The sequence below is a fragment of the Mesorhizobium intechi genome, assembly GCF_002879535.1.
Taxonomy (GTDB): domain Bacteria; phylum Pseudomonadota; class Alphaproteobacteria; order Rhizobiales; family Rhizobiaceae; genus Mesorhizobium; species Mesorhizobium intechi.
On the sequence record NZ_PNOT02000322.1, the window covers coordinates 1 to 43,863 of the forward strand.

Consider the following 43,863-nt stretch of genomic DNA (forward strand, 5'->3'; position numbering starts at 1 on the left):
GACCACGCCTGCTGGGGAATAGGTTAACGGTAGACCCACGGACTCTGACTCCGTTAGTCCTGGTTCGAATCCAGGTTCCCCAGCCACTCTTCTTTTTTACAATGAAAACAACTGGTTAGAGGTCGCCTGAAAATGGCTACCGGAACACCTGTTCGGTGCGTAGAGTGGGAACATCGACCAAAAGCGGGATGACAGCCTATTTCTCGTCAATTGCAGGCTGCGATTGCGGCACAATCACTTGAACAGGATTTGCGGCGCATAAGTCCCTTTAAGGATTTCGATATCATCGATCGAAAGTCCAACGGACCTCCCGATTTCTCGAATGAGTTCGGCGACCAACGTCTCTCTTCGATCGATCATACGCGCGCGCGCAGCTTTATCTTCCGCCCGCCATTGAGGATCATTGGATAGATCCATCAAGCTCCGACGCCTTTTCATCACCTCTGCGTCGCGATTGAAGGGCACGGGTATCAAGTTCACTGCATTCACAAATTCCGTCGACAGCCCATGCCGACGCCACAATGCTAATGAGCGGAATACGTCGAAACGATTCTGATACCGCCGATCTCGGCTTTGATACCAAAGCGTAATCGCAACCGCGACTACTAGCTCAGAAAGGCCCGCCGCGCCTCCGCAGGCGGGCCAATGCGCCGAACTATGCGGGACGCGCCTAGTTGTCCGTCACCTTTGGCAGGGAAGATGAGTCATCGGGTCCGTCGATCTCGGTACCGGAACCTGCGCCAGTGCCGGAGTTCCCCGCTTTGTCATCACCCTGGTCGTCAGCAGATTCCGAGTCGCCATCATGGCCACTAGAGCTTCCGCTGCTGCTGTGGCTATTGCCGCCATCGTGCTCGCCACCGCCACCGCCGTTGCCGCCGTCGCCACCGCCGCTACCGCCACCGCCCTCGGATTCGGCGTGGGCAGCGGCCGGCACGAGCCTGGCAGCGCCATGAAGCGCCAATTGGTACGGTGCAATGGTGAGTATCAGCGCCGTCGATGCCCGCAGCGTAAGCCAGATGAGTCGGTTAAAGGGAAATTTGGTCAACTTATCCTCCTCGTAGGGTGCTGTTAGTGAACCAGTTCGGCCGAAGATGTCGCAGCCATGCAGCAGATGCCGGCAGCCAGAGCAGGTCCGGCGAACAAGCCCGCGAAGGCGGCTTGAATGAGCGTTCGATACATGAGGTCTCCATTCGGGTGGTTGAGGAAGTTGCAATGCGATCGGTATCTCGACCTGCAGGCCACAACGGCTTGCGACCGTCACTGGTACGGGATAGCGAATCCAACCTGACAACCGGCTGACAGCCAATTTCGGGCGCCGCCGGCTAACCTTTGGCTATCCGGCAACGACTTTTCGACCACACGCGTGCTCATTTCAGAAGCCCGAGACAGGTTTGCATTATTTCGGATTTGCACACGATCTCCTCGAAGGAGTTCGCCTAGGCGGCGCGATAGCCGCTGCCAAAGTATACAGGAACGGCTGGAGTTAAGCGGCGCATGAAATATCTGCTTCCGCGCAACGACTATGCTCGCCTCTACGGCTGACCAAGGCGACAAGCTGCCGTCAGACCTTGAGCGCTTGTCGTGCGGACACCCGCTGTCAGGAGGCGCAGGTGCCGGATGGTCGATGCCTCTCAACCTATCAGGACCGGATCTAGCGCATCACCGGGGCATTGACGGCGCGTAGAAATGCGGATTTGATGATACGTGGATACAAAAATACTTTTGAGGTTCCATGCCGGCGCACTTTCCAGATATGTCCGCCACTGCGGAGGAAGAGGCGTACAGGCACGTTCAACGGGCCCTTCGCCACGGCCGCTACAAACCGGGCGACAGGCTCATCCCCGAGGAGATTGCCGCCGAGATCGGCATGAGCCGCATGCCGGTGCGGGAAGCCTTTCGGCGCCTGGCCTCCGACGGGCTGGTGATCCTTCGTCCCAATCGGGGATGCGTGGTCGCGGGCCTGACTGTCGATGAGCTTTTCGAGATTTTCGAGATTCGCTCCGTTCTGGAGGGACTGGCCGTCAGGCTGGCGATGCCGCGGATCGACGAGGAGGCGTTCGAGGAGCTCGATCGCCTCCTCGTGCGCATGGAGCGCGCAGGCCAAAGCGGCAGCAGCGACTGGGTGGTCCGCCACCAGGAATTCCATGGCCGCATCTGTGCATTGAGCCAGAGGCCCAAGCTCATCCACCAGATATCGGCGCTGCATGTGGTCATAGAGCCTTACATGCGCATCTGGTTCGACGATTGTGACAAGCCGCATTCTGCGCGCGAGGAGCATGCCGCCGTCATCGCAGCCTTGCGCTCGGGCGACGAACATCTCGCGGAAAAAGTGATGCAGGAACATATTCTCAGCACAGCACCGATGCTGGCCGAGTTCGTGAGTCCGACCCGGTGACGGACGCCGGCCGGGCAGGAATGGCCTCGAACCGGCAATGCGGCCGGGCGCAGGAACAGTTCAATCAGCCTATCAAAAAAAGGGGAACCAGATGAAAGTCAGTCGTTTGGCCGCGGTTGCGGCAGCACTCAGCATGTTCGGCTTCATGCACACCGCCCTGGCCGAGGACGCACCCAAGTCCATTACCATCGCAACGGAGGGCGCCTACGCTCCTTGGAACTTCACCAATGCCGACGGCAAGCTCGATGGATTGGAGATCGAACTCGCCAACAATCTTTGCGAGCGGATGAAGGTCAAATGCACCATCATCGCTCAGGATTGGGACGGACTTATTCCTTCGCTGAAGGTCGGCAAGTTCGATGTGATCATGGCCAGCATGTTCATCACGCCCAAACGCCTCGAGACCATCGACTTCACCCAGCCTTATGCAATCGACCCGGGCGGTTTCGCAGCCGCCAAGGATAGCGACCTGGGGAAGCTCGGCGCTTCGGCCGAGAAATTCAAACTCGACGATGAAGCTGCTACCAAGGCCGCCATCGAGAAGCTGAAGCCCCTGCTGAAGGGCAAGGTGGTCGGCGTCCAGGCGGCGACGGCGATGCTCGAATTCGTCAAGAAGTACTTCGGGGACACGGTGGAGATCCGCGAGTACAAGACGACCGAGCAGCACGATCTCGATCTGGCCGCGGGCCGCATCGACGCGATCTTCGCTCAGAAGACGGCTCTCGCCGCGACGCTCGCAAAACCCGAATTCGCGGGCTTCACGGTAGCGGGGCCGGGCTTTGTCGGCGGCCTGTTCGGCGCCGGAACCGGTGCGGGCCTGAGGAAGGAAGACACCAAGCTCAAGCAGATGCTTAACGATGCCATCAGCGCCGCGATCGCCGACGGTACCATCAAGAGCATCTCGGAAAAATGGGTGAAAACGGACGTGACGCCGGTCAAGTAGCCAGCTGGGGATTTGTTCGGCCGGTCGGTGTCGACCGATCGGCCGGATGCCTTCTGATCGATCAGGTTTCACATGACCGATGCACTCCATATCCTGTCCCTCGGCAAGGGCGGCTGGGGCGGCGCGCTGCTCTTGGCGGCAGGCGTGACGTTTGCGCTGTCCGTCCTCGGCTTCCTATTCGGAGCCCTCTTCGGCGCAGTGGCGGCGGGTGGCCGGCTTTCGCCGAGAGCCTTACCGTCATGGGCCGCCAAGGGCTATGGTACGGTGTTCAGGGGCGTGCCCGATCTGTTGACTATCTACCTGCTTTACTATGGCGGCAGCATAGCCTTGACCGAGATCGGAAAAGTCTTCGGCAGCGCCGGCTTCGTCGGCCTGCCGACATTTGCAACGGGCGTCCTGGCAATCGGGATCATTTCAGGCGCCTACCAAGCCGAGGTCTATCGCGGAGCGTATCTCGCCGTCGACCCCGGCCAGTTCGAGGCTTGCAAGGCTCTGGGCCTATCCCGCTTCCAATCGCTGCGTCTCGTCATCATACCACAACTGATGCGGCACGCACTGCCGGGCCTCGGAAACGTCTGGCAGCTCGTGCTCAAGGATTCAGCCTTGATCTCCGTGATCGGTCTCGTGGAATTGATGCGGCAATCCCAGATCGGCGCAGGCTCGATGAGGGAGCCATTCGTCTTCTACCTAGCCGCCGCGGCGCTGTATTTCCTCATCGCCGCCGTGACCGGATCGGTCTTCCGCTACGGCGAGGCACGGGCGTGGCGTGGCATGGCCCACGCATGATCGACCTCGGCTTCTTTGTAGAGATCATCCCTACCCTTCTCTCCGGCTTGCCGTTGACCTTGCAACTTGCGGGGTTGTCGATCGCGATAGGCTTTGCCTTGGCCCTGTTGCTCGCATTGGCACAGCAGGGAAACCATCGAGTGCTGGTCTGGCCCATACGCTCCTTCGTCGCCGTCTTTCGCGGCACGCCATTGCTCGTCCAGATATTCCTCATCTATTACGGCCTCGGCCAGTTCCGCCCCACGCTTCAGGCAGTTGGGCTGTGGTGGCTGTTTCGCGAGCCCTATTGGTGCGCCATCATAGCACTCAGTCTCAATACCGCGGCCTATGGCAGCGAAATCCTGCGCGGTGCGATACAGGGCGTGTCGCGCGGCCTTGTCGAGGCCGCTTCCGCCTTGGGCATGACACGGCTCCAGACCCTGCGCCTGGTGGTTCTGCCTTTGGCGCTACGCCAAGCCATTCCGAGCTACAGCAACGAGATCATCCTCATGGTGAAGGGTACGTCGCTGGCATCGATCGTCACCCTGATGGAAGTGACGGGCATCGCCCAGGGGCTGATTTCTCAAACCTATCGCGCCGTGGAAGTTTTCGTGGCGGCAGGCGCGATCTATCTCACCATCAATTTCACGATCATCTCGGCACTGAGCGCGCTGGAAGCCTGGCTCACACCGTACCGGGCGCGAGCCTGAAACCCTTCATTGCGGCAATGACGAGGAGAATTAACGGAATGCGCAATTTCGAGAAGCCGACCCGGTCCGTTGCCGTGTCGCGACACGCGATGGCGGCGACTTCGCATCCCTCGGCCACCCTCACCGCCCTGCAGATCATGGAACTGGGCGGCAATGCCATGGATGCGGCGATTGCGGCCTGCGCGGTGCAGTGCGTCGTCGAACCGGGTTCGACAGGGATCGGCGGCGACTGTTTTGCGCTCTACGCGGCCAACGGCTCCGACACGATCATCGCCTATAATGGGTCGGGCCGCACTCCGTCGGCCCTCACTGCCGATTGGTTCAACGAGCGAGGTCTGACGGAGGTGCCACGCCAGTCGCCCTCGGCAGTAACGGTCCCTGGGGCGATCGACGCGTGGACACGCCTCCATGCCGATCACGGCAAGATCCCGTTTGCCGACGTGCTTGCGCCCGCGATCCGCTTTGCCGAGGAGGGCTATGCGGTCACTCCCCGCGTTCACCGCGACTGGTTCCTCCAAGAAGAACTGCTTGCGGCCGACGCCACGGCCGCGCGCATATTCCTCCCGGAAGGACGAGCGCCGAGGATCGGAGAGGTTCACCGCCAGCCGGAACTGGCGCTTACGCTGAGACGTATCGCTGCCGAGGGGCGTTGCGCATTCTACGAGGGGCCGGTCGCCGAGGACATGGTCTCATATCTAAATTCGCTCGACGGGCTTCACACTTTGGAAGATTTCTCGAATGCGCGCGGCGAGTATGTGACTCCGGTGACCACCGATTTTCGCGGCTATACGATCCATGAATGCCCCCCGAACGGCCAGGGTATCATCGCACTCTTGATCCTTAACATCTTAAGCCGCTTCGAAGCCAAGGGCGACCCGCAGGCGCCCGACCGGTTGCATGTCGAGATCGAAGCAACGCGTCTTGCCTATGCCGCCCGCGACGCCTGGATCGCCGATCCAGCCAAGGCTGACGTGCCGGTCGACCACCTGCTGTCCGACGAACTGGCCGACAGACTTGCGGGAATGATCGATCTGAGACGGGCGTTGACCGACCTGCCGCCCTTCGAAATGCCGCTGCATCGCGATACCGTCTATATTTCAGTGGTTGACGGAAATCGGAACTCGGTAAGCTTCATCAACTCCATCTTCGACAGTTTCGGCACCGGCCTCGTCTCACCTCGCTCGGGCGTCATCCTGCACAATCGCGGTCAAAGCTTCTCGCTCAAGCCGGGCCATCCGAACCGGATCGGACCATCGAAGCGGCCGCTTCACACAATCATCCCCGGCATGGTGACGCGCAACGGTAGGGTAGAAATGTCGTTCGGCGTCATGGGCGGCTACTATCAGGCGCTCGGGCATGCCCATTTCATCTCCAAGGTTCTGGACTACGGAATGGACGTCCAGGAAGCGATCGATCTCCCGCGTTTGATGCCGACCTCCGACGGAACGAGGGTAGAGGCAGAGCACACGATTGACGGCTCGACCAAAGCACAGCTCGAACACCGAGGCTTTACCTTCTCTCCTGCGGATGAGCCGATCGGCGGTGCCCAAGCGATCCGCATCGACTGGCAGAACGGTACTTTGACTGGGGCGTCGGAGCCAAGGAAGGACGGGATTGCTCTTGGGATCTAGATGCCAAGCCATTCAGTATTCGTGTCGCGAGTGGAACGCCGCCTGTAAATCGCTCCACACTTCGAGGCTTCGTAAGCAAACGAGGAAACAGAATTTGAGCACTCTGCTTCAGTGAGATAAATTACGTCGGCTAGGCAACTCGATCTCGCCAGAATTCGCCGTCCCGTGCCTTCGTTTGAACCAGAGCTTACCAGTATCCCACATTGACGCTTGGGTTAGGCGCCAAGACAATCCTCTAGTTCTCCGACGCCTTCGGCCAGTGCCAGCTTGCCATACGGCTGATTCCTGCATCCTGATAGCGGCATCGATCTTAGCTTGGCCGGGTGAGACACAGCTCCAAGCGCCCCGGCAACCAAGCATACCCATACGCGTTTTATCTCAGAATGCGACTGGCCGAACAACGTCGCTTTGGCGGCATAGCCGCCAAACGCTGGCGATGAAGTAGCAGCTTCAGTACATCGACCGCTTGTTCACGGCGTCGGCCGGAACCGCCTGGATGACATCCCAGTGCTCGGCAATCTTGCCATTCTCGACACGAAACATGTCGACGATTGCGGTTTCCGGCGTGGCGTCCGTTTTCGGCTGCACGACCTCCGTCATGACAAGATCGCCCTCGGCGATGACACGCTTGAATTCGACCTTCTGCTTCGGCCAATGGGTAATGCCCATTTTCTCCAGCAACTGGCGTACCGAGTCGCGTCCGTCGGTCATCGTCGGATTGTGCTGGATGTAATTCGCGGTCCAATAGCGGTCGAGCGCCGTCAGGTCATGGTCGCCGAACAACTCCTGATAGGCCTTGAGGACCAGCGCCTTGTTGGCCTGGGTGAGGTCGTGTTGTTTCAGGATTGCCTTCTTGTCCAGCTTCGAGCCATCAGCGGCTGCACTCGACGCCGCGAGCGCGGACGCGATAAAGGCCACGGTGATCGTCTTCATCTTCATCATAATCTCCTTCTCGGTTTTCTCGGTCGTCAGGAAAGGGCCTTCGCCACCATGACGGTGTCGACATACTGGGTCATACGCCGGATCTTGCTGTCCCGGACCTCGTAGAGATGAGCGAAGGCAGCCCGCATCGACTTGCCGGTTGCCTTGTAGGTGCCGGAGTAGACGCCAAAGGCGGCAACGCGGTCACCATCGGCGAGGTAGGTGTGAACTTCGGCGCGGTAGTCGATCCACTCGCTGCCAAGCCGCGCGAATACGCCCGCCAACAAAGCATCGACGCCGACATAGGTGCCGGCGTAGGGAAAACCTTCCGCCTCCGTCCACTCTACATCCGGATGAAGAACGGCCATGAGATTTCGGCCGTTCTGCTCGGATGAGCCTTCGTATGTCGCACGTATCAGGTCGAGATTGCTGGTCATGTCAGCCCCACTTCATCTCGCCCATGGCGACTTTGGAGCCGATATCGAGCGCGACGCCCATACCGAGGCCGGGGAAGCGCGCATCCATCGCGGCTTTCAGCGCAGCAGCATCCGCAGCCTTGTGCAGTTCCTCTTCGAAAGCAAGGAGATAGGCCCTCGTGTGAGCGATGGCGCTCGGATCGGTTGCCGCCTGCGGATCGAGGTGACCAGCTACGACGACCGATGGCTTCAGGGCGGCGATCTTGTCGAGATTGGCGACCCAGGCGGCGCGGGACTCCTTGCTCTGCGTGTCGGCCGTCCAGACATGGACGCCGGAGAAGATCAGCACGCCACCGAATATCGCATCGAGCGTCGCAACGCGCAGATAGCGCCGGTTAGCCAGCCCTTCCGCAGCGACGATCTCGACCAACTCGCCGTCAACCGTCAACGCCGGGCCGTCGAAGGCTTCAGGCAGCACGATATCGGCGAGCGTCTGCGGGCCATTCTCCTTCAGCTGCGGTCCCCAGACGGCGAGCTTTTTCTCGATATTGCCGTTGATGGCCGCAATCGTATCGGATGCGGCGATGACTTTTGCGTTCGGGAAGGCGTCATGCACTGGCATCAGGCCGAAATAGTAGTCAGGGTCGGACTGGCTGACGTAGATGGTTTTCAACGTCTTGCCCGTCGCCTTGATCGCTTCGGCCAGAGCGCGGCCATCCGGATAGCTGAAGCCGCCATCGATCAGCAGCGCTTCGGTCGGACCGGCCAGCAGCACAGGGGCGCGGAAAAAGCCGGTCTGGCCGGCAGGGAAATGCTTCCAGGTAAGCTTGGATGGATTGGTGGCCATATCGGTCTCCTTGATGTCAAACGTTACGTTGTTCTGTCGAATTCGGTGTGTGTCGCGTTCGCCGCGATCGTCAGGCCGCGCGCAACTGGTTGGCCAGCACGTCGAAGGCACCGAACAGGGCGCTGGCGCGCATCAGCCGTTGATCGCCATCGCGGTCGACGATCAGAGCTGGAACGCCCTCGGCGTTGAAGCGTGCCATGTCGGCGCGCGCCGCCGAAACCCGGCTACGATAGGCGTAGAGAAGCGCCTCATCCGGGCTCTGGAGGCGCCGAGCGGCTTCGGTGAAGCCAGCTTCTGCGAGAATTGCGGCAACCACATCGAGGTCGGAATTGTTGCGTCCATGTTGATAACGGGCGCGCTGCAGCACCTTCAATGCTTCGAGTTCGCGCGCCGGTTCCGCGACACCTATCGCGACCAGGCCGAGCGTGGCCGGCGCGGAGTCGAACATCCCGCCCGTCGAGCCGAGCACCTGCTCGCGATAGGCGTCGGAAAAGGGCTGGCCGGTAAGCCGCGCGATGCGTTGGTCGTTCTGCCAAGCGTAGGCGGCGAAATGGCTGTCCATCGGACGCGAAGCCTCGCCGGCGAACAGGCCGGTCGGCGCCAGGTTGAACGTCACGCCGTCGAGTTGCGACAGCTTTTCCACCACAGGACCGGCTCCATAGCACCAGCCGCACAGGGGGTCGAAAAGGTAAGTGATCCGCATATCCGTCGTCCCATAAATCTAACGGCAAGATACGCGATCGAGATTGCGCGCAATATACCGACTAACTACAAACACTGTGTGCTATTCGCTTACAATGGAGTCGCGGCATGGAGACGATCAATCTCAATCGACTCGCCTATTTCGTCGCCGTAGTGGACGCAGGCTCGTTCACGCGTGCCGCCGCTCGGCTCGGCATCACCAAGACCGTCGTAAGCCAGCAGGTGGCCCGGCTGGAGGCGGACCTGCGGACGAGCCTTCTCCTCCGGACGACCCGCCGTGTCGAGCCCACTGAAGCCGGCCGGTTGCTGCACGCGCGGTCGGTCATTATCCTACGCGAAGCCGAGGACGCCTTCGGCGAAGTTGCCCAGGTAACGACGAACCCGATCGGGACCTTGCGGATCGCCGCGCCGAACGACTTCGGTACATCGACGGTTGCACCGTTGCTGGCCAAATTCTGTCGGACCTATCCTGCATGCACGGTCGACCTCGTCTTGTCAGACGCCAAGATCGACCTGATCGCCCACCACATCGATGTCTCAATGCGGGTCGGCTGGCTTGACGATTCCAGCCAGCAGGCGCGCCGGATCGGCGCATTCCGGCAGTTGCTGGTCGCGGCGCCCGACTTAGCTCGGACGATTTCCGCCGATGTCCCCGACAATCTTGGCCAGCAGCCATTCATCGCCAATGGCGCGTTGCGTGAGCCGCTGGTTTGGCATTTCTCGCGCGCCGACTTCGACCGCCGCTCAGTCCGTATGCGGCCGGCGATGACAATCAACGCGACCCCGGGCGTACTTGCCGCGACACTGGCCGGAGGCGGCCTGTCGGTACTGCCGGATTTTCTGGTTGCTGATCCGTTGCAGACAGGCGCGCTTGTCCAGATTCTGCCCGACTGGTCCCTGCCGTCGGGCGGCATCCACGCGGTCTATCCCGCCGCCCGGTTTCGTCCGCCAAAAGTGACTGCCTTTGTCGCCATGTTGGAAGCCGAAGTGAAGCGGCCGTCGATCGCGCCACACTGATCGACGGCGCCCTGTCCGGACTAACTCTTGTCTCCACCGTCGGTGCTGTGCTCCGGTAAGCCGCAAGATGCTTTACCGTCGGACGCCGGACATCCCTACCGAACCCACGCTCGTTCCCGATCGCCTGCCGTCTGGATACCCTGAACTTCGTCTCGACACTTTCACTGATGGCCGGCGGCCGCCATCGACGGCAGATCGCTGCCTTCGTCGAAACGATCGTGTCCGGCCAGTGCCGTCGGCGGGTGATGGCGTCCATATGCCGCCGGTCGGATTCGCAATGAAATCCATGAAAAACTGTCGTGACTCAAGGATGCGGCCGGCGATCCGGCCTGGGTGTCTGCGCCGGCACGGCCGCAATCGGTTGGGCCTCGGTGAGGAAAGACAGCACGGCGGTGGGCACCGCCGCGGAATTGAGCGCATAGACGCCGCAGCGCGATATCAGACTTCTCTTGTCGACAAGTTTCCCCAGAAAGTGCCAAACGGTGCGGGTGGCGTAGGGGAGATTGTTGTTTCGCCACGATATCCCCATGGTGACGCCCCGCAGATAGCGCCGCTGGTACGTCTCGAACGGCATGAGGATCGTCTGTCCAAAGGTTGGTGCCTCGCCTCGCGTCAGCTCGGTCACAAAGATGCGCTGGTGCCGATACGCCACGAGCCCGGTGTAGCGTGAACGCTGCACGATGCCGTTTTCGGGATCTTCGATGCGCTCGAGGGTAGAAACCAGAATTTGTCCGCCGTTCTCGCGCAAGTGAGCGCAGGCACAGACGATCCGGCCCGGCCACGACAGCGATATGTGCCATGTGTGATAGAAGCCGAGGTATGGTTTGAGTGCATGCCCGTCGCCCGGAAAGGCGTTGGCCAGCGGCCCATGCAGCGCAGTTTGTCGGTGCTGCTCGCCCAATTTGCTGCGAAAGACGTCCGGGGAAAGGTCGAAATCGGCTGGTTCGAGGCCAAAAGCTGCCGCTATCGTCAGGAGATTATGAGCGGAAGGAAGGGTTCCTCCATGGAGGTAGCGGTTGAACTGCTGCCTGTTCAGGCCGATCGCGCGGCACAAATCGGATACGGATCTGCGGGTGCTGCACGCAAGCTTCAGGTTGTTGCTGAAATTGGCCCATGGCTTGCTCATTGAGACAGTATAAACTCGCTTAAAAATGCTTCAAGCGACGAAATTGCGCAGCCCCGGGCCCGGCCTAGTATCGGCCACAAGCTTCACTCCAAGGGGAACCCAATGAGCGCTTCCAACAGGCTACCGAGTCTCTCACGTCGTGATGTTCTTCGAGCGGGAGCCGCTCTGGGCCTGATCACAGCTGCCGGCTCGCTGGTGTCGCCGGCCGGGGCGCAAACGCCGGTGCGCGGCGGACACTTGCGCCTGGCACTCGATGGCGGCGCCTCCGCCGATACGCTCGACCCGGCCCTGGCGTCGGCCAGCGTCAATTTTGTGATCGCGCATTGCTGGGGCGATACGCTGGTCGAATCCGATCCCAAGACGGGCGCGGCGGTTCCCTCGCTGGCCGAATCCTGGTCCCCGTCGGCCGACGCCAAGGCGTGGACCTTCAAGATTCGAAAGGACGTCCGTTTCCACGACGGCAGGGGGTTTTCTGTGACCGATGCCGTTGAGACGTTGCGCCGCCACGCCGGAAAGAAATCGCAATCGGGCGCGTTGGGCCTGCTGTCCGGTATAGACCGTATCGAGGAGCGGGCGGGCGACATGGTGGTGACTCTGAAGGAGGCCAATGCGGACCTGCCGCTGATATTTACCGACTATCATCTTCAGATCCAGCCAGGCGGCGGCGTGGAAAAGCCGGCGGCAGCAATCGGCACAGGCCCCTACAAGCTGGTTGCGTTCGAGCCGGGCGTTCGGTCCGCTTTCGAAAAAAACACCGACGACTGGCGTCAAGACCGAGGCTACGTCGACAGCGTCCTTATTACCGTGTTGAACGATCTGACCGCCCGGGTCAGCGCCTTGCGCTCCGGTCAGGTCGATTTCATCAGCACCGTCGAACCCAAGGTCGTGCCGTTGCTGAAGCAGGTTCCGGGCGTCGAGATCCTGCGCACCTCCGGCAAGGGTTTCTATTCCTTCCTCATGCATTGCGACACCGCGCCCTTCGACAACAACGATCTGCGTCTGGCGCTCAAATATGCAGTCGACCGTGAGGCTATCCTCAAGCGGGTTCTGGGCGGTTTCGGCACCATTGGCAATGACTACCCGGTCAACGTCAACTATGCGCTCGCGCCTACCGATATAGAGCAGCGCAATTACGATCCCGACAAGGCTGCATTCCACTTCAAGAAGTCTGGCCTTCAGGATCCAATCCTGCTGCGCACTTCCGAGGCAGCGTTTCCCGGCGCGGTTGATGCTGCCCAGCTTTTCCAGTTGAGCGCGGAAAAGGCCGGCATCAAGATCAATGTGCAGCGCGAGCCGAGTGACGGCTACTGGTCGGAAGTCTGGAACGTCAAGCCGTTCTGCACCTCCTTTTGGGGTGGACGCCCGACCCAGGATGCACGCTATTCCACCTCCTACGTTTCCAATGCGGGATGGAACGACACCCGCTTCAAGCGGCCCGACTTCGACCAGATGGTGGTCAAGGCGCGCGGTGAATTGGACGAGGCCAAGCGGCGGGCACTCTACCGTGACATGGCCCTGATGGTGCGAGATGAGGGCGGCCTGATCCTGCCGGTATTCAACGACTTCATCAACGCCTGCACGAGCCATCTCAAGGGTTTTGTTCCCGATATTGGCAATGACTTTTCCAATGGCCGCATCGCCAGCCGGGTCTGGCTGGAGGCTTGAACCGGGAAATAATCGTACCTTTCCGGCGGCGCGCGGTGTGCTCGCCGCCGAGTGGAGCTTTCGTGGTTGATCGAATGACCAACAGGAATTTCCGTGTCATCGAAAATGAGTGGATCGTCCTTAAGGACGGCACCCGGCTCGCCGCCCGCATCTGGATGCCCGAACCGGCTCCCGGCGGGGTGCCGGCGGTGCTCGAATTCCTGCCTTATCGCAAACGCAACAGCACCGCCCCGCGTGATGAGTCCACCTATCCGGTGTTCGCGGCAGCCGGCATCGCGGGCGTGCGCGTCGACATTCGCGGCTGCGGCGAGTCCGACGGCGTGATCGACGGCGAATATACCGTGCGTGAGCTGGCCGATGCGGTCGAGGTTATCGAATGGATCGCAGCGCAGGATTGGTCGAATGGCAATGTCGGCATGATGGGGATCTCCTGGGGCGGGTTCAACGCGCTTCAGGTGGCGGCCCTCAAGCCGCCTGCCCTCAAGGCCGTGATCTCCCTGTCGTCCACTGTCGATCGCTATAATGACGACATTCATTACAAGAATGGCGCGCATCTATCGGCGCAACTGTCATGGGCGGCGACGATGAATGCCTTCCAGTCGCGGCCTCCCGATCCCGATCTCGTCGGAGAACGCTGGCGCGATATGTGGCTCGAGCGGCTGGAAGGCGAGCCGTTCTTCATGGAGGAATGGCTCTCCCACCAGCGCCGCGACGACTTCTGGCGCCACGGTTCGATCTGCGAGGATTTTGACGGTTTCTCCATTCCCGCACTGGTGATTGCCGGATGGGCCGACGGTTACCGCAACACGCCCTTGAAAGCGGTCGCCGGGATGCCGGAAATGGCCTGGGGCCTGATCGGCCCATGGATTCATAAGTATCCGCATTTCGCTGATCCCAAGCCACGCGCCGATTTCCATGCCGAGGCAATTTCATGGTGGCGCCATTGGCTGTGCGGGGAAGACAACAAAGCGGAGAATACGCCGAGGCTGCGTGCCTATATCTTGGACGGGCCGCGACCCGGCCGTCGGCGCGAGACCGATCCGGGCTATTGGGTTGCCATGGACAGATGGGACGTTCGCGACACACTCATTCTTGGCCTGGATGCCTCGGGCAGGCTCGCTCGATGCGATTCATCGCACGCTGAAGGAAACGCCCTCCTGCACTCGCCTCAGGATACGGGCACCGCTGCAGGAGAATTCTTCACGCGCAAGGCTGATTCGGACATGGCCGGCGACCAGCGTGTGGATGATGCTGGATCACTCACCTTCGACAGCGCCGTCCTTGCAGAAGAATGCATCATCCTTGGCCAACCACTCATAAAGCTGTCGCTCTCCAGCGATGCTGCCCTGGCCAACCTTGCAGTCAGGCTCGTCGACGTCCATCCCGATGGCGTGGCGACGCGCGTCAGCTACGGTGTGCTCAACCTGGCGCATCGGAACGGCAATTCCGAACCACAGCCCTTGAAGCCGGGTGAGACAGTCGAAATCGCGTTGGCACTCGATGCATGCGGCTACCGTTTTGCCCCCGGTCACCGTCTGCGTCTGTCATTGTCCAACGCCTATTGGCCGACGATCCTGCCGCCGCCCTGCGACGCGACGCTGACGATCGATCTTGCCAAGTTGCAATTGCAATTGCCGCTGCTTGGCGCGCATCGCCGGATCGAAATCCCGCAGCCATCCAACACAGATCCCCTGCCCCGCCACGAGGTCCTCACGGCAGGATCGTCCGGCCGCTCTGTTGAACGCGATGTGCAAAATGGCGTGACCCGATACCGGGTGCACGAGGATACAGGTCTTAGCCGCCATCCGGGCAACGGCTTGTGCATGCGCGAGACCCGGCAGGAGGTATGGTCGATTGCGCCTGATAACCCGCTGTCGCTGAATGCCGAGATCCGCTGGACATGCAGTGCCGAGCGCGAAGGCTGGCGCACGCAAAGCCGTTGCACCACCCTTCTCTCCTGCACCGCGACAGAGTGGGTGATTTCGGAGCGAACCGAGGCACTGGAGGACGGCCAAAAACTGTTCGAGCGCGAGCGTGGCGCCCGCATCCCGCGTGATCATATGTAGGGTGAGCACAAGAGCCGCTCACAATAGATAGGTTGGAAGGCTCCAGCTTCCTGTTGGCGCGAGGCATCCTGGGTTCGTCTGGCGGTGCAAGGCATGGATCGAGTCGCTATTGATCGATAACGACAATGGTGAGCCGGATCGCGTGAGGTACGGCCGACCGTGAATTGTAGAACCACAAATGACCGATTTAGAGCCGGCTGCAGAAGGCCGCTTCTGGCAAGATTGGCTGCACACTGACGAGACTCCGCACCAGCTCTGCTACCGGCGTGATGCATTTCCGACGGTTCGATGATCCAAAACTCCCTCGCCGCCGTAGAACCAGCAAAACCTGTCATTTAGCGGAGAAAGGGGCGATGCAAGGTTTAATCGCATTCCTGTGTGTCATGTTTCTGACATCGGCTGCACACGCCGATGCGTTCTCGGACAGCCGCGGCATATGGATGCGCGATGACGGCAATGCCAAGGTTTCGATTGCGCCGTGCGGACAGCAATTATGCGCCACCAATTTGTGGATCCGTGACACCAGCAAGGGAGAGCAAGCCGGCGACAAGCTGATCATGGCGCTAAAACCGGCGTCACGAGGAACGCTGGCAGGAAACGCCTACGACCCTAAACGAAACCGCACCTATTCGATGACACTGAAAGTAGTGAATGGCGCCCTCACCACGCGGGGTTGCATGGCCGCGGGTTTGATCTGCAGAAACGTGCGTTGGACGCCGGTCAAGTGATCGGCGAGACGCAATGACCCGAAAAGCAACAGCGCCGACCGTTGTGCTGTTTCGGCGCGACCTTCGCGTAGATGATAACGCCGCGCTCGCGGCGGCGGCCCATCGCGGCACTGCCGTCATGGCTCTCTATATCCTCGACGAAGAAACCAAGGATGTCCGGGCTATGGGAGCAGCCAGCCGCTGGTGGCTGCATCATTCGCTTGCAACTCTTGGCAAGCGGCTTGGCCATGCTGGCGCCAACCTCTACCTGGCGCGTGGCCGAACCGGGGAGGTCGTCGCCAAGGCGATTGCCGCCAGCGGTGCGGATTGCGTGTTCTGGAACAGGCGCTACGACCCATCCGAGGCGGCGGTCGATGCCAGCCTGAAGGCGGGCCTTCGCGAAAAAGGACTTACGGCGCGCAGCTTCGACGGCGCGCTGCTGCATGAACCTTCGCTGCTGAAGACGGGATCGGGCGGGTTCTACAAAGTCTACACGCCATTCCGGAAGGCAATGGCGGACAAGACCGATATCCGCGATCCGATCGATCCACCGGGATCGATTGATGGGTGGCGAGGTGAATTCGCCGGCTTGCGCCTGGACGATCTCGATCTGCTGCCGACCAAACCCGACTGGGCGCAAGGCCTGCGGGAAAGCTGGACACCCGGTGAGGAAGGCGGACAAGCCCGGCTTCATGGGTTCATCGAGAACGATCTGGCCGACTATGAGCGTCAGCGCGACATTCCGGGCGTGCAAGCGACATCAAGGCTGTCCCCACACCTCGCCTTCGGCGAGATCACGCCGTTCCAGATTTTCGCCTGCCTGCGCAAATCGAAAAGTGCGGGCGCTTCGAAGTTCCGCTCCGAGATCGGCTGGCGGGAATTTTCCTACCATCTTTTGTTTCACAACCCCGACCTTGCCGGGCGCAACTTCCGGCCGGAATTCGACGCAATGTCGTGGCGCGACGACCCGCGGGCCCTCCAGGCATGGCAGCGCGGGCTGACCGGCTACCCGATCGTCGATGCGGGCATGCGCGAATTGTGGCGAACCGGTTGGATGCACAACCGTGTGCGGATGATCGCGGCGTCCTTTCTGATCAAGGACCTGATGATCGACTGGCGCCATGGCGAGAAGTGGTTCTGGGACACGCTGGTCGACGCTGACGCCGCCAACAACCCGGCAAGCTGGCAGTGGGTGGCCGGGTCGGGAGCTGACGCCGCACCCTATTTCCGCATCTTCAATCCAGTCCTGCAGGGCGAGAAGTTCGATCCTCAGGGCGAGTACGTTCGGCGCCACATCCCAGAAATTGGCGCCTTGCCGGACCGCTACATTCACCGGCCATGGGAAGCGCCTGCTTCCTCGCTTGAGGGCAAGAACATCAAGCTCGGCAAGAGCTATCCGAGGCCGATCGTGGACCACGGCGCGGCTCGGGACAGGGCTTTGATCGTCTATCAATCCATAAAGGGTGAGAAGGCTTCATGATGCGCTACGCCGTGGCTTACGCGACGACCCTGATCGCCTTCCTGGCCATCGACGCCGTGTGGCTGATGACGATGTCGCAACGGCTCTATCGCCGCTACATCGGCGACATCCTGGTCGACAGCTTCAATCCGGCTCCGGCCGCGCTGTTCTACCTGAGCTATGTCGCGGGCATCGTTATCTTCGCGACCACACCGGCCTTCTCGAGCGGCAAGTGGACGACAGCCGCCGTCAACGGCGCGCTCTACGGTTTCTTTGCCTACGCGACCTACGACCTGACCAATCAGGCCACGATCCGCGGCTGGCCGACGATCATTACAGTGGCGGATATCTGCTGGGGTTCGCTGCTCAGCGCGGTGGCGGCGACCGTGGGCTTCCTGCTCACCCGCTATTTCTTCCGGGGCGCCTGATCGCCTCGCCCTTCTGAAGACGCGACGGCGCCGGACAGGAGCAGCCCGATGAAAACGACCAACGTCGCGGCGCTCAGGGCATTGAGGCCAACTATCGCGTTGTTGTCCGCGACGCTGTAGCTGGCCAGCGGCTGGCCGAAGAAGCGGACCGGAATGAAATAGGCGGCGGCGCTCAGCGCAACGAGAACGAGCCCGATTGGCCGCTCGAAAGGCCTGAATAGGGCGGCGCCGATCAAGGCGCAAGGGAGAAGGAAAATCCCCACGCCTGAACCGACGCCAAATGCCATGGTGCTCAAGATGCTGTTGCCGATCCCCGTCGTCGCCAACAGCACGCGCGCCGCAAGCGGATGCCGCCTCGCCACGGCCGGGACCGCGACGAAGAACGGCGTCGACAGGAAAGTAAGCAAGGACGGCGCGATCTTGTCGGCGCCGACGGCGGCCCAGAGATAAAGCGGATAGAAGGGCTGGTTCCAGGCCACGACCAGCGCGATCCAGTTGGCAGCGGCGGTCAGCGGGTCATTGTGCGCGGCATAGGCCGCGACGCGTCGCCAAAAGCGCGCAAGACCCTCCATCTCAGCCCGCCGGGCGCAGCAAATAGTGGCTGACGCCCCACTCCCGGCCCGCCGCATGGCCGAATAGGCCTTCGGTCGCGAGATAGAACAGCCGCCAGCGCCGGCGCCAAAGTGCGGCGTCCGCGCCATAGACATCCGCCAGGATTTCCCCGATGCGGTCACGGTTCCCGTCAAAGCGGGCCAGCCAGTGGCGCGCCGTGCGCGCATAGTGCGTCCCGTTCCAGCGCCAGTTGCTCTCGAGCGTGAAGCAGTCGGGAAAATGGCCGATCAGACCGTGGCTCGGCATGATGCCACCGGTGAAAAAGTGCTTGGCGATCCAGTCGGCGTCGTCGCGATGGTTGAAGCGGTAAGGACTGTGGCGGTGGCTGAAAACGTGGATGAACAGCCTGCCTTCCGGTTCGAGCCAGGTTCTGATGCGGGCCAGCAGGTCGCGCCAGTTGGACATGTGCTCGAACATTTCGACCGAGACGACGCGATCGAAGCGGCCTTGCGGCTCGAACGCATTCATGTCGGCGGTGATGACCTCGACATTCGTCAAGCCGCGCGCGGCTGCCTGGCCCTGAATATGCAGGCGCTGCGGTGTCGAGTTGGAGACCGCGACGATGCGCGCCGCCGGAAAGCGCTGCGCCATGAACAGCGTCAGCGAACCCCAGCCGCAACCGAGCTCCAAAATGGACTGCCCGTCGCGCAGCCCCGCATGCTCGACGGTCTGCTCCAGTGCCGCGATCTCAGCCTCGGCCAAACTCTCGTTGCCATTTGGATAGAGGCAGCAGGAGTATTTGCCGTTGGGGCCGAGCGTGAGCGCAAAGAATTCAGGCGGCAGTTCGTAATGTTGCTCGTTGGCGACCGCGGTATGCTCGGCGATGGAATAGCCCGCCATATCGCCGGCGAATCGCCTTTCGTCGACCGATCCAGTTGTCGCCAGCCGCCGGCGTGTCCTTCCGACGAGAACGCCTATGCCGTAGCGTGTCGCGCTGTCGGGAAGCGGCGCGCGCTCGACGGCGCGGATGGCTGACGAAATCAGGCTCATGTTCAACTCCCTTGATTGACGGCCGCGGCCTTGGGGGCGCCGGGCCAGAACGCGTTGACGCGCGCCTGGTAGCGGCGGAACCGATCGCCGCGCGAGCGCAGCATGTGCGCCTCGAGCGGTGGAATGCCGGAGACATGGACTAGCAGCCAATACATCAGCACCGGCCCAGCAAGTGCCGCGAAGCCCCAGGGATAGACCACGGGCGAGCCTATCGCGATCGCGACATAAGCAACCCAGCCCAGCCATTCGAAGAAGTAGTTGGGATGCCTGGACAGGCCCCAGAGACCCGCGTCGCAGACCTTGCGCTCGTTGCCGGGATCGGCGCGAAAGGCCTTCAGTTGCCCGTCGGCCAGCGCCTCGCCGCCCACCGCTGCCAGCATCAGCGCTATGCCGACCCAATCGCCAAGGCCGAAGGCCGGCGCCGGATTGTGGGCGGCCGCCATGATCGACAGCACAAGCAGAAACGCGGCCGCAGCCTGGATCTGGAGAAACCAGAACAGCCGGCTCGGAAAGTTCGACCCCCATTCCTGCTTCAACTGGCTGTAGCGCGGATCGTCGCGGCCGTCGCGGACGGTTCGCACCACGATATGGAGACCGAGCCGCAGCGACCAGGCGAGCGCCAGAACGGCGACCAGCCATTGACGCTGATGATTGTCACCGTCGACGGCAGGAATGAGCGCCGCGAAGGCACCGAAAACGCCGACGGCGAAGGACCAGATCGCATCGACCCATCCCGACCTGCCGCTGCGCACCGCGACCAGCCAGGCGAGCGCCATGGTCACGGCGAGACCGACCGCTGCGACGACGATGACAGGGACAATGCCCATCGGACAGCTATCCGATAAGAGGCTGGATCAACCGGCCGAAGAAGCCGCGCAGCTTCATCTGGCCTTCCAGCGCGGCAATGCAGATGCACTCGCCGTCCTTGTCGACGATCGGCTGATGCTGCACGTCGTCATCGGCCTCATCGAGGTCACCCGGTCCGTAGCGGCCGCGCGCGTCGGAGAACGAGCCCTGCAGCACGTGCGTGTATTCATGGCCCGCATGCGTATGCTCGGGCAGCCTGCGCCCGGCCCTGACCTTCAACAGCATGACGTTCGCATTGTCGTCGCCGGGCAGCGTGACCCGGCTCCAGCGCACGCCCGGCCCGATCCAGCGCCATGGTCCAATGCCGCACTCGTCCAGCACCTCGGGCAAGCGGATGCCCACCTCGGCGCGCGGCAGCCCTGGCCTTGCAGCGAGTGTGCGGCGGCCAGCCTCATCAGCCTCGATCATCGCCATGGCGCGATCGAGGGCGCCGGCTTCCAACTCGTCCGGCTCGATGTCGTGCAGCTGCGAACCGCCCACCGCTTCGAATTCGCCTATCCGCGAAGCGCAGACCTCGCAGCCGCCGACATGGACCGCCACCACAATACGCGGCCCGGGTTCCAGGCTGCCGGCGGCGTAGCGAAACAGCGTCTCATCGCTTGGATGATGCTTGATCATTTGAGGTCGTCCAGGATTTGGCGCAGGCGGCCGAGAGCCAGCCTGACGCGCGATTTGACGGTGCCGAGCGGAATGCCGAAGGCGCTCGCGATCTGAGATTGGGTTTCCTCGCCGAAGAAGGACATTTTCAGGATATCGGCCTGCTCGCGCGGCAAGAGCCCGAGCGCTGCCCGCACGCGCTCCTCGCGCTCCGCCGCGATCATCGCTTCTTCCCCCAAAACCGGCGGTTCCGGCTGATCGGAGGGGTCGAACGCCTCGGCGATAGCCGCCGGCCGGCCGTCGCGGCGCAACCGGTCTACCCGAGCATTGCGGGCGATGGTGAAGATCCAGGTCGACACGCCGGCCCGCGCCGGATCGAAATAGGACGCCTTCTTCCAGACGATGAGCATTGTCTCCTGGGCGACGTCCTCGGCGGCGGACGCCGTCATACCCGAGCGCTTCAGGAAGGCCTTCACGCGCGGCGCGTAGAACCCGAACAGCACCGCGAAGGCGGCGCGATCCCGATCGGCCGCGACCGCTGCGAGCAGACGGCTCGCTTCCAGCGCCGACAGGCCCTCGTCATCCCTGCGCATGGTCACCGCCAATCCGGTCTTCGCAGCATCGAAGGCGAGAAAGGCTTTGTCGGCAATGAAATGATGTCCCGATGCATTCATAAGCCCTGTTACGCGCGGCAATCCCTTTCGGATCACAAGCCACGCAACGATTGCCGCAGGCGGTGATCCGCAGCCCGCACCGCTGCGTAGAAGGTGAAACTAAGGGAGGAGGTGGCTTCCTTCCATAGCAAATCGGAGGAAGCGGACGATGAGCGGCGGCAGCCATTTCGAAGCGGAAAAGCCGTTGGACATCGCCGTCGTCGGCAGCGGTATTGCCGGCCTTTCGGCGGCGTGGCTGCTTTCGACGCGGCACCGGGTCTCGCTGTTCGAGGCGGACCGGCGCCTGGGCGGCCACAGCAACACAGTCGATGCCGGCGGCACCCCGGTCGACACCGGCTTCATCGTCTACAACGAAGTGACTTATCCGAATCTGACGGCGCTGTTCGCTCATCTGGGCGTGCGCACCAAGTCGTCCGACATGTCCTTCGCCGTATCGCTCGATGGCGGGCGGCTGGAATATTCCGGCACGGGGTTGCGCGGATTGCTGGCGCAACCGACGAATGTCGGACGTCTCCGTTTTTGGAGCATGCTCAAGGAGTTGCTGCGCTTCTATCGCGAAGCACCTTATGACATCGCCCGCATCGGCGAGATCAGCCTGGCCGAGTATCTCGACGCCAAGGGCTACGGCGCCGCTTTCCGCGAGGATCATCTCTATCCAATGGCCGCGGCGATCTGGTCGACGCCGGCGCTCGACGTCAGCAGTTATCCAGCGGCGGCCTTCATCCGCTTCTGCGAGAACCACGGGCTGTTGAAGCTCGCAGCACGGCCGATATGGCGCACCGTCGACGGCGGCAGCCGTAAATATGTCGAGCTGCTGGCGAAGGGCGTTGCAGGCCGCGCCTTTACCGGACGCTGCGTGCGCTCGATCGCCAGGCGTGGTGGAGCGGTCTGGCTCACGGATTGCGAGGGCTCTGAGCAACGCTTCGACCATGTGGTGGTCGCGACGCATGCGGACCAGGCGTTGCGCATACTCGCCGACCCGAGTAGCGAGGAAACAAGGCAACTCGGCAGCTTCGGCTACAGCCGCAACGAGGCCGTTTTGCATTCGGACCCTCGCCTTATGCCGCGTCGCAAGCGCGCTTGGTCGAGCTGGAACTATCTGACGGAGGGCCCAGGTGAAACCCGCCGGCTCTCCGTTACGTATTGGATGAACAGGCTGCAATCGCTGCCCGACGACCAGCAGCTCTTCGTCACGCTCAATCCGGTCGTCGAGCCGGAGGGAAACACCGTGCGGCACAGCGAGACCTATGAACATCCGGTATTCGATGCCGTCGCAATGCGCGCGCAGCGACAGCTGTGGTCACTGCAGGGCGGCCGTAACACCTGGTTCTGCGGCGCCTATTTCGGCGCCGGCTTCCACGAGGACGGCCTGCAGGCGGGGCTTGCCGTCGCCGAGGCGCTGGGCGGGGTGCGGCGGCCCTGGAATGTGCCCCACGAATCCGGCCGGATCCACATCGTCGATGCCGCGGCGCGGCGCAACCTCGCGGCGGCGTGATGCTGGAGCTGGAATCGGCCCTCTATGCCGGCAAGGTGATGCACCAGCGGCTGAAGCCGCGGCAGCACCGTCTCTCTTATCGCATGTTCTTCCTGCTGCTCGACCTCGACGAGGTCGAGGTGCTGAGCAAGCGGCTTCGCCTGTTGTCGCACAACCGTTTCAATCTGTTCGGCTTCTTCGACCGCGATCACGGGGACGGTTCGAGCGGATCGCTGAAAGCCTATATCGAAGGTCAGCTCATCATGGCGGGGATCGAGGCCGGCGGCCCGGTCCGGCTGCTGTCGATGCCCAGAATGATCGGCTATGCCTTCAACCCGCTCAGCATCTATTTCTGCCACAACCGTCAAGGCGACCTGACCGCGATCCTCTACGAGGTCAACAACACCTTCGGCCAGCGGCACAGCTATCTTATCCCCGTAAGCGATGCGCGCGAGGGCACCGTCCGGCAGCATTGCGACAAACGCCTCTATGTTTCGCCGTTCATGGCGATGGGAATGAACTACAGCTTCCGGATCGGTCTGCCCGGCGACAATGTGGCCATCCACATCACCGGCAGCGACGACCAGGGGCCGCTGATCGTCGCCAGCTTCTCCGGTAAGCGTCGGATGCTGACCGACGCAGCGCTGATGCGCGCCTTCTTCTCCTATCCGCTGATGACGCTGAAGGTGGTCGCCGGCATCCATTGGGAGGCGCTGCGGCTATGGGCAAAGGGCGTGCGGCTTCACAAACGCCCTGCCCCGCCGCGACGCCCCGTTACCCATGTCGCTTCGCCTAAACTTTCACAAGGGAAGACCGGGCCTGATGTCGTTGGATACTGAAAGCAGGGCGGAAGCCGATCTGTGGTCCGGCATCTTCGTCGGCCGGTGATCAAGCGGCTGCCTGGTTGTCTGAAAGTCGGCAAGATCACCGTGCGCACGCCGAACGGCGCGACACCCGACCACCAGGCCGGGACCTGAAGCGACGGTGGTGCTCTATCGCTGGCGCGCGTTGCGGCGCCTGCTCGCGGGCGGCGACATCGCTTTTGCCGAAGCTTACATGGACGGTGACTGGTCGAGCCCGGACCTTCCGGCGCTGCTCGAGCTTGCCGCCGTCCGCTCACCCGCCGGTCGTAGGCAGAAGACAAATCCTTTCGTCTCTCGAAGACGGAAGGATTTGGCGAACCTCCCTTGCCGGATACTGTCGTGGTTGCGCTCCGGCCGCCTCACCCCTTCCACATCGTCGATCGAAGAACAGCCTGCATATGCTCCGCGAGGTCGAGTTCGCCGCGCGCCTCAATCTCCAGAAGATATCGGCCCTTGGCCAGGCGATCCCCTTCCTCAACCGCGGCATAGCCGCAGATGGCGAGCAGCGCCATCTCCTCCTCCCGGCTGGCCCGGTCGGAGTCGCCGCCCAAGTCATGCAGCGCCTTGCCGAACGCCGCGTATGCCGCCCTGTGGGCCTCAATCAGCTCTCGCAGTCTATCGGACGGTTCCTGGTCTTGGCCTGGCGACCCTGTGCCGCGTGCGGTTGCCGCAACCGTTGAGGCGACGACTGCGCTGCCGGAGTGGAATAGCAAGGCGCGGCGGTTGATCCTGGACGTGGCGAACTCTCCCATTTGCTTCGATCGCTATGCGATCGGCGACATATCACCATCTGACTGTAACACGACGGTTTGCACAGTTTTGTCAGGATGAAGGGGCTCGAGGCCGCCGACAGCAAGCGCGACCGGGTGATGCGCGGCACCTGCACCAAGCTCCCCGCGCCCCTAGAACGCACGGCGCGTCACTTTTGGGCGGCTTGAGGAACGTGATATATCCCGAGTGAAAAAGATTGATGGTGGCAGGTGCGTTCCAATGGCTAAGCTGCCTGAAGTTCTGCACGAGGCCGGATAATGGTCACCGACACCGAGTTGATTCACGAAAGCATCAGCCAAGGCTGCGTTACGCTTGCCGATGGCGAATTCCTCATCGACCGGCTGGTGAAGTATGTCGGCAACGGAAGGATCCGTTGGCATGTCGAGTTTCGTGGGCATCGCGTCGAGTTCACGACCGGCCAGCTCAAGAAACAGCCTACTTTCCGGAGGAAGATACTCGAACAGGCCGGCGTATTGCCGCCCCAGCGTACCGGGGCCGATTACAGGCGATGGGCCATCGAGTTGAGGAAGAATGCCGTCGAACTGCCTTGGCGGGACAGGCCGGTCGATGCCGGTTTCTCCATCGACAGCCTTGTCCATCTTGGAGGCGATCGCTGGACGGTTGACTATCAAGGCAAGGTCATCAAGTTCACGACGACCAAACTGCGTAGACAAACCAGTTTCCGCAAACGCATGCTGGCCAAGGCCAAGGTGCTGCCGCCGCAACTGGATCCGGCCGCCTATCGGAAGTGGGTGGACTGGCTCATTCAGAACGCCACAGAGGCAGATCTTCAGGCCGGCGCTGCTTTGATGAGCGAGAAAAGTTGGCTCGACGACTTGCCGGAGCTGGCTGGCTGGCAAAACGAACCGCCCCACCACGGTACCAACTAGGGCAATTTCAGGAAGAGCGGATCGCCGTTTCCATGAAATGGTGAACCGCTCCAGCGGGGCGGCGGCACGGTCGGGCCAGCGCCAACGGTCAGCAGTCCGTTCCAACTCGCGCCGGTTTCTGCTTGAATACACTTGACGTCGCGCAATGGAGCATCGCCCAATCTCAAACGATCCCTTCGGTGCCTTGCAGCAACGTTTCCTTGTCCGGTGCAACGATCGGCTCGCGGAGCTGAAGGCCGCTCGTGAGCGTGGTTTCCTGGCTGGCAAAGAATCCGTCGATGTGCTGGTCGGGATCGCGCACTCGCTCGCGGGTGCGGCCGGAACGTTCGGCTTTCCGGATATCAGCGCGCGAGCCTCCGAGTTGGAGACGCTGCTGATCGAGCAGCCGCAGGCCGCTCCGACCGCGCTCGATACGCTTATCGCGGAGATCGAGCGCACTCTGAAATGATGCGGGCGGCCGGGCTTATTTCTTAACGCCGGTCAGGCCGGTTCTGGTCATCTCGCCCCATCCCTGGTTGCCGCGCAAATATTGCCACCATCCCTTCACGCGCCAGAAATTGTTGAGCTGGCGGTAGCCGAAATTCTCGATCACGGCGACGACCGTGAGCAGGGCAAGGTCCCTGGCGCGTGGAAAACGCTGCAGTTCGGCCTCTTCGAGAACCAGGGAACACACGCTGACGCAGACACCGTAGGTGAAGGTGAGCGAGGTGAAAGCCAGCAGATATTCGGTCGAAAGTATGCCGAGCAGCCAGAATGCCGGGATCAACACATAGCCCAGCACCTCGGCCACCGGTCCAAGCACATCGACAACCAGTATGTGACCGAAGCCGAGGAAGCCGACGCGGCCATAGCGCGGATTGAACAGCATGGAGCGGTAACGGAAGAAACATTCGAGCGCGCCGCGCTGCCAGCGCGTTCGCTGCCTGGCAAGCACGCTCAGCGTCTCCGGCGCTTCGGTCCAGCACACTGGCTCCGGAATGAACTGGATGCGGTATTTGCGCTGTGCATCCCGCATATGTCGGTGCAGCTTGATCACCAGATCCATGTCCTCGCCCATCGACCCCTTGGTGAAGCCGCCGACCGCCACCACTTCGGCGCGGCGGAACACGCCGAAGGCGCCGGACACCAGCATCAGCGTGTTGATACGGCTCCACGCCAGCCGCGCCATGAGGAAGGCGCGCAGATATTCGACCACCTGGAACAGCGCCAGCAGCCGGCCAGGCAGATGGATCTCGCGCACCCTGCCGGCCTCGACCCTCGATCCATTGGCGATACGGATCGTGCCGCCGACGGCGATGGTGCGCTCGGGATCGTCGATGAAGGGCTGGGCCGCGCGCATCAGCGCATCCGGCTCGAGGATGGAATCGCCGTCGATGACGCAAAAGAGCGGGGCGCGGCAGACATTGAGGCCGGCATTCTGGGCATCGGCCTTGCCGCCATTTTCCTTGTCGACCACGAAAAGCCGTTCGGTCATAGGCGAGGAATAGAGGCCGCGGATCGGCTTATGCGCCAGCGCCTCCTCGTAGGGCCGATGGAATTTCACCAGCCTGAAGGCGTCGATGAGGCTTTGCAGCGTCTGGTCCTTCGAGCCGTCATTGATGACGATCACCTCGAAATTCGGATATTCGAGCGCCAGCATCGAGTGGACGCTCTCGACCACGTTCACCTCTTCATTATAGGCGGGCACGAGCAAGGCGATTGGCGGCGCGACGTCGCCATAGCGGTGCCACAACAGTGCCGAACGGGCGACTGGCGGTCGCTTGGAAAGCGCGTAGGCGGCGATGATGAGCTGCAGCAGGTAAACCGCCGTCTGCGCCAGCCCCGCCCCGATGATGAACCAGGACAGGACGGTGGCGGCCAGAACGACCTCTCGGCTCCAGTCGAACATCAGGCGGCCGGTCCTTCAGCGAGAATGAGCGAAGCCGTGCGCTGACTGCGCGAAACCTCGCTCGCGGCGATCTCCCGCAGAATGCGCTCCCCCGGCTGGCCGAATGAGCGTAGCGCGTTGGCGGCGGCATAGCGCACGGTCCATGCCTCGTCGTCCAAAAGCCGCACAAGCGGCGCGGCGAGATCGGACAGGCCGAGGCGGCTGGCGGCGTTGGCCGCGTCGGCACGCACGTCCCAGTCGCCATTTCCCATAGCCTGGACCAGGATGGCCGGTGCGTTGGCATGCCCTGTCAGGCCAAGCGCCCGCAGCGCTGCGGCGGCAACCTCCGGGGAGGGATCACCGGCGGCGCGGGCGAAGAAATCGGCAAACCGGAACCCGCCGCTGCGCGCCAGCGCGTCGATCGCGGCCGCCCGTGTGAACGGCACCGCGTCCTGACGTCGCGCGTGATCCTCGAGTTCTTCGAACCGCTTTGGTGGAAAGCGCCTGAAAAGCTCGATCAGGCGCCGCGACCGCTGCCCCGCTACGCCGATCTTGCGCAGCGCAATACCGAGAGGAGGCAAAGCGCCAACATCGCAGAGCGCAATGGCGACGGCGATCCTGACCTCGCGCGAACGGTCGCGGTCGAGCGCACTCAGAAGGCTCACCACCGCATTTTCCGAACGCAGAGCAGCCAGCATCTCGGCCGCGTGAACGCGTTCGGCGCCGTTGCCTCGTTCCAGTTGCCTGGCGACCAGGGTCGGCAGCCCGCATTCATTGAAGGCGGCAACGACATCTTCATGCTCCTCGCCGCGCAGCAGGGAAATGAACTCGAAGCCGGCATCGATCGCCACGCTCGCCGGCACCGAGAGCAGCGCCGCCTTCAGCGCTTCACGATCCCGGTTTTCCGTAAAGGCAATCAGCGCCGTCAGAAGAAAGCGCCGTTGATCGGCCTCCGCTACTCCCCGGCGCTCCTGCAGCACCCGACGCACGATCAGGACCAGCATGATCGTCAGGGAAAGGGCCGAGAGCACTATGGACAGATCCCAGATGTACCACATGATCAGAACCGCGTGGTTAGGCCGAGCCCGAATATGGTTCGGTCGAATGTCGGGCGTTGCTCATGCGCTATACTGGCGCGCAGCGTCATCGGATCGTTGACGTCCCAGGAGACGCCGCCAAAGACGGTTCGCGTCGGCACCAGCGTGCCATCGGATATTTCGGGAGCGTCGGCATAGCCGCCGAACACGTTGAAACGCGGCGTCACCGCAAGATCGGCGCGCAGCACATAGCCATCCGCACGCGTGCCGATATCGTCGGCTGCGTGCACCCAGCGGGCCGAAAGCCCCAGCCGGCCATCAAGGGAATAAGCCTGTACCCATGGCGAGATGCTGATGATGTCGGCATTGGCAAAATCGTCGTAGCGGGTATCGATGTTGAACGACAACGGCCCGAATGCTTTTGCCGGTGCCACAGCCTGCCAGGAAGCGCCGGCGCCGACCGAATATCGCGCCAGGAAGTCGGCATCTGGCGTCGCTGCGGCCAGCACATAGAAGGACAACGAAGGCGAGAACACCTGATCGATGCGGCCTTCGATCTGGACGTCGGTGTGACCGTATCGTGTCGCAACCCGGGTGTGGCCCGAAATCGTCGTGCTTTGGGTCAGGCGATAGGCGAGCCCGACCGAGCTGTCCGTCCAATCGCCGAGTCCGTCGGTGAGATCGCTCACTTCGCTGCCAAGATCGAGCCGCCATTTGCGCGGCGATGGCACGGCCAGCCTTTGCTCGATATCGGTAGAGCCGGGCTCCATGGCGAGCGCCTGCCTGTAGGCCTGCCGCGCGCCGTCGTCATCGCCACGGGCGCGACGCACATCGCCAATCCCCACGAGCGCCTCGGCATTGCGCGGATCGATCGCGAGGACGCGTTCGAACGACCGCTCGGCCCGTGCGTGATCCGCCTCGAGCAGGGAGATCCTCGCGTCAAGGTTGAGGGCCTCGACATTGTTCGGGGCCGTTGCCAGTACGTCATCGACCAGGATCCGGGCGCGCGGCACGTCGCCCTGCCAGATTGCCAAGCGAACTTTGCCGAGGCGGGCGTCGAGAAGGCCGGGCTTCACGGCAAGCGCCTGGTCGAAGAAATGCCCCGCTTCGTCGAACCTCTGGCTGGAGCCCACGATCAACCCAAGGGCGACCAGGATGTCGGTGTTTCGCGGCGCCAGCGCAAGGGCGCGTCGAACGACCTTTTCCGCCTCGGGCAACTTGCCCGCCGCCCGCAACTGCCTGCCCTGCTCCGTCAGGCCGGCGACGGGATCGGGTCGCCGGTGGAACGGTCTCTTCTTAGACGACGCCGTGGCAGGGCCCTGCTTGCCCTTGTTGACGGCGGCCTGCCTGGCCTTGTGGATGTTGGCGGCGAGCGCGACAGCGTCGGCATTGTCGGGCTCGGCTTGCGCAACCTTCTCCGCCAGCGGCAGCGCGGCATCAAGATTGCCGGAGCGGTACTCGACCTCGGCCATGCCGAAGGTGGCGTCCAGATAGGTCGGGGCGAGCGAAAGCGCCCTTGAAAAGGCATCCCGCGCCGCCGGCAGATTGTTGCGGCCGAGCTCGGAGAAGCCAAGCTGCACCAGGGCGTCGGCATTGTCTGGCTTGAGCACCAGCGCACGCCGAAACAGGTCCGCCGCCTCGTCGAAATGCTGGGCTTGCCTGGCCTTGACGCCGGAAGCGTAGAGCTCGTCCACCGTCTGGGCCAGCGTCGCGCAGGGCGTTGCGGCAACTCCCAGGAACAGGCATGCGGCAAGGATGGCGCGCCGGCCGCGCCGCATTAGCGTTTCCCGTACCTGCGCGCGATCAGACGCGCGAGCCGGGCCAGCAGCTCCTCGGGAATGAACGGCTTCACGAGATAGTCGTCAGCCCCCTTTTCAAGGGCCGAGACGATGTCCCTTTCGGCCTTGCGGGCGGTCAGCATGACCACTGGGGTTTCGGACAGGACCGGGTCCGCCTTGATACGAGCCAGCACCTCAAGGCCATCAGCCTTGGGCATCATCGCGTCGAGCACGATGATGTCGGGCCCGTCCTGCTCCGCCTTTGCGAGTGCTTCGGCCCCGTCCACCGCCGTGATGACCTCGTATCCCTTGGCCCTCAGCCTGAATTCCATGAGTTCGAGCAACAAGGGGTCGTCATCGCAGATCAGAACTCTTGCTTTCGCTCCATTCACCTGTCCGGCTCCGGTTCACGCCTCGTGCCCCCCGGAGTGATCAACCCATGAACCGACATCCGCCAACGCGGTCCATGCAAACAAAACCCACGCGAATCATCGCGCCGCGCAATGCGCCCGATCATAGATAAACCCGACTCGCGACGGCCGCATTTCGATACAATCAGTAGATGAATATGGGTGCATGGTATAGGAGCCGTAAACAGCGGCGCAAAGTTTCCAAGCAGCCTGCCTGCCGTTCCTCCGTCCACTTCTCCTGGAATTGCCTAGGCCGGGCCGGCTCGCCGCGGCAGCAGGTTCTTGACCTCGGCGGCAAGCGCCATCGGATCAAAGGGTTTGGCAATCACCCCGACCGCTCCCATGACCAGATAGCGTTCGACCTGGTGCGTCTGGGTGCGCGCGGTGATGAACGCCACGGGGATCGACGCTGTCAGCGGCGAATCGGCAAGGCGCTTCAGCGTTTCCGGCCCATCCATGTCCGGCATCATCACGTCGAGCAGGATGAGGTGGGGTTGCCAATCGGCAGCATCGGTCAGTGCCTCGGCGCCCGATGAACTGCACCGCACCTCGAATTCCGGATCGAGCTCCAGTGACATCTGGGCGACTTCACGAATGTCGTCCTCGTCGTCCACATAGAGGATCCTTACCGGCATCGATGTCACTCCTTGGCACGGGCCGCGGGTTTCACGTCGATGCGGGACGAAGCCAACATACCTCTCACCAGCTTGGCGACATCGATCTCCGATGCCCTGGTCTTGGTCATGATCGCCTGCACCCGATCGCCGAGTTTCTGGTCCAGCTCCGCCGCCGAAAACACGATGACCCCGGTCTCGAGCGGCAGATCGGCGAGGAGATCAAGCCCCGACCCGTCGGGAAGCGCGATGTCCAGGATGACCAGGTCGAAGCGATGATGCGCGACCGCCTGCTGGGCATCCTTCAGGGTCTTTGCCGATGTGATCGAAACACCCGAGCCCAGTCCCTCCGACATCACGGCAAGCACGCCTTCGTCGTCCTCCACATGCAAGATCTTCGGCTTCTGTTCGTCGTCGCTGGCGACAATCTTGGCCAGAGCGGCGCGAAGGCGGCGCGGATCCACCGGCTTCTCCAGCCAGTCGACGATGCCGACGGCGGTGCCGTTCAGCGAACGCTTGGCCTCGTCGGCGACGGCGGAAATGACGATGACCGAAATGCCGGAATTCAGCGGCGACGCCCTGATGTCATGAAAGAGCTTGATACCGGATTCCCCTGCCAATCTGATGTCGAGCGTCAGAGCCACATAGTCACGGGAACGCAACAGCGCCTTCGCCGTGGCGATGTCAGGGGCGACGTCGCTGGAAAACCCTTCCGCGTCGAGAAGTGCCGCGATCACCACCGCGACGTCCGTTTCGTCCTCGCAGATGAGAACCCGCAGGCGGCCATCAACCTCGCGCGACGGGCGGACAGGCAAATCGGACTCCGCCTCCCGCCCGTGCACCTCGGGGAGATCGACGTGGAACGAGGTTCCCTTGCCCTCCTCGGTTTCGAAGGAAACGGCGCCGCCCAGCTTTTCCATGATGGTCTTGACGATGCTCAAGCCCAGGCCCGTGCCGCCTTTCCTGCGGGTGCTGGACGCGTCAGCCTGTTCGAACTTGCCGAATATGCGGTTGCGGAAAGCTTCAGGGATGCCTGCCCCCTGATCGATCACGGAGATGCGCAGCATGTCGCGATCGCGACGCAGGAGCCTTACCATAACGGTGCCGTCGGCCTCGGAGAACTTGATCGCATTCGACAGCAGGTTGGCCATGACCTGATGGAGGCGATCCGGGTCGATATTGGCCTGGGCGCGCGGAGCATCATCGACCAGGACGATGCGGATCCGGCTGTCGGCCATGTAGTTTGAGCTGGCGGCAATGGCCTGCTCGAGAACCGGGCGGACCGCCATCTGTTTGATCTTGAAGGCGATCACGCCCGACTCGATCTTCTCCATGTCGAGGATGTCGTTGATGAGAAGAACCAGCCTTTCGCTGTTGTTGTGAGCGATGTTGACGAGGTTGGCGGCCTTGGGTGGAAGTTCGCCCGCCACGCCGGCCGCGATCAGGCCGAGCGAGCCGCGGATGGATGTCAGCGGGGTGCGCAGTTCGTGGCTCACGGTCGAGATGAAATCGTTCTTGAGCTGGGCATTCCGCTTTTGCTCGGTGATGTCGCGATTGTAGGTGATGACACCGGTGATCTTGCCGGCCTCATCACGGAACGGCGCTTTCAACGTGTAGAGCCAGCCCTGCCTGCCGTCCGGGAAGACGGCCGGTTGGTCGATGCGCAGCGTCTGGCCTGCCTGCAGCGCGCCCATCTCATCCTGCCGGAAACCCTCGGCGACCTCCTTGGGATAGAAATCGAAATCGGTCTTGCCGATAAGCTGCTCGACCGAAGTGGCGCGCATCATTTCAGCGGTGGCGGGATTGGCGGCGATGAAACGACCGTCGACATCCTTGATGTTCAGACAATCCGGCAGCTCGCGGACCATCGCACGGTAGATCATGTTGGACATTGCGAGATCGCGCTGGCGCAGCTGCCGGTGGAGCAGGACGCCGATGATGACGGTGCTGAGGAAACGGAAGACGAGCGAAGGGAGCGTGCTCTGCTGCACGAGATCGGCGACGACTTGTGGGGGAATGACCAGAAGCGTGAGCAGCCCGGCGAAAGCCACCGACACGCCGAGGCCGAATATGTCGAAGATGGTGCGCGACCGGGCCGCTACAATGTGGTGCCAGGCAATACCGACGATCGCGGTGATGAGGATGCCGACGATGCCGATGCCCGCGCCCTGCCCGCCCAGGTGGATGCGATAGGCAATGGAGCCGGCCGTGGCGATGACCATTGCCGGCCATCCGCCGAAGAACGCGGCGGCAGCAATGAAGGCGGCGCGCAGGTCGACGACGAAGCCGGAGACGGACAGGGCCGTCGCCATGGAAATGATCGCGCCAAAGCACATGACCACCCCGAGAACCAGCGACTGGATGCGCTGTGGAAGGCGCCCGGTGAAGTCCGCCACAAGATCCCAGGCGACGACGAGGATGGAGACCAGGGCAAGATTGGCAAGGAGTGAGTGCCAGATCTCAGTCATGACTTTCCGGCTCCTTTCTTTCCGATAGATACCGGCTAAACCTATCCGATATCTAAAGACGCCGGCCCGGTCGCTGCCACCGGGTGGCAGCAGCTTGGTTGCCGCGCCTCCTGAGCATCAAGTCATGTCTGAGCCGCCGTTTCCTTCGGCCGCGTCGCAAGCAAGGCGCCTACGGCAAGGTTGATCAGAGTTGATGGAGTGGCCGCAAGACCAGCATGGTCTGAGGCGTGACGGTGACGCAGCGGTCTGCAAAACCGACGTAGTGGGTTCAATTCCCATTCAGACCTCCATTTTCAAAAGCCGTCCACCCTGACATAGGCCGGGCGGCATTCTTGTCAGAAACCCCAGCGCTAGAGTCGTAAACATCGGCAGTGGCACCATGGCGTTTGCAATGCCTGGAGCCACCCATTGATGGCCAAGGAATCCAGCCGCGGCTGACTCACCGTGGCAACGCGGCTCCTCGGCGAACTCGGAAATCGGGGCGACAATCGTTGGAAGCAGGCCAAACGGCCCTCCGAAACGCCCTTTAGTTGCGCCGTCGCAACATGCTTGGGGAAAGTGTGCGCTTCAACCATGCAATTGCAGGGGGATTCCTGTGATACCGATATATAAGGTGATACTGATATAAAGCTCGGGTCAGGCATGCGGGGAGAGGCTATGAAATACGTTTTGGCAGCAGCAATTTTGGGCGCGACTCTCACCTCGGCCATGGCGGCCGATGTTGTGAACGAGCTTCCCGTGGCTTCCACCTACGATTGGACAGGCGCCTATATCGGCGGCCAGATCGGTTACGGTTGGGGCAAGGACCGTATCCAGGACGAGAACATCGTCAGCGGCGATTCAGATTATTCGGATAGCTTCAGGCTCCGTGGGGTCACCGGCGGTGTTTTTGCCGGCTACAATATGCAATGGGGCAACATTGTCGGCGGCGTCGAAGGCGATATCGAGGCCTCCGGAATTGTCGGCCACAACCCGGACTGGCCGTTCGGAACCGACGACAATACCCATATCGACGCCCAGGGCTCGTTGCGCGGGCGCTTGGGTTATGCGTTCGACAACTGGCTGCCCTATGTCACCGGCGGTTTGGCGCTGGGAGACATTCACACGAAGTTCGAAGACGGGCCGGCAACGGATTCCAAGTCGACAATCAAGGCCGGCTGGACGGTCGGCGCGGGCCTCGCCTATGCTTTCAACAAGAACTGGGTCGGCCAGGCGGAATATCGCTACACCGATTTCGGCAAGGTTACGACTGCAACCGATAACGCCGACCCGGGTTGGGAAGAGCACGAACACCTCAAGACCAACGAGGTTCGCATCGGGATCGCCTATAAATTCTGATTTGCAGGTCGCGTTCCGAGGCTAGAGAGGTCTTGCTGCGGCATTCCATTGCCGGCGCGTGCCGTGTATATGGTGCCATTCGGCCGATGCCAGCCTGTGGGTGAAATAGCCAAATCGCGCGACGATTCGGATCGGGCCGAGGGTTGGAGGCAGTGAGCACAGCGACTGCGCTTGCCTGACGAAGGCGGTGAGTCAGACGAGCCGGGAAATGGACCACTTCAACCTTGGCACGTATCGCCGTCCCATCTCCACCCGCTCGACCGAGACCCAGCGCTGGTTCGATATCGGGCTCAATTGGTGCTACGGCTTCAACCACGAGGAAGGCATCAAGTGCTTTGAGAAGGCGCTCGAGACCGATCCCGGCTGCGCGATGGTGCATTGGGGCATCGCCTACGCCGCCGGGCCTTTCTACAATCTGACCTGGAAGGAACATGGCGAGGCCGAGGCCAACAGCGCGACCAGGCGCTGCTTCCAGCATGTCCGGCTGGCGCGTGCTCATGCGGGCGGCGCCAGCGAGATCGAACGGCGATTGATCGAGGCGCTGGCCTCTCGCTTCCAGAAGCCGCACGCGGTCAGCCCGCAGGAATTCGAACGATGGGATGATGCCTATGCCGCAGCGATGCGGCGGGTCTATGAAAAGTTTCCCGACGACCACGATGTGATGGCGCTGCTGGTCGAGGCGCTGATGATGCGCACGGTGCGGCGGCTGTGGGACCTCAAGACCGGTGAGCCGGCGCCGAATTCCGACGTGCTTGAAGCCCTGAAGGTTTGCGAGCGGTCGATCGGGCTTGCCGACGAGGCAGGCGCGGCACAACACCCGGCGATCCTGCATCTGCACATCCATCTCCTGGAAATGTCCACGATGCCGGAGCGCGGCCTCCGCTCGGCCGACCGGCTCGGCGAAATGTGCCCCGATGCTGGGCACATGAACCACATGCCGGGGCATATCTACGTGCTATGCGGCGACTACGAGAAAGCGAGGATCGCCAGCGAAAAGGCGGTCCGCGCCAATGACCTCTATCTCGCCTATGCGGACGAGCCGACCTATTACCTGCTCGGCTGCTGCCACGATCTGCACCTGATGATGTTCACCTGCATGTTCCTTGGCCAGTATCGGCCGGCGCTGTGGGCTGCCGACAAGGTGCGCGCACTGGTGACGCGAGACGTGGTCGCCATCCTGGACCGGCCCAAGCTGACGCAAACGGTTGAAGGCTATCATGCGATGAAATCGCACGTGCAGGTACGCTTCGGCCGTTGGCAAGAGATCATCGACGAACCGCCGGTCGAAGGGCCCGGCCTCTATGTGCTGACAGCGGCCATGCAGCACTACGCCAAGGGTGTCGCCCATGCGGCTCTGAGGCAATTCACGGAAGCCGAGCGCGAGCGCGACCGGTTCCACCGGCATTTGGAGACCATTCCGACCGAACGGCGTTTCCTCAGCAACCCGACCCGTGCCTCGCTCGCCGTCGGGGCCGCCTTGCTCGACGGCGAGCTTGCCTACCATCAGGGCCGGCACGAAAGGGCCTACGCCCATTTGCGCCAGGCGGTCGAGCTGGATGACAACCTCTCCTACACCGAGCCATGGGCGTGGATGCACCCTCCCCGCCATGCACTGGCGGCCTTGCTTCTCGACCAGGGTCACATGCAAGAGGCCGAGCAGGTCTATCGTGACGATCTCGGCATCAGCGGCAAGGTGCAGCGCTGCGCCCAGCACCCGGACAATGTCTGGGCGCTGCATGGGCTTGTCGAATGTTTGAGACGGCGTGGCGAGAGCGAGGAGCTGCCGGCCCTGCAGGCAAGGCTCGCCGCGGCGCTGGCCAGGGCGGACGTGGAGATCAGCTCGTCATGCCTGTGCCGGACGAGCGTACCGCGCGGTTGCTGTCACTGAGATTCCGAGGATGTTTCTTCCGAACCCGATCTTCAGGCTATGGAAGCCCGAGCCGCCACGGCAAGGACCGGACCTTTCAGGATTTACGGATCAGGCGAGGGAAACGGCCGATCAGGCCAGGCTCAAGGAACGGCTCTCCTCAATTAGCGCGGAGCAGTCGATCTCATCATGAAATTGGGCGCATGCATCAGGCGCAAGCCAGGAAGCGTAAGACCGAAGCCGTTTGAGCCTGGCTGTTTTCTCGAGCCGCGCCAGGCGCTCATCTTCGGCTGGTTGGGTACGACGCGGCCTTTTGTTCCTCTCGGCAGGATCATACATATCGACTCTCCTCGGTCGGAGCCAATAAAGAGGCCGCTCAATGAGGGAGTTTGCCCACTCACCGGAAGATGGACCTGTTGCTCCGGCGGTCCGCTCTCCACCTGGGCTCGATGCCACCACAGGCGCGGACGAAAGTCGCCATCCATTTTGATGACGCTGCCGCGAATTGCTGTCGGACGCGGCAGACCTGTCCTCATGCCCTCGTCGCCCCTTCTCCAGTTCGTCCTGTCTGTGCCGGACGAGCGTGCGATCCGACCGTAGCCGCCGTCGTTGAACTGGGCTGTTGCCCCCTTGCGAATGGCGCCGCCCGCTACGAGAATATCCGCGCCAGTTCGTCGATGCTTGCGCCTTCCTTGGCCTGGCGCAGCTCGACATAGCTGACCGCGGCGGCGATCGACAGCACCATGGAGACCACGGTCTGCACCAGCGCCGCGCCCAGCTGCGCCAGAATCCCGCCAAACAGAAAGAAAACCAGCAATACCCCCCACTGGATGATCATCGCGATGATCATCAATATGAGAAACAAGCCAAACAGCGACCAGCGGTTGCCCTTAGTCAGGGCACGGCTGCGCGACATCGAGCCGAAAACGCCCCGCCGCTCCTGAATCAGGACCGGTACCGACATCGACCATCCGAGCCACAGGATGATGCCGGGCACGATCAGGGCCAGCATGGCAAGGACCGAGCCAAAGGCGACGAGGAAGCCAATCGCCAGCGTCGGCAGCAGGAAGCGGATCGCAATCGGAATACAGTCGCCGAAGGAGGGCCGCCTGCCGTTCAGGTCCTCGATCGTCGCCCGGACCAGTGACGACTGCAGCAGCATGGTGAAAACGAAGGAAGCCAGCCCGGCGACAAGGCTGAGGTAGGAACTGCGGAACATCGCATGGGGATCCGCCATCGCGCCCGGATCGCCATGCAACATCGCGTCGACCTGCGGCTGGGTCCACAACCGGACCAGCAGCGTCGGCACGCCGGCGAACAGAGCGGCAAGGCCAAGGCAAAGCCCGATATTGCGGCCGATAACGGCAAAAGTGTTGTTGAACACCCTGCCGATCTCGAATCGGCCGGGTTGTACCAATGTCGCAGTGGTCATCATATCCCCCGAGCAGCCGCAACATCCAAACAACCCGCCTCGAAAGTAAATCTGCCAAGATTAAAAGGCTTCGTCCAGTGGACTTGCAATTGTCGAGGCGTGTTGCCAGTGTCGGCACCGAACCGCAGGGGCAGAGGGGCGAGCGGGTGACAGTCCTACAGCCGCAGGACGCCGAATGGCTGGCAAAGATACACAAGCAGTTGCTTGCGGACGATTCCATCCAGTTTGACCTGCCGACGCTGGTGCAGCCCGAGCCGCCGGAATGGCTGCGGCCTTTTCTGGAAGCATTGGCGAAGATCGGCCCTTACATGATCTACCTGTTCTGGGGCGCGGTGATCGTCGGCGTCGCGGTCATCGCGGTTCTCGTGGCCCTCGAAGCCAAGGGCGTGGCATGGCGCCCGCCTTGGCGGCGCGCGCGCAAGCAGGCAGAGGCGGAAGAGACATGGCACCCGGATGCCGGTGCGGCGCAGATCCTGCTGTCCGAGGCCGACGCGCTCGCGGCTCGCGGCGACTACGACGAGGCGGTGCATCTTCTGCTTCGCCGCAGCGTCGCCGACATTGCCGGGCGGCTGCCCGACTTTCTGCGCCCGTCGCTGACCTCGCGCGACATCGCCGCGCCACATCGTTGCCGGCGCGGGCACGCGGCGCCTTCAGCGAGATCGCGCGCATCGTCGAGGCAGCGCTGTTTGCCCGCCGGCCGGTCGGAGCCGAAGGCTGGCAGCAGGCGCGCGGCGCCTATGAACGCTTTGTCTTCAGGGATGCCTGGACATGAGCGCGCCAGCGGTCGAGGCCGCGCAGGAACCGTTCAGACGCAAAACCCTATTCTGGGGCATTTTTGCCAGCTTGCTGGCCGCGGCGGGATTTTTCCTGCTGTCGACCTACGCGCCGGACTTCCGCCAGCCGGAAGGCGGCGGCACGCCGCTCTCCAAGGGCGGCTCCGGCTATGCCGGGCTCGTCGAATGGCTGAAACTCACCAATGGACAGGCGCCACCCATGGCGCGCAGCGAGGAAGCGTTCAGTTCAGACGTGGCGTCCGAATTCCTGCTGATTGTCACCATAGCGCCAAACAGCGACCCGGCCGCGCTGGCAAGAATCATCAAGCTTCGCTCGGGCAAGGCCACGCTGTTCGTGCTGCCCAAATGGGTCACCTTGCCACTGCAGGACCATGAAGGCTGGGAAATGAAGCTTGAACGGCTGCCCGACACGGTCGTCAATGACTGGCTCGGGCGCATCACCAAGGCCAAGCTGGGCGAAGGCAAGAGTCCGGTCGGGCAGATCGACGTCGCAGGCCGCATGGTCACGACGCCGGAAGACCTGCAATGGGTCGCCGACAATCACCCCTTGATCGCTGCGGGCAATGGCAAGGCCGTTCTCACCGAGCTCGACGAAGAGCCGTTCTACGTCCTGACCGACCCCGATCTGATCAACAACGCCGCGCTGAAGGATCCGCAAAAGGCGGCGGCGGCACTTGACATCATCGCCATGCTGGAGCCGGCCAAGGGCCCGGTGATGTTCGACCTGACGCTGCATGGCGTCGGGCGGAAATACGATCTTGCCAAGCTTTTGGTCGAGCCGCCCTTCCTGGCGCTGACGCTGTCGGTGCTGGCGGCGGCGGCCCTTGCTTTCCTGCATGGGCTCGGCCGGTTCGGACCGCCGCGCACCGAGGCCCGGGCGATTGCCTTCGGCAAGCGGGCGCTGGTCGACAGCACGGCGATGCTCCTGAAGCGCGCCGGGCGGCTCGGCGCGCTCGGCGATCGGTATGCGGCGCTGATGCGTGCGCGTGCCGGCGCATTGCTCGGCGCGCCGCAAGGCCTGCCCGGCGAGGCGCTCGACCGCTGGCTCGATTCCCGCGACCGAAGCGAAACGCAAGGCTTCGGCCGTCGCTTCAAGGCGGCGGCTGAAGCTCGGAATCTGGTGCAAATGCATGAAGCAGCGGAAGCGCTGCATGACTGGACGACAAGGAGGCTCGGTGAACGTCGATGATGTGAAAGCCCTGGCGACCGCGATCAGGGAAGAAGTTGCGAAAGCGATCACCGGGCAGCGCGACACGGTCGATCTGATGCTGACGGCATTGTTCGCCGGCGGCCACATATTGCTAGAAGGCCCGCCGGGAACCGCCAAGACCATGACCGCGCGATGCTTCGCGCAAGCGCTTGGCGTCGCCTATGGCCGCATCCAGTTCACGCCCGACCTGATGCCTGGCGATATCGTCGGCTCCAACATCTACAATTTCCAAAGCGGGCAGTTCACGCTGACGCGCGGGCCAATCTTCTGCGACCTTCTGCTTGCCGATGAGATCAACCGCACGCCGCCGAAGACGCAGGCCGCCCTTCTGGAGGCCATGCAGGAACATGCCGTCACCTTCGACGGCACCACGCATGCGCTCAGCCAGAACTTCATGGTGGTGGCGACGCAGAACCCGATCGAGCATCAGGGTGTCTACCCCCTGCCCGAGGCACAGCTCGACCGCTTCCTGTTCAAGCACCGGGTGAGCTATCCGGATTTCAAGGAGGAACGGGCCATCATCGTGCACCACGGCGGCGGCACCGCCTCGCACGATATTGCGCAATACGGCATCAAGGCGCAGACGGATCGCAAGACGCTGGAAGCAGCCCTTGCCACGGTCGGTGACGTGACGCTGGTCGACGATGTCGTCGGCTATATCGCGGCTCTGGTGCGCCGCACGCGCGAAAGCCCGGACCTCGAGGTTGGCGCCAGCCCACGGGCGGGCGCCATGCTGGCGCGCGCGGCACGCGCCAGGGCGGCTCTCGACGGCCGCGCCTATGTCATTCCCGACGACGTCAAGGCGCTCGCCATACCAGCGCTGCGCCACCGCGTCATCCTGTCGCCCGCGGCGCAGATCGATGGGCGGCTGGTCGAGCAGATCGTTTCCGACCTCGTCGACCAGACGGAGGCGCCGCGTTGATCTACCCGACCGGCAGAGCGGTGTGGGCAGCGGCGGCGGGAGCGATCCCCGCCTTCCTCATCGCGCTCGCGCTGCCGCATGTCTGGTATCTGGGCCTGCTGTGGATCTGCGCGCTGCTTGCATTTCTCGCGGTCGACGCAGCGGCCGGGCGTGGGCGCGCCTCGCTCAGTGCCAGTCTCTCGGCGCCGGGGCAGGTCGGCGTCGGCGGGCGCTTTACCGTGCATGTCGCGGCCAGGCTCGGCCAGCGGGCGCGCATGTTGCAAGCGCGTGTCGGCCACGATCGGCGTGTGGAGCCGGTCAGTCGCACAGGCGGCGCGTTACCGGCGAACGGCGGCACGCTTGACCTCGAATTCACGGCGCGCAGGCGCGGCATTGCCAATTTCGACCGGCTCTGGCTGCGCTGGAACGGCCCGTTCGGGCTGACCTGGAACCAGGTCGTCCTGCCGATGGACCGCAAGGTGGCGGTGCTGCCCGACGTCAGCAGCGCGCGCGACGAGGCCATCACCTTGCTGCAACGCTCCGCGCTCGCCGACGGTCACGCACAGAGGCGGGCCGGCCAGGGCCGCGAGTTCGAGGCGCTGAAGGACTATCAGCCGGGCATGGGCCGGCGGATGATCGATTGGAAGCGCAGCGCCCGCCACGGCAAGCTTCTGGCGCGAGAGTTCAGGGTCGAGGAGAACAACAACATCGTGCTGGCGATCGACAGCGGCCGGCTGATGTGCGAGCCGGTCGACGGCGTGCCGAAAGTTGACCGGGCGGTAACGGCAGCACTTCTGTCGGCCTTCATTGCGCTCAAGGGCGGCGACCTTGTCAGCCTGTTCTCCTTCGATGCCACGCCTCGCGTCTCGAGCGGCGCGGTGCGCGGCTCGCCGAGTTTCACGATGATCCAGAAGCGCGCGGCCGAGATCGACTATTCCAGCGCGGAGACCAATTTCACGCTCGCGCTGACGACATTGGCGGCCAAGCTCGACCGTCGCTCGCTGGTCATCGTCTTCACCGATTTCGTCGATCCGATCAGCGCGGAACTGATGCTGCGCACCGTCGGCCGGCTGGCCGAGCGGCATCTGGTGCTGTTCGTGCTGATGAAGGATGTTGAACTGGAGACGCTGGCCGACATGCAGCCCACGAAACCCGAGGATGTGGCCCGCGCGGTCATCGCGGGCGGCCTGCTTCGGGAGCGGCAAGTGGTGATCGGGCGGCTGCGGCTGCTCGGCGCGCATGTGATCGAGGCCGACCATCAGCGGCTTGGTCCGGCGCTGGTCGAGCGTTATATCCAGATCAAGGAGGAGAACCTCCTATGACGCTGCCCGCCGGCACCGATGCCGTACGCCAGTCGCTGGCAAGCTTCCGCCAGGAGCGCGAGGCCGACTGGAAGGCGTTCGAGGCGCTGCTTTCGCGCGTCGAAAAACGCGCGCCGCGCACGCTTTCGGAAGACGAGTTGCTGTCGCTGCCCCTGCTCTACCGTTCGGCTCTGTCCTCGCTCTCGGTGGCCCGCGCGACGTCGCTCGACAGCGCGTTGATCGCCTATCTGGAGGCGCTCAGCCTGCGCGGCTATTTCTATCTCTATGGCACGCGACGAAGTCTGAGGCAGCGCGTCGGCGATTTCTTCCTGCGTGACTGGCCGGCGGCGATCCGCGACCTGTGGCGTGAGACCTGGGTGTCGGTCGGACTGACGGTGATCGGCGCCATTGCCGGCTACTGGCTGGTCGCCTCCGACAAACGCTGGTACGACGCCATCATCGCGCCCAGCCTTGCCGGCGGGCGCAACCCGGATTCGTCTGCCGAAGTCCTGCGCAGCGTGCTCTATGATGGCGGCAGCAGCCACTTCCTGTCCGGATTTGCCGCCTATCTGTTCACCCACAACACGCAGGTGGCGATCCTGGCCTTTGCTCTCGGCTTCGCCTTCGCGGTGCCGAGCGTGCTGATCATCCTGATGAACGGATGTATGCTGGGCGCGCTGTTCCAGGTCTATGCGGCCAATGGGTTGGGCTTGGAGCTCGGCGGCTGGCTGTCGATCCACGGCACGACCGAACTGTTCGCCATTGCGTTGGCGGGCGCGGCCGGCATGCGCATCGGCACGCGCATCGCCTTTCCCGGCGAACTGACCCGGATGGCCGCCGCCGCCCAGGCCGGGCGAGTGGCGGCGACCGTGATGGTCGGCGTGATGATGATGCTTCTGTCTGCCGGCCTGCTAGAAGGCATCGGCCGCCAGACAATCACCAGCGATGCGGCGCGCTACGCCATTGGCGGCGGCATGCTGGTCTTCTGGATCGCCTATTTCTACCTGTTCCGGCTGGTGCGGCATGGCAACGGCTAGGAACCCTGCCGAGCTGACAAGGCCGCTGATCACGCCGGAAGGTGTCGACCTCAGGATCAAGCTGGCGGACGCCGGTACGCGGGCTTCGGCCTTCCTGCTCGATGTGGTGATCATCGTCGCGGCCGCTATTGCGGTCACCCTCGTCGTCATCTTCGGCCTCGGCGGCCTTGGCGTGAAGGAGGCGGAGCCGCTCTTCATCGTCTGGATCATCTTCATCTTCCTGCTGCGCAACGTCTATTTCATCGCCTTCGAGGCGGGGCGGCGGGCCGCGAC

Annotated in this window: 42 protein-coding genes, 2 tRNA genes and 2 pseudogenes; 25 read left to right on the forward strand and 21 right to left on the reverse strand. The window is 62.8% G+C overall.

Annotated features, from left to right (window positions below; all coding sequences use genetic code 11):
• Positions 1-12: 12 nt before the first annotated feature.
• Positions 13-86 (forward strand) — tRNA-Gln (locus C1D09_RS27300).
• Between the two features lie 148 nt (positions 87-234).
• On the opposite strand, the pseudogene C1D09_RS34285 reads toward C1D09_RS27300, so the two are convergent.
• A pseudogene (locus C1D09_RS34285) lies at positions 235-594 on the reverse strand (DUF6680 family protein); the annotation flags it as partial.
• Positions 595-670: 76 nt separating this feature from the next.
• Positions 671-1,045, reverse strand: a complete 375-nt coding sequence (locus C1D09_RS27310) for a hypothetical protein (RefSeq protein ID WP_143977166.1) — start codon at positions 1,043-1,045, stop codon at positions 671-673.
• Positions 1,046-1,732: 687 nt separating this feature from the next.
• On the opposite strand from C1D09_RS27310, the gene C1D09_RS27315 reads away from it, so the two are divergent.
• From C1D09_RS27315 to ggt, 5 genes are all read left to right on the forward strand, one after another.
• Positions 1,733-2,395: a GntR family transcriptional regulator gene (locus C1D09_RS27315; protein ID WP_143977167.1), complete on the forward strand. Its 663-nt coding sequence runs from the start codon at positions 1,733-1,735 to the stop codon at positions 2,393-2,395.
• A 91-nt stretch (positions 2,396-2,486) separates the two neighbouring features.
• Positions 2,487-3,338: a transporter substrate-binding domain-containing protein gene (locus tag C1D09_RS27320; RefSeq protein WP_143977168.1), complete on the forward strand. Its 852-nt coding sequence runs from the start codon at positions 2,487-2,489 to the stop codon at positions 3,336-3,338.
• 72 nt (positions 3,339-3,410) lie between these two features.
• Positions 3,411-4,124, forward strand: a complete 714-nt coding sequence (locus C1D09_RS27325; RefSeq protein WP_143977169.1) for an ABC transporter permease — start codon at positions 3,411-3,413, stop codon at positions 4,122-4,124.
• Complete coding sequence (locus C1D09_RS27330) at positions 4,121-4,813, forward strand: ABC transporter permease (RefSeq protein WP_143977170.1); 693 nt, start codon at positions 4,121-4,123, stop codon at positions 4,811-4,813. The genes C1D09_RS27325 and C1D09_RS27330 overlap by 4 nt, the downstream gene beginning before the upstream one ends.
• A 38-nt stretch (positions 4,814-4,851) precedes the next feature.
• Entirely contained in the window at positions 4,852-6,444 is a 1,593-nt protein-coding gene (gene ggt / locus C1D09_RS27335) for a gamma-glutamyltransferase (RefSeq protein WP_143977171.1), read from the forward strand.
• Between the two features lie 450 nt (positions 6,445-6,894).
• Here the strand turns inward: ggt and C1D09_RS27340 are convergent, their stop codons facing one another.
• The 4 genes and pseudogenes from C1D09_RS27340 to C1D09_RS27355 all read right to left on the reverse strand — a co-directional run bounded on the left by C1D09_RS27340 (position 6,895) and on the right by C1D09_RS27355 (position 9,331).
• Positions 6,895-7,383 (reverse strand): nuclear transport factor 2 family protein, encoded by a 489-nt coding sequence (locus C1D09_RS27340; protein ID WP_246135893.1) that lies wholly within the window; start codon positions 7,381-7,383, stop codon positions 6,895-6,897.
• Positions 7,384-7,412: 29 nt separating this feature from the next.
• Entirely contained in the window at positions 7,413-7,802 is a 390-nt protein-coding gene (locus C1D09_RS27345) for a nuclear transport factor 2 family protein (RefSeq protein ID WP_143977173.1), read from the reverse strand.
• A 1-nt stretch (position 7,803) separates the two neighbouring features.
• Positions 7,804-8,613: pseudogene (locus C1D09_RS27350) on the reverse strand (MBL fold metallo-hydrolase); the annotation flags it as partial.
• 85 nt (positions 8,614-8,698) lie between these two features.
• Positions 8,699-9,331 (reverse strand): DsbA family protein, encoded by a 633-nt coding sequence (locus C1D09_RS27355; protein WP_143977175.1) that lies wholly within the window; start codon positions 9,329-9,331, stop codon positions 8,699-8,701.
• A gap of 107 nt (positions 9,332-9,438) precedes the next feature.
• Here C1D09_RS27355 and C1D09_RS27360 point away from each other — a divergent pair, with 107 nt between their 5' ends.
• Positions 9,439-10,347, forward strand: a complete 909-nt coding sequence (locus C1D09_RS27360) for a LysR family transcriptional regulator (RefSeq protein ID WP_143977176.1) — start codon at positions 9,439-9,441, stop codon at positions 10,345-10,347.
• Between the two features lie 304 nt (positions 10,348-10,651).
• On the opposite strand, the gene C1D09_RS27365 is transcribed toward C1D09_RS27360, so the two are convergent.
• Complete coding sequence (locus tag C1D09_RS27365) at positions 10,652-11,473, reverse strand: helix-turn-helix domain-containing protein (protein ID WP_143977177.1); 822 nt, start codon at positions 11,471-11,473, stop codon at positions 10,652-10,654.
• Positions 11,474-11,575: 102 nt separating this feature from the next.
• On the opposite strand from C1D09_RS27365, the gene C1D09_RS27370 reads away from it, so the two are divergent.
• The 5 genes from C1D09_RS27370 to C1D09_RS27390 all read left to right on the forward strand — a co-directional run bounded on the left by C1D09_RS27370 (position 11,576) and on the right by C1D09_RS27390 (position 17,798).
• Positions 11,576-13,138 carry an ABC transporter substrate-binding protein gene (locus tag C1D09_RS27370; protein ID WP_143977178.1) on the forward strand — a complete coding sequence of 521 codons (1,563 nt, stop codon included), beginning with the start codon at positions 11,576-11,578 and terminating at the stop codon, positions 13,136-13,138.
• 74 nt (positions 13,139-13,212) lie between these two features.
• Positions 13,213-15,204: a CocE/NonD family hydrolase gene (locus tag C1D09_RS27375; RefSeq protein WP_143977179.1), complete on the forward strand. Its 1,992-nt coding sequence runs from the start codon at positions 13,213-13,215 to the stop codon at positions 15,202-15,204.
• A gap of 353 nt (positions 15,205-15,557) precedes the next feature.
• Entirely contained in the window at positions 15,558-15,932 is a 375-nt protein-coding gene (locus C1D09_RS27380; protein ID WP_246135894.1) for a DUF2147 domain-containing protein, read from the forward strand.
• Positions 15,933-15,945: 13 nt separating this feature from the next.
• The gene (locus C1D09_RS27385) at positions 15,946-17,391 is read left to right on the forward strand and encodes a cryptochrome/photolyase family protein (RefSeq protein WP_143977181.1); all 1,446 of its coding nucleotides are present in this window, start codon (positions 15,946-15,948) and stop codon (positions 17,389-17,391) included.
• Positions 17,388-17,798 carry a DUF2177 family protein gene (locus tag C1D09_RS27390; protein WP_143977182.1) on the forward strand — a complete coding sequence of 137 codons (411 nt, stop codon included), beginning with the start codon at positions 17,388-17,390 and terminating at the stop codon, positions 17,796-17,798. The genes C1D09_RS27385 and C1D09_RS27390 overlap by 4 nt, the downstream gene beginning before the upstream one ends.
• Here the strand turns inward: C1D09_RS27390 and C1D09_RS27395 are convergent.
• Genes C1D09_RS27395 through C1D09_RS27415 form a run of 5 tightly spaced genes read right to left on the reverse strand, consistent with a single transcriptional unit; the run spans position 17,777 to position 21,538 of the window.
• Positions 17,777-18,370, reverse strand: coding sequence for a hypothetical protein (locus C1D09_RS27395; protein ID WP_143977183.1), 594 nt, complete (start codon positions 18,368-18,370; stop codon positions 17,777-17,779). The two genes, C1D09_RS27390 and C1D09_RS27395, sit on opposite strands and share 22 nt — an antisense overlap.
• A 1-nt stretch (position 18,371) precedes the next feature.
• Positions 18,372-19,400, reverse strand: coding sequence for an SAM-dependent methyltransferase (locus tag C1D09_RS27400; protein WP_143977184.1), 1,029 nt, complete (start codon positions 19,398-19,400; stop codon positions 18,372-18,374).
• Positions 19,401-19,402: 2 nt separating this feature from the next.
• Positions 19,403-20,227: a DUF1295 domain-containing protein gene (locus C1D09_RS27405; protein WP_143977185.1), complete on the reverse strand. Its 825-nt coding sequence runs from the start codon at positions 20,225-20,227 to the stop codon at positions 19,403-19,405.
• 7 nt (positions 20,228-20,234) lie between these two features.
• Entirely contained in the window at positions 20,235-20,885 is a 651-nt protein-coding gene (locus tag C1D09_RS27410) for a ChrR family anti-sigma-E factor (RefSeq protein WP_143977186.1), read from the reverse strand.
• Positions 20,882-21,538: a sigma-70 family RNA polymerase sigma factor gene (locus C1D09_RS27415; protein WP_143977187.1), complete on the reverse strand. Its 657-nt coding sequence runs from the start codon at positions 21,536-21,538 to the stop codon at positions 20,882-20,884. Before C1D09_RS27415 ends, C1D09_RS27410 begins: the two co-directional genes overlap by 4 nt.
• Positions 21,539-21,686: 148 nt before the next feature.
• Between C1D09_RS27415 and C1D09_RS27420 the strand changes: the two genes are divergently transcribed.
• Positions 21,687-23,033 carry an NAD(P)/FAD-dependent oxidoreductase gene (locus C1D09_RS27420; RefSeq protein ID WP_143977188.1) on the forward strand — a complete coding sequence of 449 codons (1,347 nt, stop codon included), beginning with the start codon at positions 21,687-21,689 and terminating at the stop codon, positions 23,031-23,033.
• Positions 23,030-23,851 (forward strand): DUF1365 domain-containing protein, encoded by an 822-nt coding sequence (locus C1D09_RS27425; protein WP_143977189.1) that lies wholly within the window; start codon positions 23,030-23,032, stop codon positions 23,849-23,851. The genes C1D09_RS27420 and C1D09_RS27425 overlap by 4 nt, the downstream gene beginning before the upstream one ends.
• A 383-nt stretch (positions 23,852-24,234) precedes the next feature.
• Here the strand turns inward: C1D09_RS27425 and C1D09_RS27430 are convergent, their stop codons facing one another.
• Positions 24,235-24,627 (reverse strand): hypothetical protein, encoded by a 393-nt coding sequence (locus C1D09_RS27430; RefSeq protein WP_143977190.1) that lies wholly within the window; start codon positions 24,625-24,627, stop codon positions 24,235-24,237.
• A 276-nt stretch (positions 24,628-24,903) separates the two neighbouring features.
• Between C1D09_RS27430 and C1D09_RS27435 the strand changes: the two genes are divergently transcribed.
• Together C1D09_RS27435 and C1D09_RS27440 are read left to right on the forward strand one after the other, a co-directional pair.
• Positions 24,904-25,536 (forward strand): hypothetical protein, encoded by a 633-nt coding sequence (locus C1D09_RS27435; protein WP_143977191.1) that lies wholly within the window; start codon positions 24,904-24,906, stop codon positions 25,534-25,536.
• 145 nt (positions 25,537-25,681) lie between these two features.
• A complete protein-coding gene (locus C1D09_RS27440; RefSeq protein ID WP_143977192.1) occupies positions 25,682-25,984 on the forward strand; it encodes an Hpt domain-containing protein in 303 nt (100 codons plus the stop codon).
• Positions 25,985-25,999: 15 nt separating this feature from the next.
• On the opposite strand, the gene C1D09_RS27445 is transcribed toward C1D09_RS27440, so the two are convergent.
• The 6 genes from C1D09_RS27445 to C1D09_RS27470 all read right to left on the reverse strand — a co-directional run bounded on the left by C1D09_RS27445 (position 26,000) and on the right by C1D09_RS27470 (position 33,710).
• A complete protein-coding gene (locus C1D09_RS27445) occupies positions 26,000-27,424 on the reverse strand; it encodes a glycosyltransferase family 2 protein (RefSeq protein WP_143977193.1) in 1,425 nt (474 codons plus the stop codon).
• Positions 27,424-28,461: a HEAT repeat domain-containing protein gene (locus tag C1D09_RS27450; protein WP_143977194.1), complete on the reverse strand. Its 1,038-nt coding sequence runs from the start codon at positions 28,459-28,461 to the stop codon at positions 27,424-27,426. Before C1D09_RS27450 ends, C1D09_RS27445 begins: the two co-directional genes overlap by 1 nt.
• 2 nt (positions 28,462-28,463) lie before the next feature.
• Entirely contained in the window at positions 28,464-30,218 is a 1,755-nt protein-coding gene (locus tag C1D09_RS27455; RefSeq protein ID WP_143977195.1) for a YaiO family outer membrane beta-barrel protein, read from the reverse strand.
• The gene (locus C1D09_RS27460; RefSeq protein WP_143977196.1) at positions 30,218-30,610 is read right to left on the reverse strand and encodes a response regulator transcription factor; all 393 of its coding nucleotides are present in this window, start codon (positions 30,608-30,610) and stop codon (positions 30,218-30,220) included. The genes C1D09_RS27455 and C1D09_RS27460 overlap by 1 nt, the downstream gene beginning before the upstream one ends.
• A gap of 266 nt (positions 30,611-30,876) precedes the next feature.
• Positions 30,877-31,263 (reverse strand): response regulator, encoded by a 387-nt coding sequence (locus C1D09_RS27465; RefSeq protein WP_143977197.1) that lies wholly within the window; start codon positions 31,261-31,263, stop codon positions 30,877-30,879.
• A 5-nt stretch (positions 31,264-31,268) separates the two neighbouring features.
• Positions 31,269-33,710 (reverse strand): hybrid sensor histidine kinase/response regulator, encoded by a 2,442-nt coding sequence (locus tag C1D09_RS27470; protein ID WP_143977198.1) that lies wholly within the window; start codon positions 33,708-33,710, stop codon positions 31,269-31,271.
• A gap of 217 nt (positions 33,711-33,927) precedes the next feature.
• Here C1D09_RS27470 and C1D09_RS27475 point away from each other — a divergent pair.
• The 3 genes from C1D09_RS27475 (at position 33,928) to C1D09_RS27485 (ending at position 36,936) form a co-directional block, all read left to right on the forward strand.
• Positions 33,928-34,000: transfer RNA gene (locus tag C1D09_RS27475), tRNA-Cys, on the forward strand.
• 352 nt (positions 34,001-34,352) lie between these two features.
• Positions 34,353-35,048, forward strand: a complete 696-nt coding sequence (locus tag C1D09_RS27480) for an outer membrane protein (RefSeq protein ID WP_143977199.1) — start codon at positions 34,353-34,355, stop codon at positions 35,046-35,048.
• Between the two features lie 208 nt (positions 35,049-35,256).
• On the forward strand, positions 35,257-36,936 hold the full coding sequence (locus tag C1D09_RS27485) for a tetratricopeptide repeat protein (RefSeq protein ID WP_143977200.1): 1,680 nt from the start codon (positions 35,257-35,259) through the stop codon (positions 36,934-36,936).
• A 628-nt stretch (positions 36,937-37,564) separates the two neighbouring features.
• On the opposite strand, the gene C1D09_RS27495 is transcribed toward C1D09_RS27485, so the two are convergent.
• Positions 37,565-38,224, reverse strand: coding sequence for a YciC family protein (locus C1D09_RS27495; RefSeq protein WP_246135895.1), 660 nt, complete (start codon positions 38,222-38,224; stop codon positions 37,565-37,567).
• A gap of 278 nt (positions 38,225-38,502) precedes the next feature.
• Positions 38,503-38,970, reverse strand: coding sequence for a hypothetical protein (locus C1D09_RS33915; RefSeq protein ID WP_246135896.1), 468 nt, complete (start codon positions 38,968-38,970; stop codon positions 38,503-38,505).
• Between the two features lie 2 nt (positions 38,971-38,972).
• Between C1D09_RS33915 and C1D09_RS33920 the strand changes: the two genes are divergently transcribed.
• The 6 genes from C1D09_RS33920 to C1D09_RS27525 form a co-directional block, all read left to right on the forward strand.
• Positions 38,973-39,119: a DUF4129 domain-containing protein gene (locus tag C1D09_RS33920; RefSeq protein WP_246135897.1), complete on the forward strand. Its 147-nt coding sequence runs from the start codon at positions 38,973-38,975 to the stop codon at positions 39,117-39,119.
• Positions 39,116-40,330 (forward strand): DUF4350 domain-containing protein, encoded by a 1,215-nt coding sequence (locus C1D09_RS27505; RefSeq protein ID WP_143977202.1) that lies wholly within the window; start codon positions 39,116-39,118, stop codon positions 40,328-40,330. Before C1D09_RS33920 ends, C1D09_RS27505 begins: the two co-directional genes overlap by 4 nt.
• Positions 40,317-41,273 carry an AAA family ATPase gene (locus C1D09_RS27510; RefSeq protein ID WP_143977203.1) on the forward strand — a complete coding sequence of 319 codons (957 nt, stop codon included), beginning with the start codon at positions 40,317-40,319 and terminating at the stop codon, positions 41,271-41,273. Before C1D09_RS27505 ends, C1D09_RS27510 begins: the two co-directional genes overlap by 14 nt.
• A complete protein-coding gene (locus C1D09_RS27515; protein WP_143977204.1) occupies positions 41,270-42,574 on the forward strand; it encodes a DUF58 domain-containing protein in 1,305 nt (434 codons plus the stop codon). The genes C1D09_RS27510 and C1D09_RS27515 overlap by 4 nt, the downstream gene beginning before the upstream one ends.
• Positions 42,571-43,590, forward strand: a complete 1,020-nt coding sequence (locus C1D09_RS27520) for a stage II sporulation protein M (RefSeq protein ID WP_143977205.1) — start codon at positions 42,571-42,573, stop codon at positions 43,588-43,590. Before C1D09_RS27515 ends, C1D09_RS27520 begins: the two co-directional genes overlap by 4 nt.
• The coding region (locus C1D09_RS27525; protein WP_484177375.1) for an RDD family protein at positions 43,577-43,863 on the forward strand (287 nt) is incomplete at its 3' end. The genes C1D09_RS27520 and C1D09_RS27525, both read left to right, overlap by 14 nt.

Coding starts and splice junctions, on each gene's coding strand:
- C1D09_RS27395 (WP_143977183.1), bottom strand. CDS start 18,370: ATGGAGGGTCTTGCGCGCTTTTGGCGACGCGTCGCGGCCTATGCCGCG.
- C1D09_RS27360 (WP_143977176.1), top strand. CDS start 9,439: ATGGAGACGATCAATCTCAATCGACTCGCCTATTTCGTCGCCGTAGTG.
- C1D09_RS27370 (WP_143977178.1), top strand. CDS start 11,576: ATGAGCGCTTCCAACAGGCTACCGAGTCTCTCACGTCGTGATGTTCTT.
- C1D09_RS27455 (WP_143977195.1), bottom strand. CDS start 30,218: ATGCGGCGCGGCCGGCGCGCCATCCTTGCCGCATGCCTGTTCCTGGGA.
- C1D09_RS27440 (WP_143977192.1), top strand. CDS start 25,682: ATGGAGCATCGCCCAATCTCAAACGATCCCTTCGGTGCCTTGCAGCAA.
- C1D09_RS27340 (WP_246135893.1), bottom strand. CDS start 7,383: ATGAAGATGAAGACGATCACCGTGGCCTTTATCGCGTCCGCGCTCGCG.
- C1D09_RS27410 (WP_143977186.1), bottom strand. CDS start 20,885: ATGATCAAGCATCATCCAAGCGATGAGACGCTGTTTCGCTACGCCGCC.
- C1D09_RS27400 (WP_143977184.1), bottom strand. CDS start 19,400: ATGAGCCTGATTTCGTCAGCCATCCGCGCCGTCGAGCGCGCGCCGCTT.
- C1D09_RS27380 (WP_246135894.1), top strand. CDS start 15,558: ATGCAAGGTTTAATCGCATTCCTGTGTGTCATGTTTCTGACATCGGCT.
- C1D09_RS27320 (WP_143977168.1), top strand. CDS start 2,487: ATGAAAGTCAGTCGTTTGGCCGCGGTTGCGGCAGCACTCAGCATGTTC.
- C1D09_RS27420 (WP_143977188.1), top strand. CDS start 21,687: ATGAGCGGCGGCAGCCATTTCGAAGCGGAAAAGCCGTTGGACATCGCC.
- C1D09_RS27435 (WP_143977191.1), top strand. CDS start 24,904: ATGGTCACCGACACCGAGTTGATTCACGAAAGCATCAGCCAAGGCTGC.
- C1D09_RS27390 (WP_143977182.1), top strand. CDS start 17,388: ATGATGCGCTACGCCGTGGCTTACGCGACGACCCTGATCGCCTTCCTG.
- C1D09_RS27465 (WP_143977197.1), bottom strand. CDS start 31,263: ATGCCGGTAAGGATCCTCTATGTGGACGACGAGGACGACATTCGTGAA.
- C1D09_RS27470 (WP_143977198.1), bottom strand. CDS start 33,710: ATGACTGAGATCTGGCACTCACTCCTTGCCAATCTTGCCCTGGTCTCC.
- C1D09_RS27505 (WP_143977202.1), top strand. CDS start 39,116: ATGAGCGCGCCAGCGGTCGAGGCCGCGCAGGAACCGTTCAGACGCAAA.
- C1D09_RS27345 (WP_143977173.1), bottom strand. CDS start 7,802: ATGACCAGCAATCTCGACCTGATACGTGCGACATACGAAGGCTCATCC.
- C1D09_RS27385 (WP_143977181.1), top strand. CDS start 15,946: ATGACCCGAAAAGCAACAGCGCCGACCGTTGTGCTGTTTCGGCGCGAC.
- C1D09_RS27375 (WP_143977179.1), top strand. CDS start 13,213: ATGACCAACAGGAATTTCCGTGTCATCGAAAATGAGTGGATCGTCCTT.
- C1D09_RS27330 (WP_143977170.1), top strand. CDS start 4,121: ATGATCGACCTCGGCTTCTTTGTAGAGATCATCCCTACCCTTCTCTCC.
- C1D09_RS27450 (WP_143977194.1), bottom strand. CDS start 28,461: ATGTGGTACATCTGGGATCTGTCCATAGTGCTCTCGGCCCTTTCCCTG.
- C1D09_RS27315 (WP_143977167.1), top strand. CDS start 1,733: ATGCCGGCGCACTTTCCAGATATGTCCGCCACTGCGGAGGAAGAGGCG.
- C1D09_RS27325 (WP_143977169.1), top strand. CDS start 3,411: ATGACCGATGCACTCCATATCCTGTCCCTCGGCAAGGGCGGCTGGGGC.
- C1D09_RS27480 (WP_143977199.1), top strand. CDS start 34,353: ATGCGGGGAGAGGCTATGAAATACGTTTTGGCAGCAGCAATTTTGGGC.
- C1D09_RS27445 (WP_143977193.1), bottom strand. CDS start 27,424: ATGTTCGACTGGAGCCGAGAGGTCGTTCTGGCCGCCACCGTCCTGTCC.
- C1D09_RS27405 (WP_143977185.1), bottom strand. CDS start 20,227: ATGGGCATTGTCCCTGTCATCGTCGTCGCAGCGGTCGGTCTCGCCGTG.
- ggt (WP_143977171.1), top strand. CDS start 4,852: ATGCGCAATTTCGAGAAGCCGACCCGGTCCGTTGCCGTGTCGCGACAC.
- C1D09_RS27355 (WP_143977175.1), bottom strand. CDS start 9,331: ATGCGGATCACTTACCTTTTCGACCCCCTGTGCGGCTGGTGCTATGGA.
- C1D09_RS27520 (WP_143977205.1), top strand. CDS start 42,571: ATGACGCTGCCCGCCGGCACCGATGCCGTACGCCAGTCGCTGGCAAGC.
- C1D09_RS27415 (WP_143977187.1), bottom strand. CDS start 21,538: ATGAATGCATCGGGACATCATTTCATTGCCGACAAAGCCTTTCTCGCC.
- C1D09_RS27485 (WP_143977200.1), top strand. CDS start 35,257: ATGGACCACTTCAACCTTGGCACGTATCGCCGTCCCATCTCCACCCGC.
- C1D09_RS27365 (WP_143977177.1), bottom strand. CDS start 11,473: ATGAGCAAGCCATGGGCCAATTTCAGCAACAACCTGAAGCTTGCGTGC.
- C1D09_RS27430 (WP_143977190.1), bottom strand. CDS start 24,627: ATGGGAGAGTTCGCCACGTCCAGGATCAACCGCCGCGCCTTGCTATTC.
- C1D09_RS33915 (WP_246135896.1), bottom strand. CDS start 38,970: ATGTGGCGCGGCGATGTCGCGCGAGGTCAGCGACGGGCGCAGAAAGTC.